Source organism: Curtobacterium sp. MCPF17_001 (assembly GCF_003234615.1).
Lineage (GTDB): Bacteria > Actinomycetota > Actinomycetes > Actinomycetales > Microbacteriaceae > Curtobacterium.
Window position 1 is genome coordinate 1 of record NZ_QKSL01000010.1, and the last position, 56,390, is coordinate 56,390.

Sequence of the window (56,390 nt, forward strand, 5' to 3'; positions counted from 1 at the left end):
GCACCGCGGGCCGCCCCGCCACCGGCTGCCGGTGCGGCCCGCGGTGCCGATCAGCTGCGCACAACGGGAACCCGCTCGCGCCACGGCATCCCGTGGTTCGAGCGGGTTCCTGTTGTGCTGGGCCGGCCGGCAACGGCACCGGGCAACGGCACCCGCCGCGGGCGTCGCGCCGCCGCGCTCAGTCCTCCGTCGCGCTGACGAGCTCCGGCGCCGTCAGCAGCCGCGGCTCGTCCTCGATGCTCGTCGGGTCCGCGATCACCTTGGACTCGTCGAGCAGTGACAGCCGTCGGGCGCTCGGCAGCACCTGCCGCTCGAGCGAGCCCACGAAGCGGTTGTAGTCGACGACGCTGCCCCGGATGGACCGGCCGAGCTTGTCGACGTGGGTGGCCATCGTCGCCAGTCGCCCGTGCAGTTCGCGGGAGATCGTGAAGAGCTCTCGGGCTTCCTGCGTGACGACGTCCTGCTGCCACGAGAACGCCACGGTCTTCAGTACCGACCACAGCGTCACTGGGGACGCCAGCGCCACGCGCTTCCGGAAGGCGTGGTCGAGCAGCCCGGGGTCGGCGGCGAGCGCACTGGCGATGAGCGACTCGGACGGGATGAACGCCACGGTCAGCTCGGGTGAGGCGTCGTAACCGGACCAGTACTCCCGCGCGGCGAGGGCGTCGACGTGGCCCCGGAGCGCCTTGACGTGCTGCGCCATCAGCTGGTCGCGACGCGCAGCCTCGGCGCCGGTGGCACTGGCCGGGATCTCGGACGCCTGCAGGTACGCGGCGAAGGGCACCTTGGCGTCGACGGCGATCGACTTGCCGCCGGGCAGGTGCACGATCATGTCCGGTCGAGCAGCGCCGGCGGAGGTGGTCACGGCGGACTGCACGTCGAAGTCGACGCGTTCGAGCAGACCGGCCGCCTCGACCACGTTGCGGAGCTGCGTCTCGCCCCACACCCCGCGGGTGCTGTTCGACGACAGGGCACCGGCGAGGGTCTCGGCGGTCGCTCGGAGCCGTTCCTCGGACTCGGCGGCGGACCGGAGCTGGGCCGAGATCGCGCCGTACTGCTCGCTGCGGGAGCGTTCGAGTTCGGCGATCTTCTCGCGCATCACCTGGAGGGTGTCGGCGACCGGGCTCAGCGCCGTGAGCACCTTCGACTCGTCCTGCGCCCGAGCGGACTCCGCACCGTGCAACCGCTGCACGAGGTGCTCGAGTTCGGCGGATCGGCGCTCGAGGGAGTCGACCTGCCGTCGGTACTGCGTGTCCTGCGCATCGAGCCGGTCGTCAGCGTCGTTCCGCGACTCCTCGAGCTGGGACCGCAGCGCCTCGGCGGTGGCGCGGGCGACCGCTGCGTCGACGCCGGCACGGGACTTGGCGAGCGCCCACGCGACGAGTGCACCGACGAGGGCGCCGAGCACGAGGCCGATGACCAGGGCGAGGATCTGCATGACGTGACCCTGGCAGGACCCACCGACACCGGGCCTCCCGTCCGACGCCATGGCGAGGGCCGTCACGAAACCATGTCATGACATTAGGCCAAGGGTCGTGTACAGTCGTGCTCGTCCGACGATGAAGCCGCACGGAAGGTCCTGCTGTCGCATGACGATCGAAGCACCGCACGCCTACGACGTGATCACGATGGGACGCGTCAGCGTCGACATCTACCCGCAGCAGACCGGCCCCCTGGAAGACGTCGAGACGTTCTCGAAGTCGGTGGGCGGCAGCGCCACGAACGTCGCGATCGCGGCGGCCCGGCACGGCGCGGACACCGCGGTCATCACCCGCACCGGCAACGACCCGTTCGGCCGGTACATCGCCCGCACGTTGCCCGAGTTCGGTGTCGCCAACGACTTCGTCGCCACGGTCGACGGCCTGAACACACCGGTCGCGTTCTGCGAGGTGTTCCCGCCGGACGACTTCCCGCTCTACTTCTACCGTGCGCCCAAGGCGCCGGACCTGATGATCACCGCGAAGAGCCTGCCGCTGCACGAGATCGAGCGGGCGCGGGTGTTCTGGACGACCGTCACCGGACTCAGCGAAGAACCGAGCCGGACCGCGCACCACGTCGCGTACGCGGCACGGAGCGCGTCCGAGCACACCACGAAGGTGCACACCGTCCTGGACCTCGACTACCGGTCGATGTTCTGGTCCACCCCGGCCGCCGCCACGCGGGAGGTCGCCGTCGCCCTCGAGCACGCCACCGTCGCGGTCGGCAACCGCGAGGAGTGCGAGGTCGCCGTCGGTGAGACCGACCCGGTGCGCGCAGCCGACGCCCTGCTGGAGCGCGGGGTCGAGATCGCGATCGTCAAGCAGGGGCCCAAGGGCGTCCTGGCGAAGACCCGTGACGAGTTCGTCGAGGTCCGTCCGCACCACGTCGACGTCGTCAACGGGCTCGGCTCCGGCGACGGTTTCGGGGGCGCGCTCACCCACGGGTTGCTGCGGGGCTGGGGGCTCGAACGGATCCTGTCGTTCGCGAACGCGGCCGGCGCGATCGTCGCGACCCGGTTCGAGTGCTCGACGGCGATGCCGACGAGCGACGAGATCGACGCCTTCCTGCGGAGCAACCCGACGCAGGGCACGGCGACCGAGGGAACCAACACCGAGGGAACCAGCACCGAGGAGGCTCTCCGTGCCTGAGCTGACCACTTCCGACTTCGACCGCCTGCGTGACACGCGCGCCGGTCACCCCGAGCGGATCGCCTCGGTGCTCGCATCGCGACGGAGGCGCCCCCTCCTGGGCGAGGACGGCAAGCTCTTCATCGTGGCAGCGGACCACCCCGCCCGTGGCGCGCTCGCGGTGCGGGACGACCCGGCCGCGATGGCGAACCGCTACGACCTGCTCGAACGCCTCGTCGTGGCCCTCGGCCGCCCCGGTGTCGACGGGGTGCTCGGGACCCCCGACATCCTGGAGGACCTGGCGCTCCTCGGGGCACTCGACGACAAGGTGGTCGTCGGGTCGATGAACCGCGGAGGACTTCGCGGAGCGACCTTCGAGATGGACGACCGCTACACGGCGTACTCGGCAGCGTCCATCGCGGACTCCGGGTTCGACTTCGCGAAGCTGCTCATCCGCGTGGCCCTGTCCGACGCCGGCACCGCGCCGACGTTGGAGGCCACCGCGAGGGCCGTGACGGAGTCGGCCGCGCGCCGCCTGCCGATCATGCTCGAGCCGTTCATGTCCGACCGTCGTGACGGCACGGTCGTGAACGACCTGTCGGCGGAGGCGGTGATCACCTCGATGGCGATCGCCGCGGGCCTCGGCGAGTCGAGCGCGTACAGCTGGCTGAAGATCCCGGTCGTCGACGACATGGAGCGGGTGATGGCCGCGACGACGCTGCCGACACTCCTGCTCGGCGGTGACCCGGCGTCCCGTCCGCTCGAGACCTACGCGAAGTGGGCCGATGCCCTCGCGCTGCCGGGCGTCCGCGGCCTGGTCGTCGGCAGGACGCTCCTCTACCCGTCGGACGGCGACGTGGCGGGAGCGGTCGACGTGGCCGCGGGGCTCGTCCACAGCGGGACCCAGCACACGGGTCTCTCCACAGATCCCCATGACTCCTCTGCGGACCCCGTCGGTTCCGCGAGCATCAACGAGCCCGTCTCGGAAGGAAGCAACGCATGACCACCACGGGATCCACCACGACCGTGTCCGACTCCACCAGCACCGACAGCCCGGTCGTCGGGCACTGGATCGACGGCGCGCACGTCGCGTCCACGTCCGGACGCACCGCGCCGGTCTACGACCCCGCCCTCGGAGTCGTGACGAAGCAGGTCGCCCTCGCAGACGAGCAGGAGATCCGGACGGCGATCGCCAGCGCGAAGGCCGCCTTCCCCGCGTGGAGTGAGCTGTCGCTGACCAAGCGCCAGCAGATCATGTTCGCGTTCCGCGAGGTCCTCAACCGCGACAAGGCCGAACTCGCCGAGATCATCACGAGCGAGCACGGCAAGGTGGTCTCCGACGCTCTGGGCGAGATCGCCCGTGGGCAAGAGGTCGTCGAACTGGCGACGAGCATCCCGCAGCTGCTCAAGGGTGAGTTCTCCGACCAGGTGTCGACCGGCATCGACGTGTACTCGATCCGACAGCCGCTCGGAGTCGTGGGGATCATCAGCCCGTTCAACTTCCCGGCGATGGTGCCGCTCTGGTTCCTGCCGATCGCCATCGCCGCCGGCAACACCGTCGTGCTGAAGCCGAGCGAGAAGGACCCGTCCGCGGCCATCTGGCTGGCGTCGAAGTTCACCGAGGCCGGACTGCCGCCCGGGGTGTTCACGGTCCTGAACGGCGACAAGGTCGCGGTCGACGGACTCCTGACCAGTCCCGACGTCGAGTCGATCTCGTTCGTCGGTTCGACCCCGATCGCGCAGTACGTCTACGAGACCGGGACGAAGCACGGCAAGCGCGTGCAGGCCCTCGGCGGCGCGAAGAACCACATGCTGGTGCTGCCGGACGCCGACCTCGACCTCGTCGCGGACAACGCGATCAACGCGGGCTTCGGTTCAGCGGGGGAGCGCTGCATGGCGATCTCGGTCGTCGTCGCGGTGGAGCCCGTCGCCGACGAGCTCGTCGCGAAGATCGCCGAGCGCGCCGCCACGCTGCGCATCGGTGACGGCCGCCGCGGCTGCGACATGGGACCACTCGTCACCGAGCAGCACCGGGACAAGGTCGCCTCGTACATCGAGGTCGCAGAGCAGGACGGTGCGGTCATCGTGGTGGACGGCCGCACCGTCCGTCCGGACGGCGACGAGAACGGCTTCTGGCTCGGCCCGACGCTCATCGACGAGGTGCCCACCTCGAGCCGCGTCTACACTGAGGAGATCTTCGGTCCGGTGCTCGCCGTCGTCCGGGTCGCCACCTACGAAGAGGGCCTGGAGCTCATCAACTCGGGCGCCTTCGGCAACGGCACCGCGATCTTCACGAACGACGGCGGCGCCGCCCGGCGCTTCCAGCGGGACGTGCAGGTGGGGATGATCGGCATCAACGTGCCGATTCCGGTGCCGGTGGCCTACTACTCGTTCGGCGGGTGGAAGAACTCGCTGTTCGGCGACCACAAGGCCTACGGCGCGGACGGCGTCAGCTTCTTCACGCGGCAGAAGGCGATCACCTCCCGGTGGCTCGACCCCTCGCACGGCGGCATCAACCTCGGCTTCCCCTCGAACGGCTGATCCGACGATGACCGACAACTGGTTCAACCCGCGGGGCAGCCGGCCGGAAGACGGCTGGACCGACGTGGTCGACGGCCGGGTGCCGGGTTGGGCGCACACCGGCCTCCGGACCGGGACTCTGACGGACGGTGGCTCGCTGCGGCTGGACTCCGCCCCGGTCGAACGGATCGTCGTGCCGCTCGCCGGCAGCTTCACCGTGCGGTACGGCGACGCGGTGCAGGAGCTCGAGGGTCGCACGAGCGTCTTCGAGGGCCCCACGGACGTCCTCTACCTCGGCTCGGGGACCGCCGCGGTGATCACGGGCACCGGCCGACTCGCGGTCGCCGAGGCCCCCACCGACGTGGTGGAGCCGCCGGTGTACATCCCGCGGCAGGACGTGCCCGTCGAACTCCGTGGTGCCGGGCAGTCGAGCCGGCAGGTCCACAACTTCGGGACCCCGGCGGCGCTCGACGCCGCACGGCTGATCGTGTGCGAGGTGATCACGCCCGCGGGCAACTGGTCGTCGTGGCCGGCGCACAAGCACGACACCGAACGACCCGGGCAGGAGTCCGAGCTCGAGGAGATCTACTACTACGAGTCCGCCGTCGCCCGTGGCTCCGAGCAGGTCGCTCCCGACGACGCCGACCCGTTCGCGCTGCACCGGACCTCGGCCTCGGACGACCGGCAGATCGACGAGTTCCGGCAGGTCCGCACGGGCGACATCGCACTCGTGCCGTACGGCTGGCACGGACCCGCCGTCGCCGCCCCGGGCTACGACATGTACTACCTCAACGTGATGGCCGGGCCCGGCCCGGAACGCGTCTGGAACATCACCGACGACCCCGCCCACGGGTGGGTCCGTCAGCTCTGGGAGTCCGAGTCGCTCGACCCCCGCCTGCCCTACCTGAAGGAGGACGTGTGACCACGACACAGCGCCAGCCCGGAACGACGCGCCGCATGACCGTCGGCCAGGCGCTCGTCGAGTTCCTGGCGAACCAGTGGACGGTGGACGGTGACGTCCGCGAGCGCACGATCCCGGGGATCTTCGGGATCTTCGGCCACGGCAACGTCGCCGGGCTCGGCCAGGCGATCAAGCAGCTGCACGTCGAGCAGCCCGGACTGCTGCCGTACCACCAGGCCCGCAACGAGCAGGCGATGGTGCACGAGGCCGTCGGGTTCGCCCGGATGCACCGCCGTCGAGCGACCTTCGCGTCGACGGCGTCGGTCGGGCCGGGCGCTGCGAACATGCTCACCGCCGCCGCGCTCGCCACGACGAACCGGCTGCCGGCACTGCTGCTGCCCTCGGACACCTTCGCCACGCGGACCACGGACCCGGTGCTGCAGCAGATCGAGATGCCCCACGACACGTCGATCCAGGTGACCGACGCGTTCCGTCCGCTCTCGCGCTTCTTCGACCGGGTCGTTCGACCGGAACAGCTCTTCTCGATCGCGCTCCAGGCCATGCGGGTCCTCACCGATCCGGCCGAGACCGGTGCGGTGACGATCGCCCTGCCGGAGGACGTCCAGGCCGAACAACTCGACGTCCCGGTCGCGTTCCTGCAGCCCCGCGAGTGGCACATCCGGCGACCGATCCCGGAGACCGGCCCGTTGGCGCGTGCCGTCGTTGCGATCCGACAGGCGAAGCGTCCGGTCATCGTCGCCGGTGGCGGAGTCATCTACTCCGGCGCCGAGGACGAGCTCCGCCGCTTCGTCGAGGCCACGGGCATCCCGGTGGGCACCTCGCAGGCCGGTGGTGGGTCCCTGGTCTGGGACCACCCGCAGTACCTCGGCGGCATCGGGGCCACCGGCACGGCCGCCGCGAACGCCGTCGCCGCGCAGGCCGACGTGGTCATCGGGATCGGGACGCGGTACAGCGACTTCACCACGGCGTCCCGCACGGCCTTCCAGGACCCCGACGTCACCTTCGTCAACGTCAACGTGGCGTCCTTCGACGCCTACAAGCACGGCACGCAGCTGCCGGTGATCGCGGACGCCCGGGAGGCCCTGGTCGCGTTGACCGCGGCCCTCACCGCCGACTCGTCGTACGCGGTCGACGCCGGCTACGTCGCCGAGATCCGGGACCGGAAGCGCGAGTGGGACGCCATCGTCGACGAGGCGTTCGCCCCGTCCGGCGCCGATCTGCCCGGGCAGGCCGAGATCATCGGCGCCGTCCAGGCTGCCAGCGATCCGCGTGACGTCGTCATCCAGGCCGCCGGTTCGCTGCCTGGCGACCTGCACAAGCTCTGGCGGGTCCGCGACGCGCTCGGCTACCACGTCGAGTACGCCTTCTCGTGCATGGGCTACGAGATCGCCGGCGGCATCGGTGTCCGCCGCGCAGCACCGGACCGCGATGCCATCGTGATGGTCGGTGACGGCTCGTACCTGATGCTGCACACGGAGCTCGTGACCGCCGTCGCCGAGGGCATCAAGATCATCGTGGTGCTCATCCAGAACCACGGGTACGCCTCGATCGGCCACCTGTCGGAGACCGTGGGGTCGGAGCGGTACGGCACGAAGTACCGCTACCTGGACGAGACGCAGTCGTTCGACAACGGCGAGCCGTTGCCCGTCGACCTCGCTGCGAACGCCCGGTCCTACGGCGTCGACGTGATCGAGGTGCAGCCCGGACCGGACAGCATCGCCGACCTCACCGCAGCGCTCCGCCAGGCGAAGGCGAACCAGCACACCACGCTCGTGCACATCAACTCCGACCCGCTGGTGTACGCGCCGGACGGCGACGGCTGGTGGGACGTGCCGGTCGCACAGACCTCCACGCTCCCCAGCACGCAGGCCGCCCGCGCCGAGTACGAGCAGCAGGTCGCCGCGCAGCGTCCGCTGCTCGGCTGAACCCGATCCGAGACAGAAAGCGACAGCGACGTCATGACCGACACCGCCACCCCCACCGGGGTCCCCGACGAGGACACCACCACCGCCGGCATCCGCATCGGCACCGCTCCCGACTCCTGGGGCGTCTGGTTCCCGGACGACCCGAACCAGGTGCCGTGGCAGCGCTTCCTCGACGAGGCCGCGGCCGCCGGGTACCGGTGGATCGAGCTCGGCCCGTACGGCTACCTGCCGACCGACCCGGCGCAGCTGTCCGACGAGCTCGAGTCCCGGGGACTGCGGCTGTCGGCCGGCACCGTCTTCACCGGGTTCCACAAGGGCGACGACCAGTTCCAGCGCGCTTGGGACCAGGCCGTCGCGGTCGCCGGGCTCGCAGCGGCCCTCGGGGCGGAACACCTCGTGACCATCCCGGACCTGTGGCGCTCGGACGCCACCGAGGAGGTCCTCGAGCCCCGGACGCTGAGCGACGAGCAGTGGGAGCGCCTGGGCACGGGGCACGACCGACTCGGCAAGGCGCTGCTCGAGGAGTTCGGTGTCCACCAGCAGTTCCACACGCACGCGGACAGCCACGTCGGGACGTTCAAGGAGACCGTGCGCTTCCTCGAGGTCACCGACCAGCGGTACACGAACCTGTGCCTCGACACCGGCCACTTCGCCTACTACGGCGGCGACAACCTGAAGCTCATCGCCGAGCACCCGGACCGCATCGGGTACCTGCACCTCAAGCAGGTCGACACCGATCTGCTGTTCGACGTGCTGAAGAACGACGTGCCGTTCGCCACCGCGGTGTCGCAGGGCATCATGACCGAGCCGCCGCACGGGACCCCGGCGCTCGCGCCGATCATCGAGGCCGTCGCCCGCATCAACCCGGACGTGTTCGGCATCGTCGAGCAGGACATGTACGGCTGCTCCGTCGACGCCCCCGGGCCGATCGCCGAGCGCACCTTCCAGCACATCTTCGGTTCGACCGCGGCCGCGCGGACCGACTGACGTCGCGAACGCCACCGTCGGCTCGACACCGTCACCACGACACCGTCACCACGACACCGTCCACCACACAGAGGAAGACAGTCATGAGCACCACGCAGAACCTCCGCGTCGCCGTCGTCGGCGCGGGCATGATGGGCGCGGACCACGTCCGACGCATCACCGCGAAGATCTCGAACGCCGACGTCGTGGCGGTCGTCGAGCCGGACGCGTCCCGGGCCGCCGCCGCTGCTGCGCTGGCCCCGGGTGCGATCACCGCGGCCTCGTTCGAGGAAGCCCTCGACTCCACCGACATCGACGGTGTCATCATCGCGACGCCCGGGTTCCTGCACGAGCCGATCCTCGTGACCGCCCTCGAGCGCGGTCTCGCCGTGCTCTGCGAGAAGCCGCTGACGACGAGTGCCGAGGACAGCCTGCGTATCGTGCAGCTCGAGCAGGAGCACGCCAGCCGGCCGACGATCCAGGTCGGGTTCATGCGACGGTTCGACGCCGGGTACCAGGAGCTCAAGGCGCTGCGGGAGTCGGGCGCGAACGGCGCTCTGCTCGCGCTGCACCACGCCCACCGCAACCCGACCACGCCACCGAACTTCAGCGAGTCGATGCTCATCCACGACTCGGTGATCCACGAGATCGACATCATCCCGTTCCTCACGGGCGAAGCGATCACGAGCGTCGAGGTCAAGAAGCCGCGGAAGAACTCGCTGGCACCGGCCGACCTGCCCGAGCCGCAGTTCGTGCTGTTCACGACCGAGTCGGGGACGATGGCGATCGTCGAGATCAACGTCAACGCCCAGTTCGGTTACCAGGTGACCACCGACGCCGTGTTCGAGTCCGGCGTCGCCTACATCGGGCGCGACACCTCGCAGACGATCGTGTCCGCCGGGGTCTCCGGTCAGGGCGTCACGCCGTCGTTCAAGGAACGGTTCGCGGCAGCCTACGACGAAGAGGTGCAGCGCTGGGTGGACGCCGCTCGCGACGGCGGCATCGACGGGCCGAGCGCCTGGGACGGCTACACGGCGTCCGTCGTCGCCGAGGTCGCCGTCCGGGCGCAGCAGTCCGGGGTGACCGAGCCCGTGGAGTACGCGGTGGTCAAGCCGGCGTTCTACAACGCGGCTGCCGCGCCGGCCGACGTCCTCGCGGGAGCGTAGCCCGTGCCGAAGATCGCCCTCGATCCGACCCCGTTCCACCACGACCTCGACCTGCTCGAGTTCCCCCGGAAGGTCGCCGAGCTGGGGTACGAGTACCTGCAGCTGACCCCGCACCGGGACTTCATCCCGTTCCACCGGCACCCGAAGGCGGACGACGACCTCGTCGACGCGTTCGCGGCAGCCTGCGTCGACGCCGGCGTTCAGGTGGCGTCGGTGCTGCCGGTGCTCCGCTGGTCCGGGCCCGACCGGGAGACGCGCGAGACCGCCGTCAAGCAGTGGAAGCGCGTCATCGAGATCACCAAGCGGCTCGGCGTGGACACCATCAACACCGAGTTCTCCGGTCGACCCGAACGTGCCGAGGAGTCCGAGGCACAGTTCTACTGGGCGATGGAGGAGCTCCTGCCGATCATCGAGGACGCGGACCTCCGGGTGCTCATCGACCCGCACCCCGACGACTTCGTCGAGGACGGTCTCGAAGCGCTCCGGGTGATCCGCGGGCTGAACTCGAAGAGCGTCGGCTTCGTCTACGTCGCCTGCCACACCTTCCACTACGGCGGGGACATGGACGCGGTCATCGACGCCGCCGGTGATTCCCTCCAACTCGTCCACGTGGCCGATGCGTACGACCACCGTCGCTCGCACGGCCTCCGCTACATCACGAACCCGCCCGGCAACCCGGTCCGGGTGCACCAGCACCTGCCGGTCGGGCAGGGCGACGTCGACTTCGACGCGTTCTGGCGCGCGCTCGACCGCGTGGGCTTCTCCGGCCGTGACGACACCGTCGCGGTGTCGAGCGTCTTCGCCGAGGACGAGAACGCCGACGCGGTGTCGCGGTTCCAGCTCGACCAGATCACGAAGGGACTCCACCGATGACGAGCACGCTCGAGACCCAGGACGCGGCTGCGGTCGACGTCCGACCGGTCACCCTGCAGGCGACGGAGCAGACGCCCACCGCGCTGTGGAACGACTCCGCCGACCCGCACGAACTCGCGACCGCGATCTCCGAGTACGGAGCGGTCGGGGCGACCTGCAACCCGGTCATCGCCTACACGTGCATCCGGCAGGACCCGGAGGTCTGGGTCCCGCGCATCCGACAGCTCGCCGAGGAACACCCGACCGCGGGGGAGACCGCACTCGGGTGGATGGCGGTCGAGGAGCTCTCGGTCAACGCTGCCGCGCAGCTGCTGCCGGCGTTCGAGGCATCGGGCGGTCGCAACGGCCGGCTCAGCATGCAGACCGACCCGCGCCTGCACCGCGACCGGGACGCCCTCGTCGAGCAGGCCGTGCGCTTCTCCGGCCTCGCGCCGAACATCATCGTGAAGATCCCGGCGACGAAGGTCGGCATCGCGGCCATCGAGGAAGCGGCGTACCGGGGTGTCTCGATCAACGCGACCGTGTCGTTCACGGTGGCGCAGGTCGTCGCGGTCGGCGACGCGATCGAGCGGGCGTTGGACCGCCGGGCGGCCGACGGTCTGCCCGAGCAGGAGTTCGGGCACGTCGTCACCCTGATGGCCGGTCGGTTCGACGACTGGCTGAAGACCGTCGTCAAGCGCGACCACGTGATGATCGACCCGGGGTACCTCGAGTGGGCCGGGGTCGCCGCGGTGAAGAACGCGTACCGGGTGTTCCAGGAGCGCGGCTTCCGATCCCGGGTCCTCGTCGCGGCCTTCCGGAACGCACTGCAGTGGTCCGAGTTCCAGGGCGGTGACCTCGTCGTTTCGCCGCCGTTCCAGTGGACGAAGGACATCAACGACAACGCGTTCCCGTTCCGTCCGGACGCGATCGACGACGAGGTACCGGCACACGTCGTCGAGGCCCTCCGCCGTGCGACGCCGGAGTTCGCCCGTGGTCACGACGTCGACGGCATGACCATCGACGAGTTCGACCGGTTCGGCGCGACCGTCACGACGCTCCGCCAGTTCCTCGATGCCGATGCGCAACTCGACGCCCTCGTGCGCGACATCATCGTCCCGGCCGCCTAGGTCGTCGACGATGGACATGGTCGGGGTGGGGCTCATCTCGGCGGGGTGGATGGGACGCCTGCACTCCCGCGCCTACCGAGCGCTGCCGGACCACTTCCCGGAACTCGGAGTCCGCCCGCGCCTGGTGGTCGCGGCCGACCCGGTGCCTGCGGCGCGGGAGCAGGCCACGGAGCGGCTCGGCTACGAGCGGGCCGTCGCCGACTGGCACGAGGTCCTCACGGACCCGGAGGTCGACGTCGTCTCGATCTGCTCCCCGAACTTCCTGCACCGCGAGATGGCGGTCGCGGCGGCCCAGGCGGGCAAGCCGTTCTGGATCGAGAAGCCGATGGGCCGGTACGCCAGCGACTCCCGTGACATCCACGACGCCGTCCAACGGGCGGGGGTGGTCACGAGCGTGGGGTTCAACTACCGGCACGCACCCGCGGTCGAGCGGGCGCGTGAGCTCGTCCGCAGCGGGAGGCTCGGCCGGATCACGAACGTCCGCGGCTCCCTGCTCGCCGGCTACTCGTCCGACCCGGCGGCTCCGCTGACCTGGCGCTTCGAGCGCGACCGAGCGGGGTCCGGCGTGCTCGGTGACCTGCTGTCGCACGGCCTGGACCTGGCGCAGTACCTCGTCGGCCGGATCGCGAGCGTCACCGCACTCGCCGAGACGTTCATCACGGAGCGGCCGCTGCCCGGCGCTGGGATCGTCGACCGCAGCGCCGCCGCGACGGGTGACCGCAGGCCGGTCGAGAACGAGGACTACGCCGCCCTGCTCTTCCGCTTCGACGACGGTGCGGTCGGGACGATGGACTCCAGCCGGGTGATGCGCGGTCCGCACGCCGAGTACACGATCGAGGTCTACGGCACCGCCGGGTCGATCCGCTGGGACTTCCAGCGGATGAACGAACTGCAGGTCTGCCTCGACGGGCAGGAGACCCACGGCTACACGACCGTGTACGTCGCGCCCGGGGACGGCGAGTTCGCCCGCTTCCAACCGGGCGCCGGGACCGCGATGGGGTACGACGACCTCAAGACGATCGAAGCGGCGCAGTTCCTGGCGAGCGTCCGGAGCGGCCGCCAACTCGCGCCGTCGGTGGCGGACGGGCTGGCAGCAGCGTCGATCGTGGAAGCGGCGGAGGCCTCGCTCGCCGACGGGGCCTGGCACGACGTGGCACGTGTCGACGGACTGCTCACCGCGGACGCGCCGACACCGGTGTTCTGATCCCGGCGGGTCCACCGACCACGATCCGGACGGGAGGCGCGTCACCAGCTGGTGACGCGCCTCCCGTCCGTCATGGGGTGACGCACGACGCCCGCTGGTCGCCGCCACAGCAGCTGGGGCGATAGTATGTCCTGACAAAGTCACCACCAGCAGGAGGCACCATGCCGCTCGTCCGATTCGACCTCGCCACCGGTCGCACCCCGGAAGCCGTCCGCGCGATCGCCGACGCCACCCACCAGGCGATCGTCGACGTCTACGGGATCCCGGAGCGAGACCGCTTCCAGGTCATCACCGAACACCCGGCGACGCAGATCATCGCGCAGGACGCCGGCCTCGGCTTCGAACGCACCGAGGGCGTCGTCATGATCCAGGTCTTCACCCAGCGGGGGCGGTCCGACGACGCGAAGCAGGCGCTCTACGCCGCGATCCACGACGCGCTCGCCGGGGTGGGCGTCGCCTCCGAGGACGTCTTCATCGGCTACGTCGAGAACGGTCCCCAGGACTGGTCGTTCGGCTTCGGTCGTGCCCAGTACCTGACCGGCGAACTCGGGGTCCCCAGCGCGAGCTGACCTGCCTGTCAGGCCCTACTTGTCGACGAGCGTGACCTCGAACGAGTACCGGTCCGGCCGGTAGCAGTGCACGCCGTACTCGACCGCTCGACCCGAGGCGTCGTACGCCGTCCGGCTCATGGTCAGCACGGGGTCGCCGTCCTCGATCTCGAGCAGACCCGCCTCGTCGTCGGTCGCCGCACGGGCACCGATCCGCTGCTTCGCGACCCGCATCGTCACCCCGCGGGACCGCAGCAGCTGGTAGAGCCCGTGGGCGCGGAGGTCCTCATCGGTGATGTCCGCGAACTCGGGCGGCAGGTAGTTCTCGAGCACCGCCATCGGCACGTCCTCGGCGAACCGGACGCGGAGGACGTGCACGACGCTGGCCCCGACCTCGACGCCGAGGGCCTCGGCCACGGCCTGGGTCGCCGGGACGTCGCTGCGGTCGAGGAGCTTTGTCGTCGGCTGCTGCGACCCCTGCGTCAGGTCGTCGTACAGGCTGGTCAGCTCGACCTTGCGGGTGACCGGTCCGTGCACGACCTGCGTGCCGATGCCACGTCGGCGGACGAGCAGCCCCTTGTCGACGAGGTCCTGGATCGCGCGTCGGATGGTCGGGCGGGACAGGCCGAGGCGCTCGCCGAGGGCGATCTCGTTCTCGAGACGAGCGCCGGGCGGCATCGCACCGGAGCGGATCGACTCCTCGATACGTGAGGCGACCTGGTGGTACAGGGGCATCGGACCCGACCGGTCCAGGTCCATGAACAGGTCGGACGGCAGCTGGCCATCGTTGGTCATCGCGGTCCTTCGCAGGGGAGAACGGGCCCGAGCACCAGCGCCGGGCAGATTGTCGTGACAATACCACCGGGCGTGGCGTGGCCAGGACCGGCCGGCGTTGCCAGGACCGGCCGGCTGGACCGCGTCAGTCGGAGAAGACCATCGGACGGCGGGACAGCCGGGGCTGCACTGCGGACTTCGGCTTCTCGACTCGGGCGCGCACCGGGTTGATCGTCACCCGGGTGACGGCGCCGAGGGCCTCGACCGTCGGCACCCCGTGGTGACCGGCAGCGTGCACGACGATCGCGGCGCAGGCTTCGGCGTCGGCGGCGGCGTCGTGGTGCTGGAAGCCCGAGAACCCGGCGGCCATCGCCGCCATCGGCAGACGGTACGAGTCGAGGGTGTAGGTCTTGCGGGCGACCTGCAGCGAGCACATCGAGTGGTGCTCGGCCAGTTCGATCCCCGTCGCCGCACACCCGCCGGCGATGACGCCCATGTCGAAACGGGCGTTGTGCGCGACCAGCACGTCCCCCTCGGCGAACGCCACCAGGTCCGGGTACTGCTGCTCCCACGACTTCGCGTGCACGACGTCCGACTCGACGATCCCGTGGATGCGCGTGTTCCACTCGAGGAAGTCGTCGTGCCCGGCCGGCGGACGGATGAACCACGAGGCCCGATCGACGACCCGACCGCCACGCACCTTCACGAGTCCGACCGAACACGCGCTGGCAGGCGAGTTGTTCGCGGTCTCGAAGTCGATGGCGGTGAAGTTCAGCACGCCTTCGATCGTTGCACGGAGAACCGACATCACCGGAACCGGACGCGGCGTGGTGCGTCGAGGGGGCGTGCCCGCTCCTACCCTCGAGACATGGAGAACCCGCTGCGGCGCACCCCGCTCGTCCTGGTCCTCGCGGGCGCCGGGTACGGCCAGCAGGCGCCGCTGCTCTGGTGGACGGACGCCATCGCCCGGCAAGCCGGCTGCGAGGTCGTCGCGCCCCGATGGGTCGTCGACGACGTCGCCGAGGCCGACCCGGTCCGTTTCGTGCAGCAGGCGCTGACGACCGCGCTCGCCGGACGACGGCCGGACCTCGTCGTCGCCAAGTCGTTCGGCTGCGCCGCCCTGCCCTGGGCGATCGATGCGAGCGTCCCCGGCGTCTGGCTGACGCCGGTCCTCACCCACGAAGCGGTGCGGGCCGCGCTCGCCGCAGCCGACGACGCGCACACCGCACTCGGCGGTTCGGCGGATCCCGTCTGGCGGCCGGAACTGGTGCGCGGGACGCGGGCGCGCCTCCAGACCGTCGACCGAGCCGACCACCGACTCGAGGTGCCCGGCGACTGGAAGGCGTCGCAGCGCCTCCAGGCCGAGGCCCTGGCCGTGGTCGAGCACGCCGTGCGTGCGGTGACGAGGGAGACGGACGGGAGGCTCGGGTCGGCCCCGACAGGCTGCCGCCGGTAGGCTGTGCTCCCGTGGCTCTCACCATCGGAATCGTCGGTCTCCCGAACGTCGGCAAGTCGACCCTGTTCAACGCCCTGACCAAGAACCAGGTGCTCGCGGCCAACTACCCGTTCGCCACCATCGAGCCGAACGTCGGCGTGGTGAACCTGCCCGACCCGCGTCTCGACCAGCTCGCCGAGCTGTTCCACTCCGAGAAGACCGTGCCCGCGCCGGTGTCCTTCGTCGACATCGCCGGCATCGTCAAGGGTGCGAGCGAGGGGGAGGGGCTCGGCAACAAGTTCCTCGCCAACATCCGCGAAGCCGACGCCATCGCGCAGGTCGTCCGCGGCTTCACCGACGACGACGTCGTGCACGTGGCGAACAAGGTCTCGCCGGCGGACGACCTCGAGGTCATCAACACCGAGCTGATCCTCGCCGACATGGAGACCATCGACAAGGCGCTCCCGCGGTACGAGAAGATGCTCAAGCTGAAGCAGGCCGAGCCCGCCGTCCTCGAGGCGGCGAACGCCGCGAAGGCCGAGCTCGAAAAGGGCGTCCTGCTCTCGGCGACCAAGGTCGACCTCGAGCCGATCAAGGAGCTCGGGCTCCTCAGCGCCAAGCCGTTCATCTTCGTCTTCAACGTCGACGAGGCGATCCTGACGGACGAGTCGCGGAAGGCCGAGCTGTCCGCGCTCGTCGCTCCCGCGCACGCCGTGTTCCTCGACGCCCAGGTCGAGTCCGAACTCATCGACCTCGACCCCGAGGACGCCAAGGAGCTCCTCGAGTCGACCGGTCAGACCGAGTCAGGCCTCGACCAGCTCGCCCGCATCGGGTTCGAGACCCTCGGACTGCAGACCTACCTGACGGCGGGGCCGAAGGAAGCCCGTGCGTGGACGATCGGCAAGGGGTGGAAGGCTCCCCAGGCTGCCGGCGTCATCCACACGGACTTCGAGAAGGGCTTCATCAAGGCCGAGGTCATCTCGTTCGACGACCTCATCGCCACCGGCTCCATCGCCGAGGCCCGCTCGCAGGGCAAGGCCCGCATCGAGGGCAAGGAGTACGTCATGCAGGACGGCGACGTGGTGGAGTTCCGCTTCAACAACTGAGTCGGCTGGTCCGCATCTCCGTCCTAAGATCGCGGGCATGGGGGATGACGGAGCAGCAGGCGGACGGATTCCGCTGTCGGAGGAGCTCCCGACGGTCTTCCGCGCCGTCGCGGAGATCCGGCCATCACGATGGCTCCGTCGGCCGAGGCGTGCGATCCACTACGACGCGCGCTGGCCGGACGGTCGCGTGGGGACCGAAGTGGACCTCGTCGCGCTGATGTACCGGCGTGCTCCCGCGGACTACGACGTGGTGAAGCGGGTGATGGACGAGCACTGCCCCGAGACCGGTTGCGGCCCGTGGGTGCTCTACCCCACGGGCGACGTGCTCTGAGGGAAGACGGACTCGTTCTTCACAACGGCACTGCGTCGTCCCGCACATGCGCGAAGTGCTCGTCGTCGAGCTGGTCCTCTGTCAGTACGTCGACCGGGAATCCGGTGACCGCCTCGACTGCGACGACGAAGCCGGCCAGGTCGAACAGGTCCGCGCCGGGCTCGGTCCTGACGAGGAGGTCGATATCGCTCCCGGCGGTGTCCGCTCCGCGGACGACAGACCCGAACACTCGCACGTCCCGCAGACGGTGACGCGTTGCCTCGACTCGGATGTCGTCCGAATGGACGGCGAGCGGGATGCTCGGCCGCATCTCCGTCGCAGCGGCGACCATCCCGAGCGTCTGCGGATCGGGTACTGCGGTGCCGGCTTCGTACGCCGCGAGCGTCGATGCGGACAGGCGGACCGCACGAGCCAACGCGTCCAGGCTCATGCCGATGTCCGCACGAGCGAGCCGCACCAGGCGCGCTGTGCGCTCGGACTGCACGGGACCCTCCTCGCTGATCGACGACCGCCGAGCGATGACCGCCGATCGGCGACCGAACGACCGACTACCGACGATACGGGGCCGGAAACGAGACCGACGAGGGCCGCCAGTTGTCCATCGCCCGCGCCTCCCGCCCGATCCTGTGCTTCCTGCTGCACCCCGGTGCCTACCGTCGGCACGAGGGAGGTCACATCGTGAAGTACATCCACTACGACGGCACGGACATCCTGACGGGGGACCTGATCGCGGACGCGGTCGCGGACTACGCGGCGGTGCTCGGGGCGAACACCCGCACGGACACGATCGCGGTGCCGACGGTCGGCGAGGACGGGGCGGTCGAGCGGACGACGATGCTCGTCGGACCGTCGAGCGAGATCGTGGTGCGTCAGGCACCGGACGACGAACTCGAACCGGAGGACCCGAGGTTCATCCGTCGGCTGCGGGACGCCGCGGACCAGTGCGGCGGGCAGCAGCCGGTGAACGCGGACGGTGGCCGACGGTTCGTCGGCGCGGCCGAGGGCGACCAGGCGAGGTAGGGCGCAACCGGGGTCCCGGTCAGGGCCAGGGCCAGGGCCAGAGCCGGGGCCGGGGCCTTCGCCCGGAACGACTGAACGCCGCCCCCGAAGGGACGGCGTTCCGGTGTGTGCGGGTGTCAGGCGGCCAGGGCCAGTTCCGGCGCCTGCACGGCGCGCGCCTGCAGGATGGTCCGGCTGGCCTCGCCGCGCCAGGAGCGGCCCGGGACGACCCAGCCCGCTTCGCCGTCGACGGCGACGCGGACGCCGGGCGTGAGGAACAGCCCGAGGTCGTCGGCCGGCATGCGCACGAGGAACTCGCGCTGCGAGCGGTCCTCGCGGACGGGGAACTCGGCGATGCGGTCGGGGGAGACGGTGGGAGCCGCGATGGCGGTCCCGGTGATGATGGTGCGTTCGTTCGTGGTCATGGTGCTGTCTTTCTTCAGTCGTTCGGCGTCGCGCGGGGCCGGACGGACTCGATGGTCTCGTCGGCCGCAGGAGCGCGGACGCGCACGTCGGCATTCGACGTGCAAGTGCTCGCCAGTCGGGGAGCGGTGGTCTCGCTGGAATGCGACCCAGGGGGATCGGTTCGAGACGGTCGGTGTGCGCGAGTCAGATGGGTTCGCTGCAATGCACCAGGAAGACACTCTACGCACGAGAGCAGGGCTTGTCAAGTCCGCCCGCCCGTCACCGGACCGCCCGGCACACCGTTGCGCCTCAACCGGCCAGGAGGCTCGCCCACCGCTGGCCACCGGCCAGCACGTTCCCGGAGTGGTCCAGCCGGGCAGCTGCCGACTCGGGCTTCCGACCCGCTTGGTCGTGCACGAGCCCGTGGAAGTCGTCGGAGAAGCCGAGGCGGGGGAGGGCTGCGGTCACGATCCGGAGGTCGTCATGGTCCCAGCGCTCCATGCCGACGCCGGAGACGTCGAGCGAGGTCGCGACCTCGAGCAGGTGCCCCTCGGCGTCGAGGTCCGGGTCGACCGAGGGCCACATGTGCCGCTCGACGATCTCCCCGACGCGCCGCGCGCGTGCGGCGGGCCAGCCGGCGCCGATCGCGAAGACACTGCCCACGGCGCCGCCAGCGACCTCGAAGGGGACCTGCGCGGCGTCGAAGTGCGGGGTGACACCGAGGTCGTGGAGCATCGTCGCGACGAAGAGCAGCTCGGGGTCCGGGGCGAGCTCGATCGTCGGCGCCAGGAGCGTCGCCCACGCCCAGGACCGCAGGCAGTGGTGCACGAGAGCCGGCGACGACCAGGCGCGGACGACGTCCAGCGCCCGGGCCGCGGTCGGCGTCGGCGGAGCGAGCAGTGCGTCGAGGTCGAGGGCCATGACCGCACGCTAGCGGCCCCGGCGGCCCGGGCGGAAGGCGTAACACGCGGGAAACCGGTCGGGCCTGAGCGCGAAACACCCCGTCGTTACGGTTCGAGCACTGAGCAAGCGTTCAGCCCGAACCCTGACGAAGGACCCGCACGGATGCAGCACCGCACTCGGCTCCGCTCCCGAACCACGACGCCCCGAACCGCGACGCCCCGAACCGCCACGCTCCGGACGGCCGTCATCGCCGTCGGCGGCCTCGGCCTCGCCGTCCTCGCCGCTTCCCCGGCGTCGGCCGCCCCGGTCGCCACGACGGCCACGATCACCGCGCCGGCGTCGGTGACGGTCGGCGACACCCTCGAGGTCGACCTCACCCTGCCCGCGACGACCGACGTCTTCGCGTACCAGATCGATCTCGCCGCCGACGCGGACTCGCTCGAGGTCGTCGACGGCAGCGTGACCGGCCCGGACGGCGGCTTCGACTCCGTCGAGCAGGACGGCGACACGATCTCGCTGCTGCACACCCGGCTCGGGACCTCCCCGGCGATCTCCGGCGACCTCGCCGCCTCGGTCGAGCTGACCGCGACGAGCCCCGCCACCGTCGACCTCGCCGTGACGCGCGTCACCGTGGTCGCGTCCGACGGCAGCACCATCACGCTGACCGACCCGGCATCGACGACCGTCACGATCGCCGCAGCGCCGACGCCGACGCCGACGCCGACACCGACGCCGACCGCCACCCCCACCGGCGTTCCCACGGCGACGCCGAGCGCGACCCCGAACGCGGGCGGGACCGACGGCACCGGCACCGGCACCGACGCCGGGACGGGCACGGACCCGGTGGGCAGCACCTCCGGCAGGCCCGTCGGCGGCTCGCTCGCGTTCACCGGCGCCGACCTCGCACCCTGGATCGCCGCGAGCGCAGCCCTGCTGCTCGCGGGTGCCGGCCTCGTCCTCGCCCGCCGTCGCGCGCGTCGCCCCGCATCGACGGAGGACGCCCGATGACCGCCACGCCCCGTCGCCGTGACCTGGCAGACGACACCACGACATCCCGAACTCCCGGAGGAACCCCCGTGACGACCCGCCGTCGCCGCACCACCGTCGCCGGAGCCGCGCTCCTGGCCCTCGTCGGCACCGCCGTCGTCGCGACCCCGTCCCTCGTCGCGAACGCGGCACCGGCCGCGGTCGACGCGAGCCCCGCCGCCATGCTCGCGCCGTACTACACGGCGCTCGACCTCACCGGCGACGACCAGGTCACGCAGGCCGACCTCACCGTCCTGTCCGACCACCTCGGCACGACCAGCACCGACCCGGACTGGTCGACGGTCTCGGCCGCCGACGCGGACGGCAACGGCACGATCACGCTGGCGGACGTCGCCGGCCTGTCCCAGCGGATGATCTACGACGACGGGCCCTTCCAGCTCGTCGAGGCCTCGACGCTCGACATGCAGGCCGCGATGAACGCCGGGGTCACGACCTCGGCCGAGATCACCCAGGACTACCTGGACCGCATCGCCGCCTACGACCGGACCACCACGGACACGGGAACGGGCGGACGACCGCTCAACTCCATCGTCACGACCAACGCCGGAGCACTCGCCGCCGCGAAGGCCGCCGACGCCGAACGAGCGGCACACGGCATGACGAGCATGCTGCTCGGCGTGCCGATCGCACTGAAGGACAACTACGACACGAAGGACATGCCGACCACGGGCGGCTGCGGCTGCTGGGACGACAACCAGACCGACACCGACGCGGCGATGGTCACGGGCCTCCGGAACGCCGGAGCAGTCGTCCTCGCCAAGGCCAGCCTCGACGAGTTCGCGTACGGCTTCGTCTCCGAGTTCTCCTCGAACCAGCCGGCCGGGTCCTCGCTCCTCGTCGCCAGCCCCTACGTGACGAGCCAGACCGCGGGCGGCTCGAGCGGTGGCACCGGTGCGGCCGTCTCCGCCAACCTGGCAGGCATCGGGTTCGGCACCGACACCGGCGGCTCGATCCGCATCCCCTCGTCGTACAACCAGCTCGTCGGCATCCGGCCGACCGTCGGCCTGACGAGCCGCGACGGCATCATCCCGCTCGCACTGTCGCAGGACACCGGCGGGCCCCTCGCCCGCTCGGTGACCGACGCGGCCGTCGCACTGGACGCCGTCACCGGGGTCGACGCAGCCGACCCGGTCACCGAAGGCCAGACCGGCAAGGTCCCGACCTCGTACACGCAGTTCCTCGACCCGACCGCGCTGCGGGGCAAGCGCATCGGGTACGTGACCTCGATGGTCGGGACGAACCGCACCACCGCACGGCTCTTCGCCCAGGCGCAGGCGACCCTCGAGGCCCAGGGCGCCACCGTCGTCCCGATCACCGCGACGCCGGAGTTCAACCGGGTGCTCAGCGAGGGCAGCGGCAGCACGAACGAGTTCAAGCACGACCTGGACCAGTACGTCGCGAAGCACCTGGACCCGGACGTCACCGCACGGTCGCTGCAGGGCATCCTCGCTTCGGGGGAGTACGTGCCGAGCCGGAAGAGCACCTACCAGCAGCGTGACGCGATCATCGACGCGCAGTACCAGGCATGGGCGGGCCCGAACGGTTCGCACACCACGCAGATCGCCACCGGCAAGCAGGTGGTCACCGGGATGATGGACGCGCAGGACCTCGACGCGCTCGTCTACCCGTCCGGCACCCCGTACGGCACGCAGGGCACGAACATGCGCCTCAGCCCGAACACCGGCATGCCGGCCGTCACGGTCCCGATGGGGCAGGCGACCGCAGCGGACGCCACGATCACCGGCGCCGGCGTCAACCTGGAGTTCCTCGGCCGCTCGTACGACGAGGGGACCGTCATCGGGCTCGGCTACGGCTTCGAGCAGGCGACGCACGCCCGCACCTCGCCGACGCTGTACCCGGCGCTCGGGTAGGTCGCGACCCGCGGTCGCGATGGCGACCGCCCGACGGACGGGAGGCCCGTGGCGACACCGCCACGGGCCTCCCGTCCGTCGACGGCTCAGTTGAGCGTCGGGGTGTCCTCGGGGATCACGCCGCCGGCGTACAGGTCGGCCGTGAGGTCACGGAGCGCCCGCAGGGCGACGCGCTGCGTCAACGGACCGTAGGAGATGCGGGCGACGCCCAGCGCCTGGTACTCGGCGGCGGGCAGGGCACCCGGCAGCCCGATGACGCTGAGCTTGCCGCGGCCCAGGCCCTCGACCAGCTGCTCGACGACCTCACGCTGGACGGCACCGGGGACGAACACGAGCGGGGCTCCGGCGTCGAGGAAGGCCTTCCCACGGGCGATGGCGTCCGCGATGCTCTCCTGGATCGGACGGTCGCCGCCACGGGCGATCGCGTCGGTCCGGGCGTTCAGCTGGAAGTCGATGCCCTCCTGCTCGGCTGCGCGCATGATCGCGGCCACCCGGGCGACGGACTCGTCGAACGGACGCAGGCGGTCCTCGACGTTGGCACCGACGACGCCGATGCCGATCGCACGACGGATGGTCTCGGCCGGGTCCTCGTAGCCGTCGTCGAGGTCCGCGCTGACCGGCAGGTCCACCGCGTCGACGACGGTCTTCGCGCCGGCGAGGGCGAGGTCCAGCGACATGCCGCCGTCCTCGTAGCCGTACATCGCGGCGATCGAGTGCCCGGCGGTCGCGATCGCGCGGGTCTCCGGGAACGCGGCGACGGTCTTGGCGCTGATCGCGTCCCAGACGTTCACGACGCGGAGGATCTCCGGCGCCTCGTGCAGGGACTTGAGGGTCGTCGCCTTCTCGGCGGTGCTGGTGGTCATGGAGCCGACAGTAGCCAAGCGCTGCCGTCAGGGTTCGCGCTGGGCGACAGCCCTCGCGCACCGCAGGCCGAGGACTGTCGCTCAGCGCGAATCCGGGTGCGCCCGGGTGCGCCCGGGTGCGCTCGCCGAGCGGCAGACGACGTCGGATGACGTCCGGACTCGCACCGGGCCTCCCGTCAGGAGCATGCTGGGACGCATGACCAGCGACGAACAGGACCCGGTCGGCACGCTCCGCGGGGTCCGCACGAGCATCAAGTGGACGCGGTACGCGCCTGACGTGCTGCCCCTGTTCGTCGCCGAGATGGACCACGAGGTCGCGCCGGAGATCCGGCAGGCCCTCGTCGAACGGGTGCAGCAGTCGGACCTCGGCTACCTCGACGGTCCCGGGCCGCTCGCACCCGCGTTCGCCGGCTTCGCCCGCGACCGGTGGGGGTGGGACGTCGACCCCGGCCGCGTGTACCTGGCGACGGACGTCAGCGTGGGGATCGTCGAGACGCTCCGGCTCGCGCTGCCCGACGGCGGACGGGTCGCGATCACGCCGCCGGTGTACCCGCCGTTCTTCGAGCTCGTGGAAGAGGCCCGATGTCAGGTGGAAGAGGTCCCGCTCCGTGAGCAGTGGGGCGTCTACCGGCTGGACCTGGACAGCCTGGAGCGGGCGTTCGCGGGCGGCGTCCGCGTGTTCCTGCTCTGCAACCCGCACAACCCGATCGGTCTCGTCCACGACCGGGCAGACCTCGAGGCGCTGGCTCGTCTGGCGGCCGAGTACGACGTCCTCGTCATCAGCGACGAGATCCACGCTCCGCTGACGCACCCCGGCGTGCAGTTCACGCCGTTCGGGATGATCGCCGAACCACTCGGTGCGCGGAGCGTGTGCGTGACGAGCGCGAGCAAGGGCTGGAACCTGGCCGGCGTGAAGTGCTCGGTCATCGTCGCCGGGGACGCACGGACGGCGGCGCTCCTCGACACCCTGTGGGAAGAGGTCGCCTGCCGCACGAGCATCCTCGGGCTGCACGCCAACCTGGCCGCGTTCACCCTGGCCGTCGGGTGGCTCGACGACGTCGTCGACCGCATCGTCGCGAACGACCGTCTGCTGGCGAAGCTCCTGGCCGAGCACCTCCCCGGCGTGGTCTACGCCCGGCCCCGGGCGGGGTACCTGGCGTGGCTGGACTTCCGCGGTCTCGGCCTCGGCGACGACCCGGCCGTGCAGCTGCGCGAGCACGCGTTCGTGGCGCTGAACTCCGGGCTGCCGTTCGGGACCGAGGGCAAGGGCTTCGCCCGGATCAACCTGGCGTGCTCGCCGGAGACCCTCCGCGAGGCGGTGTTCCGCATCGCTGCCGCGTACCCGTCGAGTGCGCAGGAGGCTGTCGTCTGGCACGTCGCCTGACGAGCTGCGGGAACCACTGCCGGCTGTCCTCCCCAGGCGGGGTGTCGCGGTGGTCCGTCCACAGGAACTGCGGATCACTCCTGCCGCCTCACGGCGGCGAGCGATCGTGGCTGCGTGCAGACCAGACAACAGGGCAACGGGGCGTCCAACGCTGCTAGACATTCTTGTCCAATCCGTGTTGGACAGGTACCGTGAAGCGCGCGGACCTCGTTCGCCTGCTCCGTCAACGAGCGGCACGGCGTGGCGTTCCCTTCGTGCTCCTCCGGCACGGCGGGAGGCACGACGTCTTCCTCTTCGGCAGGGAGCGCATCGAGATCCCCCGGCACCGGGAGATCCGGGAGATGCTCGCACGATCGATCATCCGCAGCTGCGATGACGGGAAGGACGGATCATGACGACGACGCACAACGTGCGCGCACAGCGGGACGGGCGCTACTGGCTCGTCTGGATCGACGGCGAGCTCCGGACGCAAGCGCGACGGCAGCGCGAGGTCGAACCGATGGCCCGCGACTGGTTGGCGAACATGCACGACCGCCCGGCCGAGGCCTTCCGGGTCCAGGTCGAGTTCGTCCTTCCGGACTCGGTGCGCGCGCACCTCGACCGTGCTGTCGAACTCCGGGACGAGGCCGACCGCGCACGCCGAGCGGCCGCTGACGAGACCGCTGCGGCAGCGAAGGAGCTCCACGATGCCGGATTGACCGTTCGGGAGATCGGTCCGCTGCTCGACGTGTCGTACCAGCGCGCCCAGCAGCTCGTAGCGGCTGCGGACTGACCACTCGGGTCAGACCCGCTCCGGTCAGACTCGCTCCCGTCAGGCGACGGGCGCGAAGTGGTTGCGACCGATGACCGTCACGTGCAGGTCCACCTCACGCGACGGGATCTGGTCGGTGAGCGAGATCCACTCCCGGGCCACGAAGGCGACCGACGGCCACCGGCGGACCTCGGTCACGGGGAACCCGTCGATGAACACCTGCCACATGCCCTGCTCGCGGACGGCCTGGACCTCGTGCGTCGCCATGCCGTGAGCGTAGCAACGAGAGCGCCTCAGGACACGGCGGCGAGCGGTCAGGGTGTGACCATGCCGCCGTTCACGTTGAGGGTCTCGCCGGCGACGAAGCTCGACTCGTGCGACGCCAGGAACACGTACGCCGGTGCCAGCTCGGCGGGCTGCCCCGGGCGACCCATCGGCGACTCGCTCGACCCGAAGTCCGGCAGGGTCTCCGGGTCGACCCCGGCGGACACCTGCAGCACCGACCAGGTGGGCCCGGGAGCGACGACGTTGACGCGGATGCCCCGGGGGATGAGCTGCTGCGCGAGACCCTTCGAGAAGTTGTTGACGGCGGCCTTCGACGCGGCGTAGTCGAGCCGGTCGGGAGCCGGCTGGTACGCCTCCATCGAGGCGGTGGTGATGATCGTCGACCCGGGCTCCAGGTGCGGCAGCGCTGCCTGGACGAGCCGGAAGAGCGACAGGACGTTGACGGTGAAGGTGTCGACGAGCTGGTCGTCGCGGATGTCGGTGACCTCGGCTCGCCAGTGCTGCTTGCCGGCGCAGGTGACGATCGCGTCGAGTCCGCCGAGTTCGGCGACGGCCCGTTCGACGAGGGCGGCAGGGTAGTTCTTCGCGGTCAGGTCGCCCGGGATGGTGAGGGCCTTCCGTCCGGCCGCCTCGATCAGGGCGACGATCCGCTGCGCGTCCTCTTCCTCGTCCGGCAGGTACGCCAGGGCGATGTCGGCACCTTCTCGCGCGTACGCGATCGCGACCGCTGCGCCGATGCCGGAGTCCGCGCCGGTGATCAGCGCACGACGCCCGGCGAGTCGTCCGGTCCCGCGGTACGAGTCCTCGCCGTGGTCCGGCTTCGGGTCCATCCGCGACTCCAGGCCCGGTTCGGGCTGCTGCTGCGGCTCGGGGCTGGTGTTCGGGTACCGGGTGGTCGGGTCGCTGTACTCGTACTGGTCGCGGGGCATGCGGCGGACGGTACGCGGACCGGCCGGGAGGCCCGTCAACCGCTGCGTGGTCCGGCTCGCGCCGACCGGCTGTGCGGTCCCGGGCCTCCCGGCCTGCCCCGGGTCAGAGGTCGAGTGCCATCGCCACGTCGGCGCGGACGTAGGGGCTGGGCGGGTGCTCGTCAGCTCCGAGGTGCCGGAACCCGGTCGTCTCGTACAGGTGGATCGCGCTCGTGAGCGCGCTGTTCGTCTCGAGCAGCACCCGGCGGGCGCCGAGGTCACGCGCCCGGTCGATCGCCGCGCGGATGAGACGGCGGCCGGTGCCGTGTCCCTGGTGGTCGGGGTCGACGGCCATCTTGACGAGCTCGAACTCGTCCGTGTCGTGCGGGGTGGCTCCAGCGCCGTGCGGGGCGAGTCCGACGCAGCCGACGACCTCACTCCCGAGGCGGGCGACGAGGACCACGCCACCGGCGTCCACGATGTGCTGCACGGGGTCGCCGAGGAGCCGGCGGTCCTCGTCCTCCAGCGTGAAGAACGCCGTGATCCACCGCTCGTTCAGCGACTGGAACGCGGCGGCGTCGGCAGCGGAGGACATGTCGTCGATGACGATCTCGGTGGTGGTGTCGGGCATGTCTCCATCCTGCGGAACCGATGGAGTCAAGTCCAATACTCGTTCGGTCTGATCGATAGGCTCGGCGAATGGATCGTGCTCCCGAGGTCGACCTCCGCCAACTCCGGGCGTTCCTGGCGCTCGCCGACGAGTTGCACTTCGGACGGGCGGCGGCGGGGCTCGGCATCGCCCAACCCGCCCTGTCGCAGCTGATCCGGCGCATCGAGGTCGCTCTCGGTGTCGACCTGTTCGCCCGGACCTCCCGGAGTGTGGCGCTCACCCCGGCCGGTCGGGTGCTGCAGGGACGAGCCCGGTCGCTGCTCGCCCAGACCCGCCGGGACCTCGACGAGACCATCCGGACCGGGCGCGGTGAGGCCGGGCGGCTCGACGTCGGGTTCGTCGTCTCGGCGCTGCCGCTCGGCCCGATCGAGTTGGTGCAGCGGTTCCGGCAGCGTTACCCGTTGGTCCGCGTGGAACTGACGGAGGGGTTCTCCTCCCGGCTCGTCGCGGCCGTGCAGCGCGGGGAGCTCGACCTGGCGGTGGTCCGGGACCCGGACGCGGCCGAGGGGGTGCGGTTCGTCCGGTTCCGCAGCGAGCCCTTCGTCGTCGCCGTGCCGCGGGAGCACCGGTTCGCCGGCCGCGCATCGGTGCGCGGCCCGGAGCTGCTCGACGACCCGTTCGTGTTCTTCCCCGCGGAAGCCGGCGCGCTCGCCACCGAACGGAACACCGCACCCGTGGTCTCCGGCGGTCGACGGCCGGTCATCGTGCAGGAGGCGACGACGTGGGCGACCGTGCTGCACCTGGTCGGCGTCGGGCTCGGGGTGACGGTGCTGCCGGAGAGTGCGGCGCTCGCGGCCCCGGACACCGTGGTGCTCCTGCCGCTCGAGGGCAGCGCACACCGCAGCGAGCTGGTCTGGGCGTCACGGTCGGACGACGACCGCGAGGTCCTCCGGAACTTCGCCGCGGCGGACTGACGAGCGGGCCCGTCCGGTCAGCGCGGCCGTCAGCGGACGAGTGTCAGCGCGACCCGTCAGCGGACGAGTGTCAGCCGACGAGCGCCAGCGGCAACACCGGTGCCCGCTGGTCGCCGAGCTCGTCCGCACGCCATGGCCGTGCTCCGGTGAGCGCGAGCCCGATCTGCGTGAGCACGAAGCCCACGTGCGGCTCGACGTCCGGATCCCACGGCCCCTCGACCCCCAGACCGAACGCGCCGAGCTCGTCGTCGGCCTCGTCCCGGACGGTGAGACGCCAGCGGCCGTCCCCGAGTTCCTCGACGACGGCCCACCGCGCGGTGCGGAAGCGGTCCGGGTTCACTCCGTCGTCAGCAGGTCGGCCGTGAAGTTGTGCAACCGCTGCAGCAACGACTCGGAGCGCATCGCGATCGTCGCCGGTGGGTTCAGGTGCGGCGGCGCCGTGCGGATCAGCATCGGGCAGCCCAGGTCCTCGCAGATGTAGGTGCCGATGGTGTTGCCGTTCCGCCCGGACTCACCGGCGCGGGCGGCGGAGAAGAGCCGCACCTGCGTCGCCGGCTGGGGGGAGTGGCAGAACGAGCACATCGCGGCGATGCCCGCGCGCAGGGAGCCCCCGGCTGCCCGGACGACGATCCCGACCGGTTTGCCGTCCATCCAGGACACCATGTAGCCGCGACGGGCGGCCTGCGGGTCACGCCAGCCGAGGAACTCGCGTTCGTTCCACAGCGTCTCGTGCAGCCCCGGGATCGGGAGCTGGGCGAGTTCGTCGGGCGTGGCGTTGACGAAGGAGGATCGGATGTCGGATTCGGTGAGCGGCTGCACGGTTCCCCTCGCGGTGGCGGACCGGACCAGGCTAGCCCCGTGCGCCGACAGGCGGGCGCAGGGCGGGCCTCCCGGCCGGTTCAGGACAGTCTGGAGGCCCGCACCGCGCCGAGTGCACCCGTCGCGTCCGCCACCAGGACCGCCCGGCGCAGCGCGTCGCGGCCCACTCGGCGTGCGGCTGCGTCGTCGGCGGCGAACTCGACGAGGACCCGGGTCGACCGAGCCATCGCACGGGCTCCCGGGACCCACGGGACGGCGCGCTCGACGGACTCGGCGAAGCCGACGACGGCAGCGTGGTGCTGCCGCAGGTGCGCGCGCTCGTGGGCGACCACGGCCTCCAGCTCGTCGGTGTGCAGCTGTTCCGTGAGCCCGGTGCTGACGAGGACCCCGCCGGAACGACCGGGGACCGCGCAGGCCAGGGCCGTGTCGGCCTGCAGGACGGCGACGAGGGTTCCGTCGACCTCGCGGTGGGGAGCTGCGCCGGTACGGATCGCCTCGCGGACGGCCTCGTGCTCGGGGCCGGGTCGGACGCGGACGGCGACGGCGAACGCGACGACGGCGAGCACGGCGACGCCGACGTTCAGGCCGTGGCTGGGGGAGTCGCCGATGCCGAAGGGGTCGGTCAGCGGCCGCCCGGCCAGGACGACCAGGGCGGTCCCGACCACGAAGCCGGCGACCCCGACGACGACGGACGCCTGCCAGGCGGCGATGGCGGTCAGCGGACGGTCGATGGTCCATCCCGCCCGTGTCAGCACGCGCGGGGCGAGCGCGACGACGGCGAGGGCGAGGACGACGAGGCAGGCGCCGGTGACGACCACGGGGGCGGACCGGTCAGGGACGCGATCGGGAGTCGATCGCACGGCGGAGGACCTCGAGGTCCCCGGAGGCGAGCGAGCCGGTGAACTGCAGGAGCGCTGCCTCGCGGTCGGAGGAGGCGGCCAGCGCGTTCGTCATGAGGGAGGCGGTGTGGTCCTCCCGCGAGTGCGCGGCGTGGAAGGTGAGCGGGGCGTCGTCGTGCTGCTCGCGGACCACCGTCCCCTTGCGGCCGAGACGGTCGAGCACGGTGAGGACCGTCGTCAGGGCCGGCCGCGGTTCGTCGAAGACCTCGAGGACCTGCCGTGCGGTGAGCCCGGCGTCGGCGGTCCAGAGCGCCTCGAGCACCGCCTGCTCGAGCTGCCCACGGGGGCGCGATCGCTGTCCTGCCACGGCGTCACTCTACGTGATGTCGAAGGGCCACCGGAGGAGCCGCGGTCCGCATCCGCGACACATGCCCGTAACGCGGGCTCGGTATGCTCGCCGGACAACAGAACACGACGGCCGACCACCCGCCGCGGGAGAGCCCCCGACCCGGAGCGCACTGCATCCGGGCCAGGGCACCGAAGGAGCAAGCTCCCCGCCAATCTCTCAGGTCCAACACCGCAGCGGGCAGGCCACTCTGAAAAGCAGACACGCGATCGTGGGCACCTCCCACGGCCTCGTCGTCTCGCCCACGGTGAAAGCCGCCGGACCTCACGGGCCGCGGTGAAACTCTCAGGCCCATGACAGAGGGGGAGTTCCGCACCCGACGACGGTCGTCGGGCCCTGCCGATGCCAGGAGAACTCCGTCCATGTCAGACCCATCGTCCGTGCTGCGTTCGTCGCCACTCGAGGCCGCGCACGTCGCCGCCGGCGCCACCTTCACCGACTTCGGCGGCCACCGCATGCCGGTCCGCTACTCGTCCGACCTCGCCGAGCACCACGCGGTGCGCCAGGCAGCCGGCGTGTTCGACCTCTCGCACATGGCCGAGATCGGCGTGCAGGGGCCCGACGCCGTCCCGTACCTCGACGCCGCGCTCGCCGGGTCGTTCGGCACGATGCCGGTCGGTCGGGCCAAGTACTCGCTGCTCCTGACCCCGGACGGCGGGATCCTCGACGACCTCGTCGTGTACCGCACCGGTGACGACGTCTTCCTCATCGTGGCGAACGCCGGCAACCGGGACGTCGCCGTGCAGGCCATGCGGGAACGCGCTGTCGGGCACGACGTCTCGGTCACGGACGACTCCGACCGGACCGCCCTCGTCGCGATCCAGGGTCCGGCCGCCGCCGGGACGCTCGACGCCCTCGTCGTCGCCGACCGCCTGCAGCCGGAGACCCCCCTCGACGAACTCCGCTACTACCGGGTGCTGCACGCGCTCTTCGACGGCAGCGAGGTCCTCATCGCCCGCACCGGCTACACCGGCGAGGACGGCTTCGAGCTGTACAGCGACACCGACACCGCGCCGGTGCTCTGGGACGCCCTGCTCGACGCGGGTGCCGAGCGCGGGGTGGTGCCCGCCGGACTCGCCGCTCGCGACACCCTCCGTCTCGAAGCGGGCATGCCGCTCTACGGTCACGAGCTCGACACCTCCGTCCGTCCGGCGCAGGCCGGGCTCGGCCGGGTCGTCGCGACCTCGGGCTCCTTCGTCGGGGACGCCGGCGTGCAGCCGGGTCCGGACGCCCGCGTGCTCGTCGGCATCACGATGGCGGGTCGCCGCGCTGCCCGTGCCGGGTACGCCGTGCTCCGCGACGGAGTCGTCGTCGGCACCGTCACCTCCGGTGCCCTCTCACCCACGCTCGGCCACCCGGTCGCGATGGCCTTCGTCGACCCGGACTGCGCCGACGGGGGACAGGTCCTCCACATCGACGTCCGCGGTACCGCCATCCCCGGAACCGTCACCGCTCTCCCCTTCTACCGTCGCGCTTCGAGAGGCTGATCCCCATGACCGACCAGACCGCACTGCAGTACACCAAGGACCACGAGTGGATCCTCGTCGAGGGCGACGTCGTCACCGTCGGCATCACCGACCACGCGGCCGAACAGCTCGGTGACGTCGTCTACGTCGAGCTCCCCGCCGTGGGCACCACCACGACCGCGGGCGAGCAGCTCGGTGAGATCGAGTCGACCAAGAGCGTCGGAGAGCTCTTCGCCCCGATCGAGGGCGAGGTCGTCGAGGTCAACGACGCCGTCGTCGCGACCCCGGACACCGTCAACCAGGACCCGTTCGGCGCCGGCTGGCTCGTCAAGCTCAAGGTCGACGGCACCTCCTTCCCGGAGGACCTCATGGACCACGACACGTACCGGGCCTCGATCGCATGACCGCGGACCAGGACCTCACCACGTCGACGAACCTGCAGACCACCTTCGCCGACCGTCACATCGGCACCACGCCCGCCGACCAGCAGGCCATGCTCGACGTCGTCGGACAGCCCTCGCTCGACGCCCTCGTCCGGGCCGCCGTCCCGGAGTCGATCCACGCCGCACCGATCGCGCACTCGTCCGTGCCGACCGCGGTGGGGGAGACCGAGGCGCTCGCCGAACTGCGTGCCGTCGCCGGGCGCAACACCGTCCGACGCGCGATGATCGGCCTCGGCTACTCCGACACGCACACGCCCGCCGTCATCCAGCGGAACGTGCTCGAGAACCCGAGCTGGTACACGGCCTACACGCCGTACCAGCCGGAGATCTCGCAGGGCCGGCTGGAAGCGTTGATCAACTTCCAGACGATGGTGTCCGACCTCACCGGCATGGCGACCGCCGGGGCGTCGATGCTCGACGAGGGCACCGCCGTCGTCGAGGGCATGCTCCTCGCCCGCCGTGCCTCGAAGGTCAAGGGCGACGCGTTCCTGGTGGACGCCGACCTCCTCCCACAGACCGCCGCGATCCTCGGCCACCGCGCGGAAGCCGTCGGCATCACCCTGCGCGGCTTCGACGCCGCCGACGGGCCCACCGACGAGCAGCTCGACGGCGCCTTCGGCGTGGTCCTGCAGTACCCGGGCGCCTCCGGCCGGGTCGTCGACCCGAGCCGCACCATCGAGCGCGTCCACGCGGGTGGCGGCATCGCCGTCGTCGCGGCCGACCTGCTCGCGATGACCCTGCTCGCCAGCCCCGGGGACCTCGGCGCCGACGTCGCCGTGGGCACCAGCCAGCGCTTCGGTGTCCCGCTCGGCTTCGGTGGCCCGCACGCCGGCTACCTCGCCGTCCGTGCCGGTCTCGAGCGCCAGCTGCCCGGTCGTCTCGTCGGGGTGTCCTTCGACGCCGACGGCGGCATGGCCTACCGCCTCAGCCTGCAGACCCGCGAGCAGCACATCCGCCGCGAGAAGGCGACGAGCAACATCTGCACCGCGCAGGTGCTCCTCGCCGTGATGGCGTCGATGTACGCGGTCTACCACGGGCCTGAAGGCCTGCGCTTCATCGCGCACCGGGTCGCCCGGACGACGACAGCGCTCGCCGACGTCGCCCGTGCCGCGGGCGCCGACGTCGTGCACGACGGCTTCTTCGACACCCTGACGCTCCGGTTCACCGGCCGCGCCGAGTCCCTCGTCAGCGCCGCGCACGACGCCGGGTACCTGCTCCACCTCGTGGACGCCGACACCCTCCAGCTGTCCGCCGACGAGACCACCACGCCGGAGGACGTCGCCGCACTCGCCGCGGTGTTCGGTGCCGCGGACGTGACCGTCCCGGGGACCGAGACCGCCGTGCGTGACGCGGGCACGGGCCTCCCGGCCGCGCTCGGGCGACAGAGCGCGTTCCTGACCCACCCGGTCTTCTCCGCGCACCGCAGCGAGACCCGCATGATGCGGTACCTCAAGCACCTCTCCGACAAGGACTACGCGCTCGACCGTGGCATGATCCCGCTCGGCAGCTGCACCATGAAGCTGAACGCCGCGACCGAGATGGCAGCCGTGACCTGGCCGGAGTTCGCCCGACTGCACCCGTTCGCCCCGCGCGAGGACGTGCAGGGCTACCTCGACATGATCGGCGACCTCGAGACCTGGCTCGCCGAGGTCACCGGGTACGACACGGTCTCGGTCCAGCCGAACGCCGGCAGCCAGGGCGAACTCGCCGGGCTGCTCGCGATCCGCGGCTACCACCGGTCCCGTGGGGACGAGGCCCGGACGGTGTGCCTCATCCCGTCGAGCGCGCACGGGACGAACGCGGCCTCGGCGGTCCTCGCCGGCATGCGGGTCGTCGTCGTGGCGTGCGACGAGGACGGCAACGTCGACCTCGACGACCTCCGGGCGAAGACCAAGGAGCACGCCGGACAGCTGGCCGCGCTGATGATCACGTACCCGTCGACGCACGGCGTCTACGAGCACGACATCACCGAGATCTGCGCCGCCGTGCACGACGCCGGTGGCCAGGTCTACGTCGACGGTGCCAACCTGAACGCGCTCCTCGGGCACGCCCGCTTCGGGGACTTCGGTGGCGACGTCTCGCACCTCAACCTGCACAAGACGTTCTGCATCCCGCACGGCGGCGGCGGTCCGGGCGTCGGTCCGGTCGCGGCCAAGGCGCACCTCGCGCCGTTCCTGCCCGGGCACCCGATGGCGCAGGAAGCGGATCGTCGGACCGGAGCGGCAACGGGCACCGACGGGGACCGTCCGGCCCATGCGGGCGGTCCGGTCTCGGCAGCGCCGTACGGCAGCCCGAGCATCCTGCCGATCACCTGGACCTACGTCCGGATGATGGGCGTCGAGGGGCTCACCCGGGCGACCGAGGTCGCCGTGCTCGGCGCGAACTACCTGGCGGCACGTCTGCGCGAGGCGTTCCCCGTCCTCTACACGGGGGAGTCCGGCCTGGTCGCGCACGAGTGCATCCTCGATCTGCGTCCCCTGCGCGAGGCCACGGGCATCACGGTCGACGACGTCGCCAAGCGGCTCATCGACCACGGCTTCCACGCACCGACGATGTCGTTCCCCGTGGCAGGCACCCTCATGGTCGAACCGACCGAGAGCGAAGACCTCGCCGAGCTCGACCGCTTCGTCGACGCGATGCTCGCCATCCGAGCCGAGGCGGACGCCGTCGCCCGGGGCGAGTGGCCGGCGGAGGACAACCCCCTCGTCAACGCGCCGCACACGGCCGCGTCGGTGATCACGGGGGAGTGGCAGCACGCGTACACCCGCGAGCAGGCGGTCTACCCGTCGGCCGGCCAGGCCGGTCGGAAGTACTGGCCGCCGGTGCGGCGGATCGACCAGGCGTACGGGGACCGCAACCTCGTGTGCGCCTGCCCGCCGGTGGAGGCGTTCGCGTAGGACGACAGCCAGCCCGGACAGGGCGGCAGGACGGACGGGAGGCCCGTGGCGGGATCGCCACGGGCCTCCGGCGCGCATCACGCGGGGTGGAGCGCTCCGAATGCAAGCGGTTGCGGACGACACCTGTGGTTCACCCGGGCGTCACCTGCACGCTGCACGGACGTTGATGCAAACGCAACAGATGAGCGGTACTCCGGCTCAGACGCGCGGAAGTTGCATTGTGCCGCAACGATCCTGCAACTTGGTTTCAGGCGTGTAACCGATGCGCGCAGGGTTTGGTCGGTTCTCTCTGCACTGCCTACAGTTCAGGAGTCAAACGTGCCGGGAGGGACCTCTGTGCCCGGCGCGTCCCATGCACCAGGAGGAACTCTTGATCAAGAAGCGCGCTGGGCTCACTGCCCTCGCCGTGCTCGGGGCCACAGCAATTGCCCTGACCGGCTGCTCCGGCAACGGTGGCGGAAGCGGCTCGGGCTCCGGCTCCGGCTCCGGTTCGGCCAACGCCACCGGCATCGTCACCACGAACGGCAGCGAACCGCAGAACCCGCTCATCCCCTCGAACACCACCGAGACCGGTGGCGGCAAGATCATCACGTCGCTGTTCGACGGTCTGTTCTCGTACGACGCCGACGGCAAGCCGGTGAAGGAACTGGCCAAGAGCGTCGAGACCGACGACTCGAAGACCTTCGACATCACGATCAACTCGGGGTGGAAGTTCACCAACGGTGAGGCCATCACCGCCGAGTCCTTCACGAAGGCGTGGAACTGGGCAGCCCAGAAGTCGAACGCGCAGGGCGCGAGCTACTTCTTCGAGAACATCGAGGGCTACGACGCCGACAAGGACTCCGAGCTCACCGGCCTCAAGGTCAAGAGCGACGACGAGTTCACGGTGACGCTGAAGTCGGCGCAGTCGGACTTCCCGCTGTCCCTCGGCTACAACGCCTTCGTGCCGCTCCCCTCGGTCTTCTACGACGACACCAAGGCCTTCGGCGAGAACCCGATCGGCAACGGTCCGTACAAGCTCGACGGCAAGAGCGCCTGGACGCACAACCAGGACATCAAGCTCGTCACGAACAAGGACTACCAGGGCAAGCGCAAGCCGAAGAACGGTGGTCTGACGATCACGTTCTACACGTCCCAGGACACCGCGTACTCCGACGCCCAGGGCGGCAACCTCGACGTCCTCGACGCCGTGCCGGACGCCGCGTTCGCGACCTACAAGTCGGACTTCCCCGACTCGAACGTCAACCAGGCCGCCGCGATCTTCCAGGCGATCTACCTGCCCTACTACCTCGACCACTGGAAGGGTGAAGAGGGCAAGCTCCGTCGCGAGGCGGTGTCGCTGTCGATCAACCGCAAGCAGATCACCGACAAGATCTTCCAGGGCACCCGCACCCCGGCCAAGGACTTCACCTCCCCGGTGATCGACGGCTGGACCGGCGACCTCAAGGGCGCCGACGTCCTCAAGTACAACAAGTCCGAGGCCAAGAAGCTGTGGAAGCAGGCCGACGACATCTCGCCGTACAACGACACGCTCACCATCGCGTACAACGCTGACGGTGGACACGAGGCCTGGGTCACCGCCGTGACCAACTCGATCTCCAGCACGCTGGGCATCAAGGCCGAGGGCAAGGCCCTCCCGACGTTCGCCGAGGCGCTCGCGCTGCAGACGGACGACAAGCTCACGGGCGGAAGCCGCACCGGTTGGCAGGCCGACTACCCGTCGCTGTACAACTTCCTCGGCCCGACCATGGGTGAAGGCTCGTCGAACAACTACTCGCGCTACGACTCGGCCGAGTACAACGAGCTGCTCGCCAAGGGCCGTTCGGCCTCGTCCGTCGAAGAGGGCAACAAGTCCTTCGACCAGGCTCAGGAGCTGCTGCTCAAGGACCTGCCCGAGATCCCGCTCTGGTACTCCAACGTCACCGGTGTCTGGTCTGCCGACAACGTGAAGAACGTCAAGTTCGGTTGGGACTCCGTCCCGCTGTACTACGACATCGAGGTCACCAAGTAACACCCGTCTCCTCGCGAGACACATCGCGGACAGGTATCCTGCTCCGCGGCCAACCGGACGGGGGTTCGGGGACCACGGTCCCCGAGCCCCCGTACCACGGCGGTCACACCTTCCCCCACGAACGCGGGCGCCGCCGCCCGCACCGGACACCCGTGCCGACCCTCGGACCGTCCACCCCTCACGACATGAACCTGAACGACATGCGCGCTGCGAACCAGGCAGGGATCTGATGCTCTGGTACCTCGGCAAGCGCCTCCTGCAGCTCATCCCCGTCTTCTTCGGGGCCACGTTCCTCATCTACTTCATGGTGTTCTCGCTGCCCGGGGACCCGGTCGCCGCACTGTTCGGTGACCGTCAGCCGTCACCGCAGGTGATCGAAGCGATCCGGCAGCAGTACAACCTCGACAAGCCGTTCTTCGTCCAGTACCTGCTCTGGGTCGGCGGCCTGTTCCGCGGTGACCTCGGCACGACGTTCTCGGGCCTGCCGGTCAGCCAGCAGCTCGCAGCGGCTTTCCCGATCACCGCGCGCCTGGCGATCCTGTCACTCGTCTTCGAAGCCGTCGCCGGCATCGTCGTGGGTGTCGTCGCCGGTCTCCGCAAGGGCAAGCTGTTCGACGCGACGGCCCTCGTCGTCTCGCTGCTGCTCATCTCGGTGCCGACCTTCGTCGTCGGCTTCCTGCTGCAGTACGTCCTCGGCATCAACCTCGGCCTGTTCCGCGTGACCGTCTCCGGCCAGGCGCCGTGGTCCGAGCTGGTGCTGCCGGCGATCGTGCTGGCGTCGGTGTCGTTCGCCTACATCGTGCGTCTCACCCGTGCGAGCGTCGCCGAGAACATGAGCGCCGACTTCGTGCGCACCGCGACCGCGAAGGGCCTGTCCCGTCGTCGCGTCGTCGGGGTGCACATCTTCCGGAACTCGCTGATCCCGGTCGTGACCTACCTGGGCGTCGACATCGGCAACCTGATGGTCGGCGCGATCGTGACCGAAGGCATCTTCAACATCCACGGCGTGGGTGGCACGGTGTTCCAGGCCGTCAAGCTCGGCGAGGGCCCGACGGTGGTCTCCTTCGTCGCCGTGATGGTCATCATCTTCATGCTCGCCAACCTCCTGGTCGACCTGCTCTACGCCGTCCTGGACCCGAGGATCCGCTATGCCAAGTAACACCGAACCCCGTTCGGCGACGCACTACGTCGCGCCGATCGAGGAGACTCCGCTCCTGGCGGTCGACCAGGTCAACGAGGACGAGAAGACCCGTTCGCTGTGGACCGACGCGTGGGAGTCCATGCGTCGCCGCCCCACGTTCTGGATCTCGTCGGTCCTCATCCTGCTGATCATCGTCGTCGCGATCGCACCCGGGCTGTTCACGCACCTGGACCCGCGCGCCGCGAACCTCGACGACAGCAACGAGGGCCCGCGTGCCGGTCACCTGCTCGGCTTCACGCGGCAGGGCTACGACGTGTACGCCCGCGTCATCTGGGGTGCGCAGAACTCGCTCATCGTCGGCCTGCTCGCGACCGTGCTCGTCACGATCGTCGGCGTCGTCATCGGTGCCCTCGCCGGGTTCTACGGTGGCTGGCTCGACACGATCGTCTCGCGCATCGGTGACGTGTTCTTCTCGATCCCGACCGTCCTCGGCGCGATCGTCTTCATGTCGGTGCTCCCGGCGCGGAACGCCGTGACGGTGTCGCTCGTGCTCGCCGTCTTCGCCTGGCCGCAGATTGCCCGCATCATGCGCGGTGCCGTGCTCAGCGCGAAGCAGGCCGACTACGTCACCGCCTCCGCGGCGCTCGGCGTCAGCCGCTTCACCACGCTCGTGCGCCACGTCATCCCGAACTCGCTCGCACCGGTCATCGTCGTCGCGACGGTCTCCCTCGGCACGTTCATCGTGGCCGAGGCGACCCTGTCGTTCCTCGGCATCGGTCTGCCGGCGTCGGCACTCAGCTGGGGTCTCGACATCAACGCCGCACAGTCGTCGATCCGCACCAGCCCGTCGACGATCTTCTGGCCGTCCGCCGCACTGTCCATCACCGTGCTCGCGTTCCTCCTCCTCGGTGACGTGGTCCGCGACGCGCTCGACCCGAAGGCGAGGGCCCGCCGATGAGCGAGACACTCACCGAGCCGAACGCCAAGGCGTCCGGCACACCCGGCGCCCCGCTGCTGGAGATCACCGACCTGCACGTCGGCTTCAAGACGCAGTCCGGTCTGGTGCAGGCCGTCCGCGGCGTGAACATGACGCTCGAGCAGGGCGAGCGCCTGGCGATCGTGGGGGAGTCCGGTTCCGGCAAGTCCACCAGCGCCCAGGCCATCATCAAGCTCCTGCCCGGCACCGGCCAGATCACCGGCGGATCGATCAAGCTGAACGGGCGCGAGCTCGTCGGCCTGACCGAGAAGCAGATGGCCGAGATCCGCGGGACCGAGATCGGGTACGTCCCCCAGGACCCGATGTCGAACCTCAACCCGCTCTGGAAGATCGGGTTCCAAGTCGAAGAGGCCATCAAGGCGAACGGCATGGCGACCGGCAAGTCCGCGATCCGTGCCCGGGCCGTCGAGGTCCTGCAGGAGGCCGGACTCGGTGACGCCGAGAGCCGTCTGAAGCAGTACCCGCACGAGTTCTCCGGCGGCATGCGTCAGCGTGTGCTCATCGGCATCGGTCTGTCCAGCCGCCCGAAGCTGCTCATCGCCGACGAGCCGACCTCGGCCCTCGACGTCACCGTGCAGCGCGTCATCCTCGACCACCTCGAGAGCCTGACGCGCGACTTCGGCACCTCGGTCCTGTTCATCACCCACGACCTCGGCCTCGCCGCCGAGCGTGCCGAGAAGCTCGTGGTGATGTACAAGGGCCAGGTCGTCGAGGCCGGTCCGTCCAAGGAGATCCTGGCGAACCCGCAGCACCCGTACACGCAGCGCCTCGTCGCCGCGGCACCGTCGCTCGCGAGCCGTCGTATCCAGTCGAAGGTGCAGCACCAGTCGGTCGCGATCGCCGACACCGGCAGCGAGGACGACGAACTCCTGGCCCGCGCCCACGAGCGCGAGAGCAGGCCCGCCGAGGACCTCATCGTCGTCAAGGACCTGCAGAAGGTCTACAAGCTGCGTGGTCAGGGCATGGCGACCCGCGAGCTCAGGGCCGTCGACGGCGTCTCGTTCGCGATCCCGAAGGGCACCACCACGGCGCTCGTCGGCGAGTCCGGGTCGGGCAAGTCGACCGTCGCGAAGCTCGTCCTGCAGCTCGAGTCGATCACGTCCGGTTCGGTGCAGTTCGACGGCATCGACATCGGTGCACTCAAGGGCAAGGACCTGTTCGACTTCCGTCGCCGCGTCCAGCCCGTGTTCCAGGATCCGTACGGCTCGCTGGACCCGATGTACAACGTCGGGAACACGATCGCCGAGCCCCTGAGCACGCACAAGGTCGGCGACAAGGCCTCGCGTCGTGCGCGGGTCCTCGAACTGCTCGACCAGGTGGCCCTGCCGAAGTCGATGGTGAACCGGTACCCGAGCGAGCTGTCCGGTGGACAGCGGCAGCGCATCGCCGTCGCGCGTGCGCTGGCGCTCAAGCCCGAGGTCATCGTCCTCGACGAGGCGGTCTCCGCGCTCGACGTGCTCGTGCAGGGCCAGATCCTGGACCTGCTGACCGAGCTGCAGTCCGAGCTCGGCCTGACCTACCTGTTCATCACCCACGACCTCGCGGTGGTCCGTCTGGTCGCGGACAACGTGTGCGTGATGCGCAAGGGCCAGATCGTCGAGAAGGCGACGACCGATGAGGTCTTCGCCAACCCGCGTGAGCAGTACACGAAGGACCTGCTGGCCGCCATCCCCGGCGCCGGCTTCGAGTTCGGTCGCTGACCCGCAGAGTCCGCAACACGAGGAACGCGCCGCCCCGCCTCGGGACGGCGCGTTCCGTCGTTCCGGGTGTCGGGCGCCAGGCCCGCCCCACGACGAACACACCGGGTCCGGACCGGTGGTCGACCGCGGTGTCGGTCAGGTCAGAGGCGCGCGCCGGCCAGGCTTCCGGCGATCCCGAGGACGACGAGGGCGACGATCGCCCAGCCGTGCACGCGGTGCACGATCGGAGCCGCCGTGACCGTCGCCGGGGGAGCGCCGTCGTACGTGACCGCGGCGGGCACCCGCGCACGCATCTCGTCCGCCGCAGCGGCGACGCTGAGCGGCACCGCGCCTCCCGGCCGTTCGATCGCGAGCCGGGCCGTCGGACGCGGCGCGATCCAGACCCGCTGTTCGCCCTGGTCGGTGACGACCTCGAGCCCGTACTTCGACCGGACGTCCTGCACGCGGCGCCAGGCGAAGCGGGTGGTGCGGCGGACGTCGACGACGACCAGCTCGTCCTCGGTCAGCTCGATGCGCGGACGCCAGAGCACGACCCAGGCGAACCAGGCGGTGAAGAGGGACGGCACCGGCACCAGCCACGCGGCGCGGAGGCCGTTCGTGACGAGTCCGATGACGACGAGCGCGACGGCGACGACCCAGAGTGCGACGGCGAAGCGTCGCATGTCGGTCGCGACGATCCGGGTGGGCGCTGTCCGTTCGGGCATGGGGGCAAGCCTAGGAGACACCGCATCGACGGGCGACGAGAGCGCCTCCCCGGGACCACCCACCGAGCGGACCAGACAGGCCGAGCACGTACCGGCAGGAGACCCGATGTCCCGGGGAGGCGAACCCGGAGGTCTACAGGGCAATCATCGTCACCCCGTCGGTCCCGCCTGTCAACGCCTCATTCGACGAGTTGCTCGATCTGGTCACGGATGACCTCGGCGCGCGGGAAGCGGAGGCCGACCAGGCCCACGTGCCGCCAGCGCACCAGGCCGTCCGGACCGATGACGAAGACGGAGCGGCGGAGGCCGAGGCCGGGCACGTGGACGCCGTAGGCGCGGACGACGTCACCGGCGACGTCGGAGAGCAGTGGGAAGGAGAGCGACGCGTTCCGGGCGAAGCCCTCGTGCGAGTCGAGGCCCTGCGGGCTGATGCCCCAGACCACGGCTCCGAGGTCGCGGAAGTCGTCGAGTTCCTGCTGGTAGGAGCAGAGCTGCGCGGTGCAGACGGGGGTGGCGTCACCGGGGTAGAAGGCGAGGACCACCGGACGGCCCACCTGGGCCGCGAGCGAGTACTCCGCGTCGGTGCGGACACCGTCGCGAACGATCATGCCGGGGAGGGTGAAGCCGGGTGCCGCAGTGCCAGTGTCGGGGATGGCCATGGGGCAACAGTACGGTCCGGGCAGCCGATGCGACGGGGACTGCACCGTGCATGTCCTGCGAGAGCGCACACCGGACGGAACCGGGACGACGAAGGGGCCGGACGCAGTGCGTCCGACCCCTCGCTGACCGTCAGTCGGTGGCTACTTGGTGAAGCCGACCTTCGTCCAGTCGATGTTCTGCGCACCAGCGAACGCGCCGTAGTTGGCGAGCTTCGGGTTCTGGGCGACCAGCGCGGGCTTCGCGGTGATCGGCATCGAGTGTCCGATCGACCAGACCTGCTTGTCGATCTTGTTCCAGATGGCGTTGGCCTTGTCCGAGTCCGGCTCGGACAGCGCCTGCTTCGTCAGCTTGTCGATCGCTCCCGAGCTGACACGGCCGTAGTTCTGCCCGGTGGCACCCGAGGTGTAGATCGTCGCGGAGCTGGAGTGGAAGCCGGTGCCGCCCCAGACGAAGATCGTCATGTCGTAGTTGCCCGGGGTGACGTACTGCTCGAAGAAGTCGTCCGTGGCGACCGACTTCAGGGTGAGCTTGACGCCGATCTCCTTCAGCTGCTGCTGCATGACCTGCGCCAGCTGCTGCGACACCGGGGCTCCGGACGGGATCGTGATGGCGATCGCCAGCTGCTTGCCGCCCTTCGAGCGGTAGGCGCCGTCGGTCTTCCACCCGTCGTCGTCCAGGAGCTTCTTCGCCTTCTCGACGTCGAAGGTGGCGTTCGGCTTGATGTTCGACTTGTAGCCCTTGTCCGTGGACAGGAACAGGTGGTTGTCGAGCGTGCCGAGCTTGTAGGGCAGGGTGCCGCCGATGACCTGGGCCAGGGCGTCACGGTTCACACCGTGCTGGATCGCCAGCCGGAGCTGCTTGTCCTTGAGCAGACCGTTCGACGAGAAGTCCACGTGGGTGTACTGCGCGGACGTCGAGGCGAGGATCTTCGAGTTCTTCACCTTCTTCACCCGGTCGAAGCGCTCCGACGTCGTCGTGAGGACGGAGTCGATCTCCTTGTTGAGGTACGCGTCGACGTCGGCGTTGCCGTCCAACGACCGGAAGATCACCTGGTCGAGCTTCGGCTTGTCGCCCCACCAGTTGTCGTCCGGCTTCATCGTGACGGTGCCGGCGGTCTCGTTCAGGTCGGTGATCTCGTACGGACCGGACGAGACCGGGACCTTGCCCTTGTACCCGTTGTTGAACTGGTCCGGCGTACTGGTCTGGCTGGCCGGGTACAGCGGGCTGAACAGGGACTTCCAGTCCGAGAACGGCGTGGCGAACTCGACAACGACGTCCTTGTCGGTCGCGCCCTTGGTGACGGAGGAGATGTCCTCATAGCCGGTCGAGCCGGCGATGAGGTACGCCTTGTCCTTGCCGTTGGTGGTCTTCCACTCGTTCTCGAAGTCACGCCAGGTGATCTCCGAGCCGTCGCTCCACTGGGCGTCGTCATTGATCGTGTACGAGATCGTGAGCGGGTCGTCGTTCGTGACCTCGGCCTTCGACACGTAGTCGGTGTTGAGCGTCGGGGCCCCCTTGCCGTCGATGGTGTAGATGAACGGCATCGTCGCCTGTTCGATCGTCGACGCGTCGACGAGTGGACCGTCGAGCTGGTTGTAGTTCCACTGCGAGACCCACTGCGAGATCGGCAGACGCAGCGTGCCGCCGTCTTCCAGGTCCGAGACGGGCTTCGCGTTGATCTGTGCCGAGGTCGGCAGCGTCTTCTTGCCCGAGTCGTCCGAGGCGGACCCGCCGGATCCACCCGAGCCGCCGGAGCAACCGGTCACGGCGAGTGCGATGCCGGCGAGGGCCGCCGTCACCACGATGACTTTCCTGTGCTTCATTTCGTTCCCCTCTGGAAGTTGTCGTTGAGCCTAGGGCCCCCCAGCGGGGGTAGAGCGCTTTTTCTGCATCCGACGTACTTTCGTTACGAGCCCGGCCGTGGCGCGACATGTACCGGAAACAAACGAGGCTCTATGGTGGCCTCCATGATCCGCTTCCTGGCGCGTCGATTCGTGTACTACGTCGTGCTCGTGTTCCTCGCGACCTCGCTGACCTACTTCCTCGCGTCAGCGACGTTCAGCCCCCGCTCCGTCTACGCGGAGCGGAACCCCGCGCCGTCCGCCCAGGTCATCGACGCCAAGCTCGACGACATCGGCGTCAACGACAAGACCCCCGTGGTGATCCGGTACACCCACTGGCTCGACGGCGTCGTGCACGGTGACCTCGGGCAGACCATCCAGGACCGCTCGGTGAACGAGCAGTTCTTCCCGCGGCTCGGGGTGAGCCTCCGACTGCTGCTCGTCGGGTCGATCGCCGGCATCGTGCTCGGCGTGCTCGTCGGCGTGTGGAACGCGATCCGGCAGTACCAGATCTCGGACCGGGTGAGCGCCGCGATCTCGATCGTGCTGTTCTCGACACCCGTGTTCCTGACCGCCGTGTTCCTGAAGATCGGTGCGACCAAGCTGAACCAGGACGCCGGCAGCCAACTCATCAACTTCACCGGCGAAGCGACGCCCGGACTCGACGGATCGGCGTTGACCCTGCTCGTCGACCGCGGCGCGCACCTGCTGCTGCCGACAATCTCGATCGCGGTGGGCCTCATCGCCATCTACAGCCGCTACCAGCGCGCGACCATGCTCGACGTCCTCGGCTCGGACTTCCTCCGGACCGCACGGGCGAAGGGGCTCACGCGGGGCCGTGCCACGTTCAAGCACGGCCTGCGCACCGCACTCATCCCGATGACCACGCTCTTCGCCTACGGGTTCCTCGGCATCCTGACCGGGGCCACCCTGACCGAGAAGATCTTCGCGTGGAACGGGCTCGGTTCGTGGTTCATCGACGCGGTGAACGGCAACGACGTCAACGTCGTGACGGCGTACACGCTGTTCGCCGCGGTGGTGGTGCTCATCGCCGGGTTCCTCGCCGACGTCGCGACCGCAGCGCTCGACCCCCGCGTCAGGAGGGCATGACATGACCGACACCCGGATCGAACCCGTCGACCCGTCGCTCATCGCACGGAGCGACACCCCGGCCCGTCCGAAGCGGCAGGGCAACCGGTTCCTGCAGACCACGCGGCGTCTCTTCATGAACCGCGGCGCCGGCATCGGCGTCATCGTCGTCGTGGCGCTGTTCGCCTTCGCGTTCATCGGCCCGCTGGTCAGCCCGTGGCAGTACTCGGCGATCGACTACACGTCGTTCACGCGACCGCCCAGCGCAGCGCACTGGTTCGGTACGAACGGCATCGGGCAGGACGTGTTCGCGCAGACCGCACGAGGCATGCAGAAGAGCCTGCTGATCGGCCTGCTCGTCGCCGTCTTCTCGACCGCGATCGCGGCGATCACGGGTGCGGCCGCCGGGTACTTCGGCGGCTGGGTCGACCGCATCGTGATGTTCTTCGTCGACATGCTGCTCGTGCTGCCGTCGTTCCTCATCATCGCGATCATCAGCCCGCGCATCCAGAACGCCGGCTGGCTGGTCCTGGTCGTGCTCATCACGCTGTTCGGCTGGATGATCACCGCCCGTGTGGTGCGGGCGATGACGCTGTCCGTCAAGGAACGCGAGTTCGTCCGGGCCGCCCGCTACATGGGGATCGGCCCGTTCCGGATCATCTTCCGGCACATCCTGCCGAACGTGGCGTCCTTCCTCATCATCGACGGCACGATCCAGGTCGCCACCGCGGTGCTCGGCGAGACGACGCTGAGCTACTTCGGCTTCGGCGTGCAGGCGCCCGACGTCTCGCTGGGCACCCTGATCGCGCAGAACCAGGCCAACGCGCTGACCAGCCCGTGGCTGTTCTACTTCGCAGCCGGCGCGCTCGTGGTCTTCGCGATCGCGGCGAACCTGATCGGTGACGGTCTCCGCGACGCCCTCGACCCCACCTCGACGACCGGCAAGCGCGAGAAGCGCAACCGCCGTCGTGACCAGAACCAGGCGGCCGTGGACGTGGCCGCGTTGAACACGCAAGCCGGCTCCGGCGTATGACCGCCGCACCGACCACCGGGGAAGCAGCATGAGCACCATCACGAACGGGTCGGCCGCGACGCCGACGACCACCACCGAGCCGATCCTGCGGGTCCGCGACCTGCACGTCCGCTTCCCGACGCCGCGAGGGACCGTGCACGCGGTCCGCGGGGTCGACCTGGAACTCCGACGCGGCGAGGTCCTCGGCATCGTCGGGGAGTCCGGGTCCGGCAAGTCGGTGACGAGCATGGCCGTCCTCGGACTGCTGCCCGAGACGACGAAGGTCACCGGCTCCGTCGAACTCGACGGCGAGGAACTCCTCGGGCGCTCGGACAAGCAGATGAGCCGGCTGCGTGGCGACAAGGTCGCGATGGTCTTCCAGGACCCGCTGTCCGCGTTCACACCGGTGTACACGATCGGTGACCAGATCGCGGAGACCGTCCGCCTGCACCGCGGTGCCTCGAAGGCGGAGGCCCGTGCCCGTGCGATCGAGCTCCTCGAACTCGTCGGGATCCCCGAGCCCGCCCGCCGCGTCGACGCCTTCCCGCACGAGTTCTCCGGCGGCATGCGGCAGCGCGCGATGATCGCGATGGCGATGGCGAACGACCCCGACGTGATCCTGGCGGACGAGCCCACCACGGCACTCGACGTGACGATCCAGGCGCAGATCATCGAGGTGCTCCGGACCGCCCAGCGCGAGACGGGTGCGGCGCTGGTGTTCGTCAGCCACGACCTCGGGGTCATCGCGGGCATCGCCGACCGGATCGCCGTGATGTACGCCGGCCGGATCGTCGAGACGGCGACCGCCGAAGAGCTGTTCGCCCGTCCGCGCATGCCGTACACGATCGGACTCATCGGGGCGCTGCCGCGGCTCGACGCCACCGACCGGTCGCCGCTCGTGCCGATCCCCGGGTCGCCGCCGTCGCTCATCGACCTGCCGGACGCCTGCCCCTTCGCGGCTCGTTGCCCCCTGGTCAGCGAGGTCTGCCGGTCGACCGAGCCCGCCCTCGCTCCGCCGGTGGGCATCGGCATCGCCGCCGTCGACGCTGCCGCCGTCGGTACCCGGGCGGATGCGGACGAGACCACCGCGAGCACGGCCACGCCCTCGGCAGCCAGCGCGTCCCGTCCACTGCACGCTTCCGGTCACACCGCCGCGTGCCACCGCACCGCCGAGGTCGCCGCCGCCCACGCGGATGCCGGCCGGATCTTCGCCCTGCCCGTCGTCCCCGAGCACGCCGCAGCGGTCGAGGCGTCGCGCACCGACCGTGAGCCCGTCGTGCACGTCGAAGGGCTCACCAAGACGTTCCCGCTCGTCAAGGGCGCCGTGTTCCGTCGGAAGGTCGGTGACGTCTACGCCGTCGACGGAGTGGACCTCGACATCCGCCGCGGTGAGACCCTCGGCCTCGTCGGCGAGTCCGGCTCCGGCAAGTCGACGACCCTGCACCAGCTGATGGACCTCGAGCGTCCCGAAGCGGGAACCGTCGAACTGTTCGGCGAATCACTCGCCGACGCCACCGCCCGCGGTGCAGCCGGCACACGGGCACTGCGTCAGCGCATCTCGATGGTGTTCCAGGACCCGTCCGCCAGCCTCGACCCGCGCGTGTCGGTGTTCGACGTCGTCGCGGAACCGCTCCGAGCGATCGGTGCGCCGGCGTCCCGCATCGACGAACGGGTGCCCGAACTGCTCGGCCTGGTCGGGCTGCAGGCCGCCGAGGCAGACCGCTACCCGCACGAGTTCTCCGGCGGGCAGCGGCAGCGCATCTCCATCGCGCGTGCGCTCGCGGTGGAGCCGGACCTCGTCGTCCTCGACGAGCCGGTCTCTGCCCTCGACGTGTCGATCCAGGCTGGCGTGCTCAACCTGCTCGCCGAACTCAAGGCACGCCTCGGGCTCTCGTACCTGTTCGTCTCGCACGACCTCTCCGTCATCCGGCACGTCGCCGACCGGGTCAGCGTGATGTACCTCGGCCGCACGGTCGAGGAGGGTGCCGTCGACGAGGTCTTCGAACGCCCGATGCACCCCTACACGGCAGCGCTCATGTCCGCCGTGCCGGTGCCGGACCCCGTCATCGAGCGGTCCCGAACGACGATCCTGCTGCCGGGCGACCCACCCAGCCCGACCGAGCGACCGACCGGCTGCCGGTTCCGGTCACGCTGCCCGCTCTACGCGATCCTCCCGGAGGAGGAGCGTCGCCGCTGCGAGCAGGAGTCGCCCGAGAAGGCGCCCCGCCGCGGCGAGGACGTCGACCACCGCGCGGCGTGCCACTACCCGGAGAAGGTCCCGTCGATCGCGGCCTAGCCGTGGGATGACGGGAGGCGGTGCGCACGACGTGCGAGGCGCCTCCCGTCCGTCTCGTGGTGCGGCTCAGATCTCCGGTTCGTCGGTGTCGGCCCGGACTTCGTAGCTGTCGGAGATCGCGCGTGCTCGGCATCTCTGGCCCCATCGCCGCGCAACCGGCCAACCCGAGCACGGTCAGAGCGACGGCTACGAGCCCCGATCGGTGGCGCATCGTCAGATCTCGGGCTGGTTGATGATGGGCGACTCCCATGATGGCGGGACAGGGTGTTCGCCCGGGACGGAGTCGTCCGGCCACTGCAGCGCAGACCTTCCGTACACAGCCGTCGACAGGTCGAGCGCGTCGTTGGTCCAGAACAGTTCGCTGGAGACGTCGAGGGAGTACCGCCCGTTGGTGCGGAGGCTGTAGTTGATCTGCCATCCGTCGCCGGTGTTGGCCCAGACTTCGTAGCTGTCGGAGATCGCGCGTTGGTCGATCGCCCACCCCTGGTGTTCGAAGTACTCGATCATGGGGTCGAGGTCGCGCTGCGCGCCGGTGGCGCCAGGTGGCATCCAGATGCGGCCAGAAGTGAGGAAGTAGCTGTTCTTGGTGTCTGCTCCGGGCAGGGGAGCGACCCCGTCGCCTCCGATCCCAGGGATTCCGTCGCCAGCGACCCATTCCCATTCGCCATCGTGGACGGCGAGCTGCGCTCCCTCGAGCAGCCGTTGCATGTGTTCGTAGTGGTCGCGGTAGCGGTCGTACTCCTGGTGGAGTGTCAGCTCCCGGACCTGTTCCTGGGTGAGTCCGGCGGCGTCTTTCGGCATCTCTGTTCCGCCCGACGCGCAACCGCCCAGTAGCCCGAGAACGGTCGAGGCGATCACCCCGAGTCGAATCCGGTGTCGCATCGTCAGATCTTCGGTGGGCTGATGATCGGGGAGTCCCATGTCGGCGGATCCGGGTACTCGCCGGGTCTGGAGTAGGCGGGGTGACGTCCTCCGGCGCGGCCGCCCACAGCTTCGGACAGGGCGTCAGCGTCGTTCGTCCAGAACAGGTCGCTGTAGACCGTGAGCGAGTAATGACCGCTCTGTTGAACGAGGTACTCGATACGCCAGCCGTCGTTGGTGAAGCCGTCGAGGTAGTAGGTACGACCGACCCGTTCGACGTGGAAGCTCCAACTGTTCGCGGTGAAGTAGTCGATCATGGGGTCGAGGTCAGACCTGGCCCCCTCGGCGCCTTCAGGGTCGTACGAGCGACTCGAGGTCAGGGCGTACGTGTTGTGCGTGTCCGCGCCGGCCAGCGGGCGGGTCCCGTCGCCGCCGATCTGTGGGATGTCGTCCCCGCCGTTCCATCGCCACGCTCCCTCGTACAGCTGTCGCTGCGCATCGGCGAGCACCTCCTGCATCTTCCGGTACTGCTCGCGGTAGCGGTCGAACTCCTCACGCAAGGAGAGCGTGGCGACCTCCTGCTGCGTGCGTGCTCCTGCGTCTTCGTCCACGGTTCCCTCTCCGGACGTGCACCCGACAGTCAGCCCGACTGTCAGGAGGACGGCACCGATCGTGCCGACTGTCCTGGTCGACGTCTTCATTCCGGCCTCCCCGTTGCGATGATCTCGGCGATGTGCCGCTGTGATGTGGCTCCCGGTGACAGGTACCCCACGCCCCGCGGCGGGTACATGTCGTGACCAGTGACCGCGTTCGTTTCCGGCCCTGCCTCCGCCGAGAAGACGTGCACACTGGGCAGTGCACGCGGGTCGGTCCGACCGATCCTCCCGAAGCGGGCCGTGTGGTCCTGCTCACCCTCCGTGGCGAAGACCTCGCCGACGTTGAGGTGCTCGGGCTTCGTGTCGTCGGTGAGCCCCACTGACCCGTACGTGACGACGGCATCTATCCGGTACCGCGTCTGCGCGGTCGCTTCGACAGCGACCGCAGACCCGTAGGAGTGTCCGAGCACCGTCAGACGGCGAGGGCCGTTGCCGTTCCGGCTGTCGCGGACACCATCGAGGAAGGACGTGAGCTCGGCCCCGCCCGCGACCGCACGCTGCTGGGAAGGCACCTCGATGGCCGCCGGTGCCCGGTAACCGAACCAGGAGACGAAGGCGAAGGTCGACGAGGGGGTGAGTCGCATCGCTCGGCGTACCACGCCGTTGGCGGCGCGGACCTTCTCATCCGCGCTGTCGAGCGTGGTGGTTGCGCCCGGTACGTTCACCGTGACGTTTGACGCCGTGTCGAGGTCCCCGAGCGACACCGCAGCGACGAGTGCCCCGTCCGACGCTCCGAACCCGACGAGCTGCGCCACTGCCGCGGACGGCGCGTCGAGTCCCTGCGCCAGTCGGTCCGCCCGCCGTACCCCCTTCCACAACGCCGCCACCTGCCGACGGAACTCGTCCATCCCCACCGCCCCGTAGGTGTACGGTAGCCCGAGCATCCGGTACACCCGCTCCGGGTTCGCCAGCGCGGCGGTCAGGACCGCGCGCGAGGCGATGTCCCGCGCCGCAGCCGGGACGCCGTCGAGGTTCGCGATCTGCAGCTTCGTCGCCAGGGGGAGCGCGCGGAGGTCGTGTTCCGACAGCCCGAGTCCCCGCCAAGCCGCTGCGACCTCGGCCGGCGTCGCCGACGGGTCCAGTGCCCGTCGGAGTGCCGCTGGCAGGGTCGACGTGCCGGCGACGTCGAGGGTCCCGTTCGCCAGGCACACGCGACCACCCGCGGCGGCGAACGCGTCTGCGATACGTGCCGCCCATGCGGCGTCCTCGGCGTTCTCGGCCAGGTAGTCCCCGAACCCGACGACCAGGGTGGCCTCGTCGACCGGGACCCAACTGCACCGACTGGTGAAGCCCGCCCACGCGTTCCGGACCCGTGTCAGGTCCTGTTCGGTGGCCGCGTCCTGCACATGAGCCGAGCCGCTGAACTCGCGGAGGCGCCGCGGGTCGGCACCGCTCCGGCCGCCCGCACCGCTCGGACCACCCGCGCCACTCCCGCCGCCGCCGCTGCTCCGCGGCCGGGTCCGCGCACGGAACGACGCCGTCAGCGGTGTCGGACGGACCGGGGTGTCCGCCGGCTCCGGGTCCCAGAGACAGCTGGACCAGTCCAGTGTCGGCCGCAGCGGGGCTCCGACGGTGAGGAGGGCCCGGTCCCGTCCCCGTTCGCGCTCCTGCCACGCGGCACGAGCCTCCTGTCGCCGGCGCTCCTCGTCCGCCTGACGGTTGACGACGTGCAGCTGGACGGCGAGGTCCTCGAGCGCCCTCGTCAACCGGACCCGGTCCTCCGACTCGATCGTCCGGGCCGCCTCGAACAGGCGCGCGTACGCACCGTGGAAGTCGCGCAGTGCCGTCTCGGCGCTGGCACGTCGGCCGGCACCGCTCGCCCGGAGGCCCAGCGCCGCGTCCGTCAGGCAGGTGAGCAGCCGTGACGCGGCCACGTCGTCGAACTCGATCCCCATCGTTCCCCACATCGCTCGGTGCAATGTGTGGAACGTAGCATTTCAGAGGGTCAGCGCGACAGGCGAGCGCATTCCTGTGGAGAACAGTCCCATCGAGGACGACCGAGGAAGCGACGTCGCGTCACGAGAAGAGCCCGGGGAACGCCCGCGCGACGAACGGGTAGCCGACGAACACGGTGGCGTCGAGGAGCACGTGCGTGATCACGAGGGGGAGCAGCCGTCCCCACCTCGTGTAGATCCAGCCGAAGAGGATGCCCATCACCGCGTTGCCGATGAACGCGCCGAAGCCCTGGTACAGGTGGTAGCTCCCGCGGAGGACCGCGGTGGACAGGATGACCTGCCACCGCCCCCACCCGAGATCGCCGAGGCGTGCGTACAGGTAGCCGACCACGATCACCTCTTCCTGCAGGCCCGATCGGACGGCCGACAGCAGGAGCACCGGGATCGTCCACCAGTACGACCCGAGGGCGGCCGGGTCGACGGCGACGGTGATCCCGAGGGCACGGCCCGTGAAGTACAGCGCGAGGCCCGGGACCCCGATGCAGAGCGCGATCAGGGCCGCACCGCCGAGGTCAGGGCGGACCCGGAAGCGGTCGATGCCGAGCCGACCGAGGTGCGGACGCGAGCTGCTCCACAGCAGCATGCAGACCAGTGCCACGGGCGCCAGGTCGACCGCGATCCCCAGGAGCTGGCGCGCGAGGTCCACGTACTGCACTGTCGTCGTCGAGGTGTTCAGTGCCGTCGACTGCTGTCCGAGCGGCGTCGTCTGGGACAGGTCGTCGATGATCTGCAGCACCGAGTAGAGCGCGCTGGCACCCAGTGAGAGCATGAGGACGACGGTGATCTCGGTCCACGTTCGCCGACGGCTCATACGCTGTACTCCCTCTGCTTGCCAACTACCGGTAGACTGGCGAGTCGGGCATGGTCCCGAAAACCGTCGGGCACCGTCCCGCACCCTCGGGCCGGTCCCGAATCCCTTCGGGACGAGCCTGAGAACCCTTCGGGCCCGGCCCGAACCCCGGGCACTCGCCCGATCATCTTCCGAACACAAAAGGATGTCCTGTATGGCGCTCGCCACTCGGTCCGACCTGCGCAACGTCGCCATCGTGGCACACGTCGACCACGGCAAGACCACCCTCGTCGACGCGATGCTGACGCAGACCAACTCGTTCGACGCCCACTTCGAGGGCGAAGACCGCATGATGGACTCGAACGACCTCGAGCGCGAGAAGGGCATCACCATCCTCGCGAAGAACACCTCGGTGCTCTACAACGGGAAGCACGCAGAGGAGTTCAACCCCGGCGGCCGCATCACGATCAACGTGATCGACACCCCGGGCCACGCCGACTTCGGTGGTGAGGTCGAGCGCGGCCTCTCCATGGTCGACGGTGTCGTCCTGCTCGTCGACGCGTCCGAGGGCCCGCTGCCCCAGACGCGCTTCGTGCTCCGCAAGGCGCTCGCCGCCAAGCTCCCGGTGATCCTGCTCGTCAACAAGACGGACCGTCCGGACTCGCGCATCGACGAGGTCGTCTCGGAGAGCCAGGACCTGCTCCTCGGTCTCGCCTCCGACATGTCGGACGAGGTCGACGACCTCGACCTCGACGCGATCCTCGACGTGCCGGTGGTCTACGCCTCCGGCCGCAACGGTGCCGCGTCGCGCAACAAGCCCGAAGACGGCACGCTGCCCGACAACGACGACCTCGAGCCGCTCTTCGAAGCGATCCTCCAGCACGTCCCGGCCCCGACGTACGACGACGAGCACCCGCTGCAGGCGCACGTCACGAACCTCGACGCGTCGCCGTTCCTCGGTCGCCTCGCGCTCCTGCGCATCTTCCACGGCGAGATGAAGAAGGGCCAGACGGTCGCGTGGGTCAAGCACGACGGCACCGTCGTCAACGCCCGCATCACCGAGCTCCTCATCACCAAGGCGCTCAGCCGGTTCCCGGCCGAGTCCGCCGGCCCCGGTGACATCGTCGCCGTCGCCGGGTTCGACACGATCACCATCGGTGAGACCCTGTCCGACCCCGAGGACGTCCGTCCGCTGCCGACCATCACGGTCGACGCCCCGGCGATCTCGATGACGATCGGCACCAACACCTCGCCGCTCGTCGGCAAGGTCAGGGGCCACAAGCTCACGGCCCGCATGGTCAAGGAGCGCCTGGACCGCGAACTCGTCGGCAACGTCTCGCTCAAGGTCGTCGACATCGGCCGCCCGGACGCCTGGGAAGTCCAGGGCCGTGGTGAGCTCGCGCTCGCCATCCTGGTCGAGCAGATGCGTCGTGAGGGCTTCGAGCTCACCGTCGGCAAGCCGCAGGTCGTCACCAGGCGTGACGAGAACGGCAAGCTGCAGGAGCCGTACGAGCACATGACGATCGACACGCCGGAGGAGCACCTCGGCGCCATCACCCAGCTCATGGCCGCCCGCAAGGGCCGCATGGAGAACATGGTGAACCACGGCACCGGCTGGATCCGCATGGAGTTCATCGTCCCGTCGCGTGGCCTCATCGGCTTCCGCACGTCCTTCCTCACGGAGACCCGCGGCACCGGCATCGCCAACGCGATCTTCCACGGTTACGACGAGTGGGCCGGCGCGATCCAGACCCGCATCAACGGCTCGATCGTCTCCGACCGCTCCGGTGTGGTCACCCCGTTCGCCATCACGAACCTCCAGGAACGGATGTCGTTCTTCGTCAACCCGACCGAAGAGGTCTACGAGGGCATGGTCATCGGTGAGAACTCGCGTGCCGACGACATGGACGTGAACATCACCAAGGAGAAGAAGCTCACCAACATGCGGTCGGCCAACGCCGACACCTTCGAGTCGATGACGCCGTCCCGGCAGCTGTCGCTCGAGGAGTGCCTCGAGTTCGCCCGCGAGGACGAGTGCGTCGAGGTCACCCCGGACGCGGTCCGCATCCGCAAGGTCGAGCTGGACGCTTCGGCTCGCCAGCGGTCCTACGCGCGCCTCAAGCGCCAGGACGCGTAAGCAGAACCACCCGGGAGGCCCGTCCTCCCTCCCACGGCCCGGTCACCGCTCGCAGGTGCCCGGGCCGTCGGCGTCGGGAGATACGGTGGACCGGTGACTCTCGACCTGCTCTCGATCTACCAGGACCTGCACGCCCACCCGGAGCTCGGCTTCCAGGAGCAACGCACCGCGGGCGTCGTCGTCGACCGGCTGACCGAGATCGGCGGCATCACGGTCACCACGGGCGTCGGCGGGACGGGTGTGGTTGGTGTCCTCGAGAACGGTGACGGTCCGGTCGTCTGGCTCCGCGCCGACATGGACGGGTTGCCCGTGCAGGAGCGCACCGGCCTGCCCTACGCCAGCACCGACCGCGCGACGGACGAGGACGGCAACGAGGGGCCGACCATGCACGCCTGCGGTCACGACATCCACGTGACGTGGCTGCTCGGTGCACTCGAGCGTCTGGTCGGGACCACCGCGGACTGGAGCGGCACCGTCGTCGCGGTGTTCCAGCCGGCGGAAGAGGTCATCTCCGGTGCCCGCGCGATGATCGACGACGGCCTCGTGGAGCGCTTCCCGACGCCCGCCGTGGTCCTCGGGCAGCACTCGGCCCCGGCCCCGGTCGGCGTCGTCGCCGTGGGGTCCGGTGCCGTGATGGCGTCGAGCGACCGCTTCACCGTGACGTTCAACGGACGCGGCGCCCACGGCTCCGCTCCCCAGGCGTCCCTCGACCCGATCGTCACGGCGGCCTCGGCGGTGGTCCGGCTGCAGACGGTCGTCTCACGCGAGGTCGGGCCGAGCGACGCAGGCGTCGTCACGGTGGGCTCCTTCCACGCCGGGACGCGACCGAACATCATCCCGGACACCGCGGTCATCGAGATCTCCACACGGGCGCGCAACGAGGAGACCCGGGCGCGGATCGTCGCCTCGATCGAGCGGATCGTCCGGGCCGAGAGTGATGCCGGGGGTCTGGCTGCCCCGACGATCGAGCGCGCCCCGGGTGCCGACGTCCTGGTGAACGACGCCGAGCAGGCAGCGGTCGTCCTCGAGGCCGTGCGTGCCGTCGTGCCGCACGCGGTCGACATGGAGTCCGGACTGGCGATGGCCTCGGAGGACGTCGGACAGCTCGCCACCGCCGCCGGAGCACCGATCGTGTACTGGTTCACGGGCATCACCGACCCGGAACTGTTCCGCCGCGGTGAGGAC

At 70.2% G+C, this 56,390-nt stretch carries 53 protein-coding genes and 1 riboswitch (1 of these 54 running past the window's edge); of the genes, 32 read left to right on the forward strand and 21 right to left on the reverse strand.

Annotated features, from left to right (window positions below):
* Positions 1–178 precede the first annotated feature (178 nt).
* Positions 179–1,438, reverse strand: coding sequence for a DNA recombination protein RmuC (locus DEJ24_RS10505; RefSeq protein ID WP_111078690.1), 1,260 nt, complete (start codon positions 1,436–1,438; stop codon positions 179–181).
* Between the two features lie 151 nt (positions 1,439–1,589).
* Here DEJ24_RS10505 and iolC point away from each other — a divergent pair, with 151 nt between their 5' ends.
* The 11 genes from iolC (at position 1,590) to DEJ24_RS10560 (ending at position 13,860) form a co-directional block, all read left to right on the forward strand.
* On the forward strand, positions 1,590–2,627 hold the full coding sequence (gene iolC / locus DEJ24_RS10510) for a 5-dehydro-2-deoxygluconokinase (RefSeq protein WP_111078595.1): 1,038 nt from the start codon (positions 1,590–1,592) through the stop codon (positions 2,625–2,627).
* The gene (locus tag DEJ24_RS10515) at positions 2,620–3,609 is read left to right on the forward strand and encodes a class I fructose-bisphosphate aldolase (protein WP_111078596.1); all 990 of its coding nucleotides are present in this window, start codon (positions 2,620–2,622) and stop codon (positions 3,607–3,609) included. Before iolC ends, DEJ24_RS10515 begins: the two co-directional genes overlap by 8 nt.
* On the forward strand, positions 3,606–5,147 hold the full coding sequence (locus tag DEJ24_RS10520) for a CoA-acylating methylmalonate-semialdehyde dehydrogenase (RefSeq protein ID WP_111078597.1): 1,542 nt from the start codon (positions 3,606–3,608) through the stop codon (positions 5,145–5,147). Before DEJ24_RS10515 ends, DEJ24_RS10520 begins: the two co-directional genes overlap by 4 nt.
* 7 nt (positions 5,148–5,154) lie before the next feature.
* A complete protein-coding gene (gene iolB / locus DEJ24_RS10525) occupies positions 5,155–6,048 on the forward strand; it encodes a 5-deoxy-glucuronate isomerase (RefSeq protein ID WP_111078598.1) in 894 nt (297 codons plus the stop codon).
* Positions 6,049–6,083: 35 nt separating this feature from the next.
* Positions 6,084–7,973 carry a 3D-(3,5/4)-trihydroxycyclohexane-1,2-dione acylhydrolase (decyclizing) gene (gene iolD / locus DEJ24_RS10530; protein ID WP_111078599.1) on the forward strand — a complete coding sequence of 630 codons (1,890 nt, stop codon included), beginning with the start codon at positions 6,084–6,086 and terminating at the stop codon, positions 7,971–7,973.
* 33 nt (positions 7,974–8,006) lie between these two features.
* On the forward strand, positions 8,007–8,960 hold the full coding sequence (locus DEJ24_RS10535; protein WP_111078600.1) for a sugar phosphate isomerase/epimerase: 954 nt from the start codon (positions 8,007–8,009) through the stop codon (positions 8,958–8,960).
* Between the two features lie 83 nt (positions 8,961–9,043).
* Positions 9,044–10,105, forward strand: coding sequence for a Gfo/Idh/MocA family protein (locus DEJ24_RS10540; protein WP_111078601.1), 1,062 nt, complete (start codon positions 9,044–9,046; stop codon positions 10,103–10,105).
* Between the two features lie 3 nt (positions 10,106–10,108).
* A complete protein-coding gene (locus DEJ24_RS10545) occupies positions 10,109–10,978 on the forward strand; it encodes a sugar phosphate isomerase/epimerase family protein (RefSeq protein WP_111078602.1) in 870 nt (289 codons plus the stop codon).
* Positions 10,975–12,087, forward strand: coding sequence for a transaldolase family protein (locus DEJ24_RS10550; RefSeq protein WP_111078603.1), 1,113 nt, complete (start codon positions 10,975–10,977; stop codon positions 12,085–12,087). The genes DEJ24_RS10545 and DEJ24_RS10550 overlap by 4 nt, the downstream gene beginning before the upstream one ends.
* Before the next feature lie 10 nt (positions 12,088–12,097).
* On the forward strand, positions 12,098–13,291 hold the full coding sequence (locus DEJ24_RS10555) for a Gfo/Idh/MocA family protein (protein ID WP_111078604.1): 1,194 nt from the start codon (positions 12,098–12,100) through the stop codon (positions 13,289–13,291).
* 161 nt (positions 13,292–13,452) lie between these two features.
* A complete protein-coding gene (locus DEJ24_RS10560) occupies positions 13,453–13,860 on the forward strand; it encodes a tautomerase family protein (RefSeq protein ID WP_111078605.1) in 408 nt (135 codons plus the stop codon).
* Between the two features lie 15 nt (positions 13,861–13,875).
* On the opposite strand, the gene DEJ24_RS10565 is transcribed toward DEJ24_RS10560, so the two are convergent.
* On the reverse strand, positions 13,876–14,634 hold the full coding sequence (locus DEJ24_RS10565; RefSeq protein WP_111078606.1) for a GntR family transcriptional regulator: 759 nt from the start codon (positions 14,632–14,634) through the stop codon (positions 13,876–13,878).
* Between the two features lie 124 nt (positions 14,635–14,758).
* Positions 14,759–15,421 carry an exonuclease domain-containing protein gene (locus tag DEJ24_RS10570; RefSeq protein WP_111078607.1) on the reverse strand — a complete coding sequence of 221 codons (663 nt, stop codon included), beginning with the start codon at positions 15,419–15,421 and terminating at the stop codon, positions 14,759–14,761.
* Positions 15,422–15,481: 60 nt separating this feature from the next.
* Between DEJ24_RS10570 and DEJ24_RS10575 the strand changes: the two genes are divergently transcribed.
* From DEJ24_RS10575 to DEJ24_RS16910, 3 genes are all read left to right on the forward strand, one after another.
* Positions 15,482–16,069: a hypothetical protein gene (locus DEJ24_RS10575; protein ID WP_111078608.1), complete on the forward strand. Its 588-nt coding sequence runs from the start codon at positions 15,482–15,484 to the stop codon at positions 16,067–16,069.
* A gap of 11 nt (positions 16,070–16,080) precedes the next feature.
* Positions 16,081–17,154, forward strand: a complete 1,074-nt coding sequence (ychF, locus tag DEJ24_RS10580) for a redox-regulated ATPase YchF (protein ID WP_111078609.1) — start codon at positions 16,081–16,083, stop codon at positions 17,152–17,154.
* 187 nt (positions 17,155–17,341) lie between these two features.
* Positions 17,342–17,485: a hypothetical protein gene (locus DEJ24_RS16910; RefSeq protein ID WP_181432913.1), complete on the forward strand. Its 144-nt coding sequence runs from the start codon at positions 17,342–17,344 to the stop codon at positions 17,483–17,485.
* Positions 17,486–17,504: 19 nt separating this feature from the next.
* Here DEJ24_RS16910 and DEJ24_RS10590 read toward each other — a convergent pair whose 3' ends face one another.
* Entirely contained in the window at positions 17,505–17,969 is a 465-nt protein-coding gene (locus DEJ24_RS10590; RefSeq protein ID WP_111078611.1) for a nucleotidyltransferase domain-containing protein, read from the reverse strand.
* 194 nt (positions 17,970–18,163) lie between these two features.
* On the opposite strand from DEJ24_RS10590, the gene DEJ24_RS10595 reads away from it, so the two are divergent.
* A complete protein-coding gene (locus DEJ24_RS10595) occupies positions 18,164–18,505 on the forward strand; it encodes a hypothetical protein (RefSeq protein ID WP_111078691.1) in 342 nt (113 codons plus the stop codon).
* Positions 18,506–18,621: 116 nt separating this feature from the next.
* On the opposite strand, the gene DEJ24_RS10600 is transcribed toward DEJ24_RS10595, so the two are convergent.
* Together DEJ24_RS10600 and DEJ24_RS10605 are read right to left on the reverse strand one after the other, a co-directional pair.
* On the reverse strand, positions 18,622–18,909 hold the full coding sequence (locus DEJ24_RS10600) for a hypothetical protein (RefSeq protein ID WP_110903312.1): 288 nt from the start codon (positions 18,907–18,909) through the stop codon (positions 18,622–18,624).
* Between the two features lie 289 nt (positions 18,910–19,198).
* Positions 19,199–19,810, reverse strand: coding sequence for an HD domain-containing protein (locus DEJ24_RS10605; RefSeq protein ID WP_111078612.1), 612 nt, complete (start codon positions 19,808–19,810; stop codon positions 19,199–19,201).
* Between the two features lie 144 nt (positions 19,811–19,954).
* Here DEJ24_RS10605 and DEJ24_RS16915 point away from each other — a divergent pair, with 144 nt between their 5' ends.
* A complete protein-coding gene (locus DEJ24_RS16915; protein WP_111078613.1) occupies positions 19,955–20,800 on the forward strand; it encodes a cohesin domain-containing protein in 846 nt (281 codons plus the stop codon).
* A 68-nt stretch (positions 20,801–20,868) separates the two neighbouring features.
* Positions 20,869–22,710 (forward strand): amidase family protein, encoded by a 1,842-nt coding sequence (locus DEJ24_RS10615; RefSeq protein ID WP_258374637.1) that lies wholly within the window; start codon positions 20,869–20,871, stop codon positions 22,708–22,710.
* A gap of 86 nt (positions 22,711–22,796) precedes the next feature.
* Here the strand turns inward: DEJ24_RS10615 and DEJ24_RS10620 are convergent, their stop codons facing one another.
* Entirely contained in the window at positions 22,797–23,573 is a 777-nt protein-coding gene (locus tag DEJ24_RS10620) for an isocitrate lyase/phosphoenolpyruvate mutase family protein (protein WP_111078615.1), read from the reverse strand.
* Between the two features lie 196 nt (positions 23,574–23,769).
* Here DEJ24_RS10620 and DEJ24_RS10625 point away from each other — a divergent pair, with 196 nt between their 5' ends.
* Both DEJ24_RS10625 and DEJ24_RS10635 read left to right on the forward strand, forming a co-directional pair.
* Positions 23,770–24,957: a MalY/PatB family protein gene (locus tag DEJ24_RS10625; RefSeq protein ID WP_258374636.1), complete on the forward strand. Its 1,188-nt coding sequence runs from the start codon at positions 23,770–23,772 to the stop codon at positions 24,955–24,957.
* A gap of 391 nt (positions 24,958–25,348) precedes the next feature.
* Positions 25,349–25,729 carry a hypothetical protein gene (locus tag DEJ24_RS10635; RefSeq protein WP_111078617.1) on the forward strand — a complete coding sequence of 127 codons (381 nt, stop codon included), beginning with the start codon at positions 25,349–25,351 and terminating at the stop codon, positions 25,727–25,729.
* Between the two features lie 39 nt (positions 25,730–25,768).
* Here DEJ24_RS10635 and DEJ24_RS10640 read toward each other — a convergent pair whose 3' ends face one another.
* The 3 genes from DEJ24_RS10640 to DEJ24_RS10650 all read right to left on the reverse strand — a co-directional run bounded on the left by DEJ24_RS10640 (position 25,769) and on the right by DEJ24_RS10650 (position 27,532).
* Positions 25,769–25,975 (reverse strand): hypothetical protein, encoded by a 207-nt coding sequence (locus DEJ24_RS10640; RefSeq protein ID WP_110903305.1) that lies wholly within the window; start codon positions 25,973–25,975, stop codon positions 25,769–25,771.
* Positions 25,976–26,022: 47 nt separating this feature from the next.
* Positions 26,023–26,922, reverse strand: coding sequence for an SDR family oxidoreductase (locus DEJ24_RS10645; protein ID WP_111078618.1), 900 nt, complete (start codon positions 26,920–26,922; stop codon positions 26,023–26,025).
* Positions 26,923–27,025: 103 nt separating this feature from the next.
* Positions 27,026–27,532, reverse strand: coding sequence for a GNAT family N-acetyltransferase (locus DEJ24_RS10650; protein ID WP_111078619.1), 507 nt, complete (start codon positions 27,530–27,532; stop codon positions 27,026–27,028).
* Positions 27,533–27,600: 68 nt separating this feature from the next.
* Between DEJ24_RS10650 and DEJ24_RS10655 the strand changes: the two genes are divergently transcribed.
* Positions 27,601–28,485, forward strand: a complete 885-nt coding sequence (locus DEJ24_RS10655) for a LysR substrate-binding domain-containing protein (protein ID WP_111078620.1) — start codon at positions 27,601–27,603, stop codon at positions 28,483–28,485.
* 70 nt (positions 28,486–28,555) lie between these two features.
* Here DEJ24_RS10655 and DEJ24_RS10660 read toward each other — a convergent pair whose 3' ends face one another.
* The 4 genes from DEJ24_RS10660 to DEJ24_RS10675 form a co-directional block, all read right to left on the reverse strand.
* On the reverse strand, positions 28,556–28,825 hold the full coding sequence (locus DEJ24_RS10660) for a hypothetical protein (RefSeq protein WP_111078621.1): 270 nt from the start codon (positions 28,823–28,825) through the stop codon (positions 28,556–28,558).
* The gene (locus tag DEJ24_RS10665; RefSeq protein ID WP_181427414.1) at positions 28,822–29,304 is read right to left on the reverse strand and encodes an FBP domain-containing protein; all 483 of its coding nucleotides are present in this window, start codon (positions 29,302–29,304) and stop codon (positions 28,822–28,824) included. Before DEJ24_RS10665 ends, DEJ24_RS10660 begins: the two co-directional genes overlap by 4 nt.
* Positions 29,305–29,384: 80 nt before the next feature.
* Positions 29,385–30,164 carry a M56 family metallopeptidase gene (locus DEJ24_RS10670; protein WP_111237795.1) on the reverse strand — a complete coding sequence of 260 codons (780 nt, stop codon included), beginning with the start codon at positions 30,162–30,164 and terminating at the stop codon, positions 29,385–29,387.
* A complete protein-coding gene (locus tag DEJ24_RS10675) occupies positions 30,136–30,510 on the reverse strand; it encodes a BlaI/MecI/CopY family transcriptional regulator (RefSeq protein ID WP_111078624.1) in 375 nt (124 codons plus the stop codon). Before DEJ24_RS10675 ends, DEJ24_RS10670 begins: the two co-directional genes overlap by 29 nt.
* Before the next feature lie 115 nt (positions 30,511–30,625).
* A riboswitch (glycine riboswitch) is annotated at positions 30,626–30,733 on the forward strand.
* Positions 30,734–30,911: 178 nt separating this feature from the next.
* On the opposite strand from DEJ24_RS10675, the gene gcvT reads away from it, so the two are divergent.
* The 7 genes from gcvT (at position 30,912) to DEJ24_RS10710 (ending at position 41,204) form a co-directional block, all read left to right on the forward strand.
* Positions 30,912–32,036: a glycine cleavage system aminomethyltransferase GcvT gene (gcvT, locus tag DEJ24_RS10680; protein WP_111078625.1), complete on the forward strand. Its 1,125-nt coding sequence runs from the start codon at positions 30,912–30,914 to the stop codon at positions 32,034–32,036.
* A gap of 5 nt (positions 32,037–32,041) precedes the next feature.
* A complete protein-coding gene (gene gcvH, locus DEJ24_RS10685) occupies positions 32,042–32,419 on the forward strand; it encodes a glycine cleavage system protein GcvH (protein WP_110903296.1) in 378 nt (125 codons plus the stop codon).
* A complete protein-coding gene (gene gcvP / locus DEJ24_RS10690; RefSeq protein ID WP_111078626.1) occupies positions 32,416–35,355 on the forward strand; it encodes an aminomethyl-transferring glycine dehydrogenase in 2,940 nt (979 codons plus the stop codon). The genes gcvH and gcvP overlap by 4 nt, the downstream gene beginning before the upstream one ends.
* Positions 35,356–35,725: 370 nt before the next feature.
* A complete protein-coding gene (locus tag DEJ24_RS10695; RefSeq protein WP_181432911.1) occupies positions 35,726–37,366 on the forward strand; it encodes an ABC transporter substrate-binding protein in 1,641 nt (546 codons plus the stop codon).
* A gap of 229 nt (positions 37,367–37,595) precedes the next feature.
* Complete coding sequence (locus DEJ24_RS10700; RefSeq protein ID WP_110903293.1) at positions 37,596–38,525, forward strand: ABC transporter permease; 930 nt, start codon at positions 37,596–37,598, stop codon at positions 38,523–38,525.
* Entirely contained in the window at positions 38,515–39,465 is a 951-nt protein-coding gene (locus DEJ24_RS10705; RefSeq protein WP_111078628.1) for an ABC transporter permease, read from the forward strand. The genes DEJ24_RS10700 and DEJ24_RS10705 overlap by 11 nt, the downstream gene beginning before the upstream one ends.
* Positions 39,462–41,204: an ABC transporter ATP-binding protein gene (locus tag DEJ24_RS10710; RefSeq protein WP_111078629.1), complete on the forward strand. Its 1,743-nt coding sequence runs from the start codon at positions 39,462–39,464 to the stop codon at positions 41,202–41,204. The genes DEJ24_RS10705 and DEJ24_RS10710 overlap by 4 nt, the downstream gene beginning before the upstream one ends.
* A 140-nt stretch (positions 41,205–41,344) precedes the next feature.
* On the opposite strand, the gene DEJ24_RS10715 is transcribed toward DEJ24_RS10710, so the two are convergent.
* From DEJ24_RS10715 to DEJ24_RS10725, 3 genes are all read right to left on the reverse strand, one after another.
* Complete coding sequence (locus tag DEJ24_RS10715) at positions 41,345–41,908, reverse strand: PH domain-containing protein (RefSeq protein ID WP_111078630.1); 564 nt, start codon at positions 41,906–41,908, stop codon at positions 41,345–41,347.
* A 179-nt stretch (positions 41,909–42,087) separates the two neighbouring features.
* A complete protein-coding gene (locus tag DEJ24_RS10720) occupies positions 42,088–42,567 on the reverse strand; it encodes a peroxiredoxin (protein WP_111078631.1) in 480 nt (159 codons plus the stop codon).
* Positions 42,568–42,708: 141 nt separating this feature from the next.
* Positions 42,709–44,391: an ABC transporter family substrate-binding protein gene (locus tag DEJ24_RS10725; RefSeq protein WP_111078632.1), complete on the reverse strand. Its 1,683-nt coding sequence runs from the start codon at positions 44,389–44,391 to the stop codon at positions 42,709–42,711.
* A gap of 144 nt (positions 44,392–44,535) precedes the next feature.
* Between DEJ24_RS10725 and DEJ24_RS10730 the strand changes: the two genes are divergently transcribed.
* Genes DEJ24_RS10730 through DEJ24_RS10740 form a run of 3 tightly spaced genes read left to right on the forward strand, consistent with a single transcriptional unit; the run spans position 44,536 to position 48,806 of the window.
* The gene (locus DEJ24_RS10730) at positions 44,536–45,519 is read left to right on the forward strand and encodes an ABC transporter permease (protein WP_111078693.1); all 984 of its coding nucleotides are present in this window, start codon (positions 44,536–44,538) and stop codon (positions 45,517–45,519) included.
* 1 nt (position 45,520) lies between these two features.
* A complete protein-coding gene (locus tag DEJ24_RS10735; RefSeq protein ID WP_111078633.1) occupies positions 45,521–46,531 on the forward strand; it encodes an ABC transporter permease in 1,011 nt (336 codons plus the stop codon).
* A 28-nt stretch (positions 46,532–46,559) separates the two neighbouring features.
* Positions 46,560–48,806, forward strand: coding sequence for an ABC transporter ATP-binding protein (locus DEJ24_RS10740; protein WP_111078634.1), 2,247 nt, complete (start codon positions 46,560–46,562; stop codon positions 48,804–48,806).
* A gap of 213 nt (positions 48,807–49,019) precedes the next feature.
* Here DEJ24_RS10740 and DEJ24_RS10745 read toward each other — a convergent pair whose 3' ends face one another.
* The 4 genes from DEJ24_RS10745 to DEJ24_RS10765 form a co-directional block, all read right to left on the reverse strand.
* Positions 49,020–49,727: a hypothetical protein gene (locus tag DEJ24_RS10745; protein ID WP_146242574.1), complete on the reverse strand. Its 708-nt coding sequence runs from the start codon at positions 49,725–49,727 to the stop codon at positions 49,020–49,022.
* On the reverse strand, positions 49,691–50,278 hold the full coding sequence (locus DEJ24_RS16920) for a hypothetical protein (protein ID WP_181432910.1): 588 nt from the start codon (positions 50,276–50,278) through the stop codon (positions 49,691–49,693). Before DEJ24_RS16920 ends, DEJ24_RS10745 begins: the two co-directional genes overlap by 37 nt.
* 86 nt (positions 50,279–50,364) lie before the next feature.
* Positions 50,365–52,218: an alpha/beta hydrolase gene (locus DEJ24_RS10760; protein WP_181432909.1), complete on the reverse strand. Its 1,854-nt coding sequence runs from the start codon at positions 52,216–52,218 to the stop codon at positions 50,365–50,367.
* A 121-nt stretch (positions 52,219–52,339) separates the two neighbouring features.
* The gene (locus DEJ24_RS10765; RefSeq protein ID WP_111078639.1) at positions 52,340–53,089 is read right to left on the reverse strand and encodes a CPBP family intramembrane glutamic endopeptidase; all 750 of its coding nucleotides are present in this window, start codon (positions 53,087–53,089) and stop codon (positions 52,340–52,342) included.
* 193 nt (positions 53,090–53,282) lie between these two features.
* Here DEJ24_RS10765 and typA point away from each other — a divergent pair, with 193 nt between their 5' ends.
* Positions 53,283–55,205, forward strand: coding sequence for a translational GTPase TypA (gene typA / locus DEJ24_RS10770; RefSeq protein ID WP_110903279.1), 1,923 nt, complete (start codon positions 53,283–53,285; stop codon positions 55,203–55,205).
* A gap of 93 nt (positions 55,206–55,298) precedes the next feature.
* A protein-coding gene (locus DEJ24_RS10775; RefSeq protein ID WP_111078640.1) for an amidohydrolase crosses the window boundary here: on the forward strand, positions 55,299–56,390 show its 5' portion. It continues 102 nt past the right edge of the window; 1,092 of the gene's 1,194 nt are visible here — the first part of the coding sequence; it begins with the start codon at positions 55,299–55,301; the stop codon falls past the right edge of the window.

Coding starts and splice junctions, on each gene's coding strand:
- DEJ24_RS10505 (WP_111078690.1), bottom strand. CDS start 1,438: ATGCAGATCCTCGCCCTGGTCATCGGCCTCGTGCTCGGCGCCCTCGTC.
- iolC (WP_111078595.1), top strand. CDS start 1,590: ATGACGATCGAAGCACCGCACGCCTACGACGTGATCACGATGGGACGC.
- DEJ24_RS10520 (WP_111078597.1), top strand. CDS start 3,606: ATGACCACCACGGGATCCACCACGACCGTGTCCGACTCCACCAGCACC.
- iolB (WP_111078598.1), top strand. CDS start 5,155: ATGACCGACAACTGGTTCAACCCGCGGGGCAGCCGGCCGGAAGACGGC.
- iolD (WP_111078599.1), top strand. CDS start 6,084: ATGACCGTCGGCCAGGCGCTCGTCGAGTTCCTGGCGAACCAGTGGACG.
- DEJ24_RS10535 (WP_111078600.1), top strand. CDS start 8,007: ATGACCGACACCGCCACCCCCACCGGGGTCCCCGACGAGGACACCACC.
- DEJ24_RS10540 (WP_111078601.1), top strand. CDS start 9,044: ATGAGCACCACGCAGAACCTCCGCGTCGCCGTCGTCGGCGCGGGCATG.
- DEJ24_RS10550 (WP_111078603.1), top strand. CDS start 10,975: ATGACGAGCACGCTCGAGACCCAGGACGCGGCTGCGGTCGACGTCCGA.
- DEJ24_RS10555 (WP_111078604.1), top strand. CDS start 12,098: ATGGACATGGTCGGGGTGGGGCTCATCTCGGCGGGGTGGATGGGACGC.
- DEJ24_RS10560 (WP_111078605.1), top strand. CDS start 13,453: ATGCCGCTCGTCCGATTCGACCTCGCCACCGGTCGCACCCCGGAAGCC.
- DEJ24_RS10565 (WP_111078606.1), bottom strand. CDS start 14,634: ATGACCAACGATGGCCAGCTGCCGTCCGACCTGTTCATGGACCTGGAC.
- DEJ24_RS10570 (WP_111078607.1), bottom strand. CDS start 15,421: ATGTCGGTTCTCCGTGCAACGATCGAAGGCGTGCTGAACTTCACCGCC.
- DEJ24_RS10575 (WP_111078608.1), top strand. CDS start 15,482: ATGGAGAACCCGCTGCGGCGCACCCCGCTCGTCCTGGTCCTCGCGGGC.
- DEJ24_RS10600 (WP_110903312.1), bottom strand. CDS start 18,909: ATGACCACGAACGAACGCACCATCATCACCGGGACCGCCATCGCGGCT.
- DEJ24_RS10605 (WP_111078612.1), bottom strand. CDS start 19,810: ATGGCCCTCGACCTCGACGCACTGCTCGCTCCGCCGACGCCGACCGCG.
- DEJ24_RS16915 (WP_111078613.1), top strand. CDS start 19,955: ATGCAGCACCGCACTCGGCTCCGCTCCCGAACCACGACGCCCCGAACC.
- DEJ24_RS10620 (WP_111078615.1), bottom strand. CDS start 23,573: ATGACCACCAGCACCGCCGAGAAGGCGACGACCCTCAAGTCCCTGCAC.
- DEJ24_RS10625 (WP_258374636.1), top strand. CDS start 23,770: ATGACCAGCGACGAACAGGACCCGGTCGGCACGCTCCGCGGGGTCCGC.
- DEJ24_RS10635 (WP_111078617.1), top strand. CDS start 25,349: ATGACGACGACGCACAACGTGCGCGCACAGCGGGACGGGCGCTACTGG.
- DEJ24_RS10640 (WP_110903305.1), bottom strand. CDS start 25,975: ATGGCGACGCACGAGGTCCAGGCCGTCCGCGAGCAGGGCATGTGGCAG.
- DEJ24_RS10645 (WP_111078618.1), bottom strand. CDS start 26,922: ATGCCCCGCGACCAGTACGAGTACAGCGACCCGACCACCCGGTACCCG.
- DEJ24_RS10650 (WP_111078619.1), bottom strand. CDS start 27,532: ATGCCCGACACCACCACCGAGATCGTCATCGACGACATGTCCTCCGCT.
- DEJ24_RS10655 (WP_111078620.1), top strand. CDS start 27,601: ATGGATCGTGCTCCCGAGGTCGACCTCCGCCAACTCCGGGCGTTCCTG.
- gcvT (WP_111078625.1), top strand. CDS start 30,912: ATGTCAGACCCATCGTCCGTGCTGCGTTCGTCGCCACTCGAGGCCGCG.
- gcvH (WP_110903296.1), top strand. CDS start 32,042: ATGACCGACCAGACCGCACTGCAGTACACCAAGGACCACGAGTGGATC.
- gcvP (WP_111078626.1), top strand. CDS start 32,416: ATGACCGCGGACCAGGACCTCACCACGTCGACGAACCTGCAGACCACC.
- DEJ24_RS10700 (WP_110903293.1), top strand. CDS start 37,596: ATGCTCTGGTACCTCGGCAAGCGCCTCCTGCAGCTCATCCCCGTCTTC.
- DEJ24_RS10705 (WP_111078628.1), top strand. CDS start 38,515: ATGCCAAGTAACACCGAACCCCGTTCGGCGACGCACTACGTCGCGCCG.
- DEJ24_RS10710 (WP_111078629.1), top strand. CDS start 39,462: ATGAGCGAGACACTCACCGAGCCGAACGCCAAGGCGTCCGGCACACCC.
- DEJ24_RS10715 (WP_111078630.1), bottom strand. CDS start 41,908: ATGCCCGAACGGACAGCGCCCACCCGGATCGTCGCGACCGACATGCGA.
- DEJ24_RS10720 (WP_111078631.1), bottom strand. CDS start 42,567: ATGGCCATCCCCGACACTGGCACTGCGGCACCCGGCTTCACCCTCCCC.
- DEJ24_RS10725 (WP_111078632.1), bottom strand. CDS start 44,391: ATGAAGCACAGGAAAGTCATCGTGGTGACGGCGGCCCTCGCCGGCATC.
- DEJ24_RS10730 (WP_111078693.1), top strand. CDS start 44,536: ATGATCCGCTTCCTGGCGCGTCGATTCGTGTACTACGTCGTGCTCGTG.
- DEJ24_RS10735 (WP_111078633.1), top strand. CDS start 45,521: ATGACCGACACCCGGATCGAACCCGTCGACCCGTCGCTCATCGCACGG.
- DEJ24_RS10740 (WP_111078634.1), top strand. CDS start 46,560: ATGAGCACCATCACGAACGGGTCGGCCGCGACGCCGACGACCACCACC.
- DEJ24_RS10745 (WP_146242574.1), bottom strand. CDS start 49,727: ATGGGACTCCCCGATCATCAGCCCACCGAAGATCTGACGATGCGACAC.
- DEJ24_RS10760 (WP_181432909.1), bottom strand. CDS start 52,218: ATGGGGATCGAGTTCGACGACGTGGCCGCGTCACGGCTGCTCACCTGC.
- DEJ24_RS10765 (WP_111078639.1), bottom strand. CDS start 53,089: ATGAGCCGTCGGCGAACGTGGACCGAGATCACCGTCGTCCTCATGCTC.
- typA (WP_110903279.1), top strand. CDS start 53,283: ATGGCGCTCGCCACTCGGTCCGACCTGCGCAACGTCGCCATCGTGGCA.